We start from the raw sequence: 57671 nt of genomic DNA on the forward strand, positions 1-57671 counted from the left end.
AATCGACTCTGTCCCCTTCATTAGCATTTTGTAGCGACATGGGAATATCGACAAATCTCAATCGCATGAGTGCGCTCGCGCGCCAGTCGGAATCACTCTCGTTATACAAAAAAGCGCCACCTTCAATGCCATTGATATACACATGTTCGTTTTCAAAGAACATCATTGGTACAAATGTACTCACCGTAGAGTCATTATCGGCGGTGTAAAACGGAATCGATGCTGTGCGATACATCGCAGCAATCCCCCACGTTTGTTCGTCTGCACCATGCGCAGAAGAAACTGCCGCAGCTAAAGGTAAAGCGAGTGTTGTTAGAATTAATCTCTTCATGAGTTCGAAAAATGTTGGTTGAGAAGCAGGCAAACATCAATGATTTGCCATTAAAAGCTTATGTTCTGCTGATGATAGCCGTTACAATGGCAAATGTTGTCATCCTCGTGACAGTTTGAGTCCCAAGATCATATTAATATTGCACGACTAGGTGAGCTTGTTTGCGAATATTTTACCATTACAACAAGCGCTTAAACTCTAGCTTAGTTCTAAATCAAACATAATGAAGTAAAAAGTGAAAGCATCAGAACTCATCTCTACCTTGAATCATTTACCCGCAGACACAGACCCAGACATTGTGATGGGAGAAGCATGGCTGCCAGAGAGGTTGATAGGGACTCAACTCGATGGTGACATGTTGTTTTTGCACTTTGATAATGCACCAGAAGATGGTCAAGGTGACGAAGAAGGGCGTGGCTTCGTCGAACACGAAATCGACCTAATTAGAACTCGGCTTCAGCAAATTTTGGATGAAGACAGTAATAACGCGTCAAAAGCCGATGCGATGCTTGGTTTGTTCCTTATGGGACATGAACTTAGTAGCTCGCAAGTTATCGAAATATTAGAAGAAGAAGCTGACACATAAGGAGCCGTTTTGCCAGCATTGATGAACACGACTGAAATTTCTTCACTTCCTCTTGTCGTTGCAGGTCCGATCCTACGTAAAGTGACCGCAACTGAAATCAATATTTGGCTAGTCACCACCCAACGCTTGGAGGGTATGGTGCAAATTACGGATGAAAATGCCTCCATCCTTTATCAAGCCCCTTTAAGTGAACAAAAAGAACAGCTTCAAATCGGCCTCAATGCGTGGTGTTGCTTACTTAAATTAGAAGGCGAGTTTCCAACCCATCAAGCGTTACGCTATCAAATAAAAACGCAATATGGATTAGTGACGGAACTGCTCCCTCACCTGACTTATGAGCGAGATAATACGCCAAACTTGGGTATTGAGTTCCTCGTTAGTGAAAAAGCGGATTATCTCCTACATGGCTCTTGCCGTAATCCCCATCACTTCAGTGATGATACATTGGTCGCTGCGGATCATAAAATCGCGTCTCAATCCATTGAAGAAAGACCGGATATGCTCATCATGAGTGGTGATCAAATCTATGCAGACCATGTTGCAGGCCCCACTCTCGATGCCATTGAGCAAGCCATAGCTTTATTGGGTTTGCCAGGCGAAGAATTCGATCAAGCTCCGATAAAAAATACCAATGAGCTCTACCAACACCCTGCTTGCTATTATGGTCGAGATAAATTGTTGCCTCATTATGTGAGTGATGACAGTTTACTAAGTAAGTTTTTTCCACACCGAGGGACACCAATATTCAGCGCCAAAGAGTGTGAGAATCACCTAATAAGCTTTGCTGAGTGCTTTGCAATGTACTTATTGGTTTGGTCTCCGACCTTGTGGAAGCTTGTTCGAACGGATCGTTTGTTAGAAAACGAATTTACTGTCGGCGGAGAAGTTCTTGAACCCAAATGGCAGCAGCAATGGCGCGAAGAAAAAAAGCAAATTGATAAATTCGTCGCAGGTCTGGACAAGGTTCAACGCTTACTCGCTCACATTCCAACCTATATGATTTTTGATGATCACGATGTCACCGACGATTGGAATCTCACCATAGGCTGGGAACAAGCCGCATACAGCAACACGTTTGCAAAACGCATTATCGGTAATAGCTTGATTGCTTACTGGCTTTGCCAAGGTTGGGGAAATGCGCCAGAAAAATTCAATGATGAATTTATGAGCCTCGCTCAACGCTTTATCGATGAGCGAACCTCGCAAACCCAAGATGCATTTATTCAATATTTGTATCGCTTTGAGAATTGGCACTACACCATTCCTACGACACCAAAAGTTGTCGTGCTAGATACACGAACCAGACGCTGGCGTTCTGAGTCTAAAATGAACAAACCTTCTGGCTTAATGGACTGGGAAGCGATGATTGAGTTCCATCAGGAGCTCGTGCATCAAGACAAGGTTGTTATTGTTTCTGCCGCGCCAATGTTTGGTGTGAAATTTATCGAAGCACTACAACGTGTGGTGACCATGCTTGGTAAACCATTGATGGTTGATGCTGAAAACTGGATGGCTCACCCCGGAAGTGCGAATACTCTTATTAGTATTTTCACACACACAAAGACACCAACTAACTTTGTTATTCTCTCTGGCGACGTGCACTACTCTTTTGCATACGATATTAAGCTCCGCTATCGAAAAAACAGTCCGAATATCTATCAAATCACCTGTAGTGGAATTAAAAATCAGTTCCCTACACAACTGCTCAATATGTGTGATGGCCTAGATAGACTGCTATACAGCCCTCGCTCACCTTTAAACTGGTTCACAAAACGTAAACGACTCAAGATTTACAAACGCGCACCAAGTACGCACAACTTTTATCGCTTGGTTAACCATAGTGCCATTGGTGAGCTACGCCTTGATGATGAAGGCAAACCAAGTCAAATTAGTATTCTGACGAGTGATGGTGACGAAGTTCATTTTCCACCGACACGTGCTGAAAGCTGAGTATCAATCCCAAAATGACTTGCCCTTTGTAAGAGGCAAGTCACCTTGAACTAACTCAGGAGTTTAGGTTTTTTTGGGGAGAAAGTGGCCGTTCTTAAATGTCAACGGCGTGCTAAATTTGGTATCGCACCTTGAGATCTTCCGTATTTATTACCATGTTAACCAAATAAACAATAGCTCGGTGTTCATTATGTTTAATTCTCTCACATCATTATTTAAACAACTCATTGATGGCTCTGATTTAAGCCAAACCAACACACTTTCCCCTAACATGGCTATCGCGTGTTTGCTTTGTGAAGTTTCTGGTGCAGACCATAGTGTCGATGATAGAGAACAAGAAACAAAGCGCTCTTTATTGATGAAACTGCTGTCGTTAAATGAAGAAGAATCAAATACTTTGTTAGAGCAAGCGCAACAGAAAATAAAAGATTCCGCTTCGCTGTACGACTTTACCTCTCAACTAAGAGAACTGACTCAAGAAACTCGTTACAACTTAATCAAAAGCATGTGGGAAGTCGCTTACGCAGACGGCGAAATTGACCCGCTAGAAGACGCGGTGATCCGTAAAACAGCAGAGCTACTCTATGTTGATCACAGCGAGTTCATTCGAGCGAAGTTACAGTCTCAGTAAAGTGACGAGATGAGTATATAAGTCGCTGGCTAACTCTAAGCTACCCCTAGGATGACAACAGATATCGCTTCTGTAGCCATAAAAAAACGCGCACTCTGCGCGTTTTTCAATAAGCCAACGACATTGTTATTAAAATACTGGTCAAGGTATGTGTTTAGCTCTTTCCACACTAAACAGACTGCATGACAAAACAACAATGGTTGGATGATAATTTAATTACAAGCTAGCTAGGTTCGAATAACTAAAACATGGTCAAAGCAAGCTTAGCTAAGTTGTATGCATCTACATAGCCAGAGTGTTGACGCCCTTCCCAGTCTATTCCTTTTGCTTCTTGAGCGGCTCGATGGCCTATACGTTTATCTTTAAGACGATTTTGAATACGGTAGAGTGTCGCTAAGTTGATGAACTCTGTGAATGGTGCTTCAATACCTTTTTGCTTACACTCTTCTAGAAGAATGAGGTCATCTCGCCCCCAAGATGCAAAGATTTTGTTGCGACCACCGAAGTTCTTAACCATGGATTTAAGCACTTCTTCTAGTGGGCGTCCTTGTTTTTCAATCTTACGTGGTGTGATGCCCGTTAACTCAGCGCAAAATAGAGAGACTTCATCGTGTTCTGGTTTCACGTAGTATTGAGCACGCTTGACTATCTCACCTTTAGACAAATCTATTTCAGCTAACCCCACTTCGATAATTTCACCCGTGCTGCCGACGCCATTTTCGTTCCAGCAACACATTTCTAAATCGAAGCATACAATACGGTTATGGTTCATAGTTTGCCTTGGTTCCTAACATAAAAATTTAAAGCGTGCGATTCTATCGTAACACGGCGTAAAACTCGAATTTGTGCGCCCATTTAATCGCCGATCGACACATAATTACGGCCGTTTTTTTTACTCAAATAGAGTTGACTGTCCATTTTGTGATACAAGCTCTCAGGATCTTCTTCTTTATGGATAACCGCACCGATACTCAACGTACAGATGATCGACGCATCACCATAATCAAAAGCTGTACTTGCCACAACACTCCGTAACTTTTCTAGGTAAGCTTCTAGCACCGCTCTATCAATGACTTTAGAAATAATACAAAACTCGTCACCACCAGCGCGGTAAAACTTATCTCCCGGTTTTAAATTAGCACTGACCAGCTTAGTGACATGTTGCAACGCTTCATCTCCACCTAAATGGCCGTGTTTGTCATTAATCACTTTGAAGTGGTCGATATCAAAACCAACCAAGGCGAAGTTAACACCTTTGTTTATCTGATTAAGCAAGTGATCGTTGAAGGCTCGGCGATTCAGTAGTTGAGTTAGAGGGTCTCGCTCTGCCATTCTTTTTAATTCAACGGTTTTGAGCTCCAACATGACCGCTAAGCGCTCTTTTTCTCGAGACTGTAAATTCACAATCCAACTGATCAAAAAGGCGATTACCAATCCGGCTAGCGTCGTGCCCGCTAAAATAGAACGCTCCCAAGCTGAGACTGCGTCAGAAAGTTTAAAGTCAATACGCCATTCACGGTTAGGCAGTTGAATGGTTCGGCTTATAACGGTTCCTCGAATGTTATCCCAGCTAGCACTTTGAAAGAGAACAGGGTCATCTGCTGCGTCGAATCCCAAGTCTTCTACGCGCACCGACATATCGAGCTCCGTCGCGGTTTTCGTAATCAAATCCTCAAAGTAAACCGTACTTCGGATAACACCGGTCACTACTCCTAATAAATATTTGTTCTCGAAATCGAACACTGGATGGAACACCAGCAACCCAGTCTTAGGTATGGACTTGTCATAACCATCTTGCAGTAAGCGAACTTTATCCGAGACATTCGCTCGCCCATTTTCGGAAATATCATCCAAGATTAAATCGAAGCGTTTGCGCGAAAAATAGAAACCCAATAGAGAAAGGTTTTCCGGTGTTCTTGGGTAGATATCCGACGCGATGAAAATTGGCTCATTGTGTTCAAAAATGTACCCGTAGGTTTTGGGACCATCTTTAGGAACGGTAAACGGTTGGAAGTTTGGAAATTTTTGACGGGTCTTTAAAATATGTTCATCAAGATCTTCGAATTCGACCTTTTGCATCCATTGAAGTCCAATGAGACTTCGCGAGCTGTTAATCACTTGTTCCGCATACATCGGAAACGATGGCCAATAGCTTCGCTCAATCGAATGGAAAAAGTTTGCGCCCGCACCAATGAACTTTAGATCATTCTCGACGTTTGCTTTAAGTGATTCTGCTTGTCGGTCGGCTAAAGTATCAAACGTAGTCTGTGTATACCGTTGCTGCATTGTATAAGCAGCACCAACTACACCAGCAGTGACACATAAAGTCGCCAAAAAAGCTAAAATAGAGTCTGAATGTCGTTTTATAAAGCTCTTATGAGCGGTGCTTTGTGTCATATCGTAATTTTTGATACTTCCGTAAGTTAAACTTCGGGATCTATTGAAATACTGCGTTAGCAATGCACAAACATCAAGCAACAACCTATATTGGGGAGTCTGATCGTCGATTTTTCACGCTGTTCGTACGGTATAGTCACGAATTATTACAGCCTTAAGCCTTGAATATGCTACCATCCGTCATCATTTTAATGTCTAAACTTGGTGCAAGATCGCAAAGACGATCGTTTTAGTGAACAAATATGAGCCAATACTGAGCACCAATAAATCAATAGAAAGAGAAAAAACGTCATGAACATTGATTTGAACCTAATTCCTCAAACGTTCGATATGCTTCACGCTGGCCTAACCGCATCGAGCGTTTTGCTTCTTCTAGTTGCAGTGTCGCGCAAATCAAAAGTGGTCGAGAAAGTGGTAGAAAAACCAGTCGAGAAAATCGTCGAGGTTGAGAAACCAGTTGAGAAGATCGTTGAAGTAGAAAAAGTAGTGGAAGTAGAGAAAGTCGTTGAAAAAGTGGTGGAAGTTGAATCAAAACTTGCAACCGCGTCAACGGACTCTGCAATGCAGCTGCTTTCTATCATGCAACAAGAAGCTCGCCTGATTGACTTCCTAAAAGAAGACCTAACGTCATTCTCTGATGAAGAAGTAGGCGCAGCCGCTCGCGTAATCCACACTGGCGGTCAGAAAGTACTGAACGACTACGTGACGCTAGCGCATGTTCGTAACGAAGACGAAGAAACTCGCATTACGGTTGAAGAAGGCTTCAACCCACAAGAAATCCGCCTAACTGGCAACGTAACAGGCAGCGCGCCATTCAACGGCACGCTAGTTCACAAAGGCTGGAAAGCAACATCAATGACGTTGCCTAAACTTGCTGAGAACTACGATGCTTCTGTGATCGCTCCAGCTGAGGTTGAGCTGTAATGGAACACATGAACCAAGAAAACCATTCTCAAGAAGCGTCTGTTGAAACTCAACAGACACCTAAATTCAGTGTTGGTATCGACTTAGGTACAACACACTGTGTCATGTCTTTTGTTGATACACACAACGAAGACGCTCGCGTTGAAGTGATGCCAATCCCGCAGTTGACTGCGCCGGGTACGGTAGAGACTCGCAGCCAATTAGGCTCTTTCCTTTACCAGCCGCACGAACACGAAATGAACCCGCAATCACGCGTTCTTCCGTGGTCGAGCGAGCCAAAAGCTCTAGTTGGTGCAATTGCACGTAACCTAGGTTCAAAAACACCAATTCGTCTTGTTGCAAGTGCGAAATCTTGGCTTTGCCACGCAGGTGTGAACCGTCGTGATGCTTTCCTGCCAGCAGGTAGCCCAGAAGAAGTGGAAAAAGTATCCCCTCTTCGTGCGACAGAGCTTTACCTAGAGCACCTAAAAGACGCTTGGAATCACGCGAACCCAAATCACAACCTTGCCGATCAAGACGTAACCATTACGGTTCCTGCTTCTTTTGATCCTGCTGCTCGCGATCTAACTGCAGAAGCAGCACGCAACGTTGGTTTTGTGCACCTAACACTTCTAGAAGAGCCACAAGCTGCACTTTACAACTGGATCGATAACAGCAACGACAAATGGCGCGACGAAGTTGAAGTTGGCGACATCGTGCTTGTGGTCGATATCGGTGGTGGTACAACCGACCTTTCTTTGGTTGAAGTAACTGAAGACGACGGCAACCTAACTCTGAACCGTATCGCGGTAGGCGAACACATCCTACTTGGCGGTGACAACATGGATCTTGCACTTGCGTACCGCTTGAAGATGAAGCTAGCGCAAGAAGGCAAAGAGCTACAGCCATGGCAAGTTCAGGCAATGACACACGCATGTCGTGACGCGAAAGAAGCGTTATTGAACGACAGCGAACTTCAGTCAGTGCCAATCGTAGTACCAAGCCGTGGTTCTAAACTGCTTGGCGCAACGCTGAAAACAGAACTGACTCAAGAAGAAGTACAACAAACACTGGTTGATGGCTTCTTCCCTCAAGTTGCAATTACTGACCACCCTGTTCAACGTAACCGTGGAGCACTAACGCAAATGGGTCTGCCTTACGCACAAGATGCAGGCATTACTCGTCACATTGCAGCGTTCTTGTCTAAGCAAGCCAATGCTCTTTCTACTTCAGGAAATGGCGCAGAAGCAGCAGCTCAAGATTTCAACCCATTCGCTAACATGCCTGGTATGCCAGGTTCGGATGCAGCGCAGTCAGCTGACTTCATCAAGCCAACCGCAATCCTATTCAACGGTGGTGTTCTGAAATCGAAACTTCTAGCAACTCGTCTAGAAGACACGATCAACGAATGGCTACTAGAAGCAGATGCAGAAATGGCAAAACGCCTAACAGGTGTGGATCTAGACCTTGCAGTTGCTAGCGGTGCGGCTTACTACGGCTCTGTGCGTCGTGGTCAGGGCGTTCGTATCCGTGGTGGTATTGCTTCGGCGTACTACGTGGGTATCGAAAGTGCGATGCCAGCTATTCCGGGCATGGCGCCGCCAATGGAAGCACTTTGTGTTGCACCATTTGGTATGGAAGAAGGCTCAAGCGTTGACGTACCAAGCCAAGAGTTTGGTTTGATCATCGGCCAGCCAGTTAACTTCCAATTCTTCGGCTCAACGGTTCGTCGTGATGACCTAGCAGGTACTCACCTAGACTACTGGGCACCAGAAGAGCTTGAAGAGCTACCAGAAATCCAAGTAACGCTGCCTGTATCTGAAGGTCGTCGTGAAGGTGAAGTGGTTCCAGTAACTCTTGCTTCTCGCGTCACAGAGCTTGGCACGCTTTACTTAGAAGCCATCGCCGCAGATAACGGGCAAAAATGGCATGTTGAGTTCGATGTGCGCGAAGACGCGAAAAGTGACTCAAACGAAGAACAATAATTAGAAGTCAAACGGCATCCAATCGGGTGCCGTTTTTAAATACACGAAGGTTTGGTTTTGTATGGCATCTCCTCGTTTTCTTGTTGGTATTGACCTTGGCACCACAAACACTGTGGTGGCCTACTGTGAAATAACCGACAACCTTGAACAATCCGAAGTATCCCTATTTGACATTGACCAACTGATTGGTCCGGGCGAAGTCGTTCGTAAACCACTTCTGCCCTCTTTCCGCTATCATCCAGCTGTAGGTCAAATCTCCCCTTCTGACCTCACTCTTCCTTGGGACAACGAACCTGTTGCTGGCGACATTAACAATGTCATCGTTGGTGAATGGGCTCGCGAATTAGGCGCGAAAGTAGAAGGTCGTCAGGTATCCAGCGCGAAAAGCTGGCTCTCACACCAAGCGGTTGATCGTAACTCAGATATTCTTCCTTGGGCTGGTGCGCAAGACGTGGATAAAGTCTCGCCAGTTATTGCCAGCGCAAGTTACCTCAATCATATTCGTCAAGCATGGAACTACCGTCATCCAAGTAACAAACTCGAAGACCAAGACGTAGTTGTCACCGTTCCGGCATCATTTGATGAAACCGCACGTAAACTGACACTTGAAGCCGCCGAGCTTGCTGGCTTGAAAAAAATCGTCTTGCTTGAAGAGCCACAGGCGGTGTGTTACGACTGGTACGCACGCCACCAGCAAACCGCGGCTAACGAATTAAAAGATCTGCCACTAATCCTTGTTTGCGATGTGGGTGGTGGTACCACCGACTTGAGCTTGATTGAAGCAAGTTTCTCTTCTCAAGATGAACTAGCCCTTGATCGTATTGGTGTTGGCGAGCACTTGATGCTTGGTGGTGACAACCTCGACTTAGCATTAGCACATCTTGCAGAGAGCCGCTTCAACCAAAGTAAGAAGCTCACTGCAGCAAGCCTAACTAAGCTGATTCAGCAAACTCGCAAGGCGAAAGAGAACCTACTTTCAGCGAGTGCACCTGAAGAAGTAAAAATCACCATGCTAGGCAGCGGCTCGAAACTTCTTGGCGGAACAAAGAGTATTGGGCTGAGCAAACAAGAAGTGCACCAAATCGCTTTGGATGGCTTCTTCCCGCTTTCTGATTTCAGTGAAGTACCAGACAAGCGCCGCAGCGCCGTTGTCGAGTTTGGTCTTCCATACGTTGCTGACCCAGCAGTGAGCAAACACGTTGCTGAGTTCTTAACTCAGCACCAACAAGTTGCTCGTGCCGCTCTCGGCATTGAAGACGACAAACAAAATGCAATTCCAGTCGGTTTGCTTCTTAACGGTGGTGTGTTCAACAGTGAACTTGTGACTGAGCGAGTCACTACCCTCCTTTCCGATTGGCGCGGCGCTCCGGTTACGGTATTAGATAACCCACATCCAGATTGGTCTGTTGCACTAGGTGCTGTTGCGTTTGGTAAAGCACGTCGTGGTGCACAGCTAAAAATTGGTGGTGGTGCAGCGCGTTCTTACTTCTTGCACCTTCAAGAGAAGAACAAGATGGGCAAAGCGCTCTGTTTGCTTGCAAAAGGTACAGAAGAAGGTCATGAGATCCGCTTAAGTGGTCGTCGTTTCTCGCTTACCCTAGGTGAACCCGTTCGCTTTAACCTGCTGACGTCTACCCACGACACCTTAACCAATAACATCGCTATTCAAAACGGTGTGATGGTGGACGTTGATCCTGACTTATTTGCCCCTCTTCCGCCTTATATCACCACCCTTGAAGGTGAAGGTGCCGAACTGCAAGCCAACCAAAAAGAGCGCGTAGAAGTACAACTGGCATGTCAGTTGACTGAAGTCGGCACACTTAAGATGGAATGTGTCAGCGCAGAAGATGACAGCAAACGTTGGGAACTGGAGTTCGAAGTTCGTAACAAGCAAACCGACGACAGCGAGCAAGTTAAGCTTCACCCTAAACTGAACGAATGTAAGGAGCTGATCGCTCGCCTTTACAGCGGTAATAAGAAAAGCGCGGAAAGCAAAGAGATCAAAACCTTAGCCAAAGATCTTGAGAAGAAACTTGGCAAACGTGACGAGTGGGATTTCACGACCCTACGTCAACTGTTTGATACCTTTGCACAAGGTCGTAAGCGTCGCCGTCGTTCTGAACAACACGAGAAAAACTGGCTTCGTTTGGCTGGCTTTGCACTGCGTCCAGGCTTTGGCGATCCAACCGACTCATGGCGCATTGAACAAGTTTGGGGTCTCTACCAGCAAAACATTCAGTTTAAGAACCATCAAGGTTGGACCGACTGGTGGGTATTCTGGCGTCGTATCGCAGGTGGCTTGAGCCAAGAGCAGCAAGAGACTATCTTGGCGGACATCGCGAAATATCTGCACCCTGGCGCGATGAAAAACCCGCAATCAGCCAAAGCGGCACAAGATATGGGTTACGAGTCGATGGTACGTTTGTCAGCCTCTCTGGAGCATCTAGAAGTCGAAGACAAAGTTCTATTGGCAACGTGGTTCTTGAGCAAAGCCATCAACCATAACCAGTTCGAGCAAGCACACTGGTGGGCAATGGGGCGCTTGGCATCACGTACGCCTTTGTATGGCAGTCAGCATAACGTCGTTCCTCGTGAACAAGCGGAACAGTGGTTGCCTAAGCTGTTAGAGCAGAACTGGCAGAAAGAGCCAATGATCGCTTTCGCAGCCGTAATGATTTGTCGTAAGACGGGCGACCGCCTATTCGATATCTCAGACGACTACCGTGAGCAAGTGCTGGCTAAGTTGAAGCAAAGCAAGGTGCCTGAATCTTGGATATCACTGGTTGAAGAAGTCAAAGAGTTATCTGAGAGCGAATCGAAGCGTATCTTCGGTGATGCACTACCAAGCGGTCTGACGCTGGTAAATAACTAAGCTCCCAAACTTATAAACGCAACAAAGCCCTTCTCGTGAAGGGCTTTGTTTTATATGATTCTAATAGCTGACGAAAGACGACTCGTTAGTTCATTTCCGTATTGATCACCACATCACGCGTTTCATTATCCATATCACTGATGCCGACCACTGAGATTTCACGGTCAGATAAATTCTCAATCATGCTGTCTTCTAACCCACCGTCCGTCATCCACGCATAGAATTTTTCCGCAATACGATCCGAACCTTCTCCGACAAACGTTAATGTGACCTTCTTCATTTGTGACACTCCATCAATTTACGATTCAGCCACTTAAGCGTAGTATGTTTCGCAAATATCGACATAAACTAGGACTAACTTCTTTTATGAGTATCGAAAAATTTGACGCGATTTATCAGCGCGCTGCCGAGCGTAAAGGTGGTGAAGATCAACTTGAAGCGCTTTTGTCTCATCCACTAAGCAAAGAAGAGCTGGCAGCGATTCCCGACGACCGTTGGCTAGCCGCTTTTTCGATGAAGGTATTCCAAAGTGGGATTTCGTGGAGCGTGGTTCGCAACAAGTGGCCGAACTTCGAAGAAGTGTTCTTTGGGTTTAAGATTGAGCCGCTATTGATGCTGTCAGATGAGCAATGGGAAACCAAAGCAACCGACAAACGCATCATTCGCCACCTCACTAAAGTCATGTCGATTCCTGCCAACGCTCGTATGATCCACGAAGCAAAAATCGAATATGGCTCGTTTGGCAAAATGGTTGCCGATTGGCCGCAAGAGAAAATCACCGACCTATGGGCGTATTTGAAGAAACGCGGCAATCGCCTAGGCGGAAATACTGGCCCTTACACACTTCGTCAAATGGGCGTTGATACCTTTATCTTGTCTAGCGACGTGGAAGCTTACCTGCGTAATTGCAAGATCATTGAAGGTGGCAAAGATACGAAAAAATCGCTCGATGCAACCAACAAAGCGTTTGTTCAATGGCAGCAAGAAAGTGGTAGAAGCCTGTCTGAGATCAGCCAAATCATTGCGTTCAGTACCGGCGATAATCGCATTTAATCCAGACTGAACCCAAAATACAAACGGCGCACTGATCATTGGATTTAGTGCGCCGTTTTTATGTTCATTGGTTCAAGTACACACTTACTTTGAAGCCAGTGATTCCCACTCAGTCAGTAGCTGCATAATACGGTGAGAGTCTTCCCATGTTGCACAAGGGTTTTCTAACGAGGTACGCCCCTCTTCAACCGCTTGGCGAATATTGCGCACTTGATAGAAGAAAGCGTCCCCAGTTGCCGGTACAGACACCTCGCGCTTCGACGTCTCGTAAATTTCCACACTAAACTGGTTATCTTGCGTTGGTAGCCATGGGTTTGAATCTAAGGTAATACAGCCTTTGCTACCCAGAATGGTGAACTGGTGTTTCAATCCATGATCTTCGGCAGTATGTACGCTCACCGTTTGTTGCTCACCGAATTGCATCATCAAACTCGATTCACAGATATTCCCATCGTTACCTCGTCGACCAATCGCCGTCATAGAGCGGTTTCCAAAGGCTTGTTCACCCAACATGGTTTTCACCACCAAATGCACCAATGACATTGGGTAGCAACCTAAGTTATACAAAGCACCTTTACTGTCTGGATTAACAAACTGCGCAATCGACGCAATATAAGACGTGTGGATGGAGCGAAGTTCACCAATCTCTCCCGATTTAAGCACAGAAACCAACTCGCTGATCAATGGGTGATGTAAGTACATCAAACCCTCAGCAAAGAATACCTTGTGCGTTTCGACTGCTTTTAGTGCCAACTCGGTTTTTTCCATATCTACCGACAGTGACTTTTCACACAGGATCGCTTTTCCCTGCTCTGCCGCTTTAACGATAAAGTCATGATGAAGGTGATTTGGCAATGCTATGTAAATAATGTCGACTTGCTCATCGGCAATCAACGCATCGTAATCGTTGAACGTATTCTCGATGCCATATTGCTCAGCGAATGTCTTTAAGTTCTGCTCCGAACGCCCAGCAACCGCGTATAGTTCACTCTTGTCATCGCCTTGGATTGCCTCAGCCATGACACCTGAGATAAAGCTTGTGCCTAGAATACCCCATTTCATGTTCACGTCTCCTATTGAGCTTGGGTTTCGAATGCTTGAACTAACTCTGCCATTTCAGCCGCAATAAACGCTTGTGTATGCGGCATAGCAAAATGCGCTTCAATCGCGGCGCGGTTTTCATATCGCTCCCAAAGAATCACACGTTGTGGATCTTTAGAATCGTAGGTCGCATTCGCTTGCAAGCACCCCGCTTCGCTTTGCATATCAAGGCAAAATTGTTCAATGGCTTCAACTACTTGTTGTCTTGGCTTATCGGCATTCATTTTCAGTTCGGCGGTAACAAAAATCGTGTCGCTCATGATGGCTCTCTTTCTCCATTCTTAATCATACGCCCACTGTAATTAACCTCGTTTGATTGATAAACTCTGCTTTAGTTATTTCTTTATCAACTCTGGGTGTGCAATGGATAAATTAACAAGCATGAAAGTTTTCGCTTACGTGGTCGAACACGGCAGCTTTCGTAATGCTGCACACCACTTTGATATTTCACCGACTATGGTTGGCAAGCACGTGAGCTTTCTTGAGCAAAGCTTAGGTACACAGCTGATTCATCGCACCACGCGTAAACAGTCCCTGACCGAAGCTGGCAGACTCTACTACCAAGAGTGCCACCGCATTATTGAAGACATCACCAACGCAGAGAACCTGATCCAGACGCTGATCAACCGTCCAACCGGAACTGTAAAAGTTAACTGCCCTGTCACGTATGGCAAAAAGGTCATTGCTCCTATCGTGGCTGACTTCTTAGCTGAATTTCCCGATTTGAACGTTGAGCTGATGTTGGACAACAATTTGATTGACCCATATCGAAGCGAAGCTGACGTGATTATTCGAATCGGTGAGTTGGTCGATTCGTCGTTAGTCGCGAGAAAATTGGGTGAATACCACATGACTTACTGCGCCTCACCCTCTTACCTTGAGCAACATGCCCCTATCCAATCACTTGATGACTTAGCACACCATCATTGTTTGGGGTTTCAGTATCACCAAGGAGAAAGCCAACAAGTGGTGAACATGCCATCTAATACCTTTGGAAACAGCAACACCCGATTAACGTCTAACAATGGCGATGTACTTAAGTTCGCCGCGTTAAAAAGCTCTGGTGTTCTTATGCAACCAAAGATCTTAGTTGAGCAGGAAATCCAATCTGGTGCCTTGGTAGAAATTCTCCAGCAACATGCTCCCAAGCCAAAACCGATCCACCTGCTTTACCGTTCAAAACAGCTTTCCCTTAAAAACCGTACCTTGGTCGATTTTATTCTTTCTCATGTGAATCCATAACGTCACCCCATAAAGCGGCGACAATTTAACCATTTAATTAACTTTTATTGTCGATATGACAAATATTATTGCTTGTTAATTGTCTTTATTTTTCATGTTGTTAGTCAGAGACACCCATTAACTAGGCATAATTTATTGATTCACACCAATTGCATTGCTCTGACAAAGTGACTAGGATTGCCGCCTTTCCTGAGTGAACTATCAAAAAAATATCGAGAAATTTAATCTAATTTCTCTTCCTGTTCGTGTGCAATCACAACATTTACACTCATTTCAAATTGCATAAGCACATTCCTTTGCTTATGAAAACGACATTGATTTCTCAACGCTTTTAGTCACGTATGTGACTTTTTGGCTTGAGAGAGATTTTTATTCAAGGTAGGTCACAAGGACGCTACCCCTTGACTGCATTTACTGGAGGATAAGATGCCTAAAGGTCTAATGCTGACTGACTTAGCCATCGCTGGCTTACTATTGATTTTGGCAAAAGTCATTCGCGTTCACGCGCCATTACTACAGCGTATGTACATTCCATCGGCGGTTCTCGCAGGATTATTCGGTCTATTTTTTGGACCAGCCCTGTTAGACGTACTGCCTTGGACCGATACGTTTACCGCTAACGCAAGCCTATTAACTGCTGCACTTTTTTCTGCGTTAGGTCTGGCAACGGATGTTCCATCACCTAAAACCGTCGCACAGCGTGCTGGCTCATTGTGGGCGTTTAACCAAATCGCTTCTGTTTCTCAGTGGTTGTTTGCAGCAATGTTTGGTCTAGTTCTCACAACCTTCTTCTGGCCAGAGATTAATCCTGGCTTTGGTGTGACAATGTCTGCGGGCTTTATGGGCGGACATGGCTCTGCATCTGTTGTTGGTGAAATCTTCACGGGGCTTGGCTGGGAAGATGGCTTCACACTTGGCTTAACGTTCGCAACCGTGGGTATTTTCATCTCGATTTCTGTCGGCATGCTCATGCTGCAATTCGCATTGAAGATGGGTTGGATTCGTAGCTTTACGACCTTCGACAGCATGGACGAACACGAACGCAAAGGCCTTGTTAAGCCTGATGATCAAGAACCGGTAATGAAAGACACCATGTCTTCCCTGTCGGTTGATTCTTTCGCGATTCACGCTGCGTTAGTGGTTGTCGTAACCGCTTTCTCTTATGTCGCCGCCAACTACTTGTCTTCTTTCCACGATAAGGTGCAGATCCCGACGTTTGTAACTGGCTTCCTTGGCGGCATGCTTGTGCGAATCATCGCGAAACAAACGAAAGCTTCACGCTATCTTTGTGACGGTGCATTCAAACACGCTGCGGGCATCAGTACCGATTATTTGATTATCTTTGGTATCTCAGCCATCAAGATTACCGTCTTAGCCCAGTATTTAATGCCGATGGTAGTGCTTGCAATCGGCGGTATCGCCTTCACACTATGGCTAATCTTCTGGGTTGCCCCACGTATCATGGGCGAAGATTGGTTCGAGAAAGGCATTTTCTCTTGGGGTTGGTTAACCGGTACGGTTGCCATGGGTATTGCGTTACTTCGTATTGTTGATCCCAAAATGCGTAGCAAAGTACTTGATGATTACGCCATCGCTTATGTCCCTGGCTCAATCACTGACATCTTCATCATCTCTTTGATGCCAATCGCGATGTATAACGGCATGCACTGGCAATCGCTTGGTGTAGGATTAGGTTACATCGCAATTGTCTTATTTATTTGGCGATTCATTTTTAAACGTAACAGCAGTGCTCTGACACACGAATCTTAGTCGCTTTACTCGGGAGGATTTTATCCTCTCGAGTTCATTCCTTGGTTTTTATCAAAATCACTCCTCATCTCGAAAATAAGCAACTTGTTTTATATTTGAGATTTGCAATCCCGATCTCTTATTATCATTCTTTTTTAATACTTGACCTGAACGTTTCTATATCAGAATAGCCGCCTATTCGTTTCTAAAACATGGAGAAAGGCTGTGCGTCGCTCTCAAGGATTTACTCTTATTGAACTCATTGTGTGCATCATCATTCTTGGTATTGTAAGCGTCGTTGCATTTCCTAAATTTCTTGGCTTACAAAAAGATGCCAGAGTGGCGGTTCTATATGGAGCCAGAGAAGCACTCATGACCGCCAACAACTTTGTCTACACCAAAGCAGTGATTCAATCTCAAGAGACAGTAGATGGCGGCATACAATATAACATTGATCTAGATAATGACGGCCATAACGACCTAATTGGTTACTTTGGATTTATCAAAAATGTTATTCCAGCAAAAGAGCTAGCAGGCTTTGATCCGCAACTCACTATCAACACTTGGTATGGGGTAGATAGCCCAGACGAGCCCTACTTCCTTATTGGTTTTGCAAACAAGCCTGTTGGTCCAGAACATATGTGTTATGTCGAAGTTTACTACCCAGAAACTCCTGGTGGCCAAGTGAAATACAAAATACAAACTGACGATTGCTAATTCCCATAGAGAGTGGCAGTAACACTTTTACTTTTGGTGTCTTCATCGTTATTGCAAGGTCATGGCTCCAAAACCACCATTAACAACTATTTCACATAATGTCGTCGCACAGTTAGCTCATAGAGATAAAACCAGTAATTTGCGCCGACACATGGTTATAATTGAAACAATCTATCGTTTTTAAACCCGCCTATAACTTGTGCTTGTAAACTCATCATTTCGCTCAATAATAGTTCTATAACAAATTCAATAATTTAAAGCGGGAGGCGTAATGAGAATATTCTGGCAGCTACGTTGGTATTTCCAACAAAAGTGGAGGCACTATGTCGGATCCATTCTGCTTTTCGCTGTGATATCAGCACTACAGCTTGTTCCGCCCAAAGCAGTTGGCATCATAGTTGACGGCGTCGTAGACAACACTTTAGATACAAATACGCTGATTCTATGGCTCTCAGGGTTAACTGTACTGATCTTTACCATTTATGGGTGTCGCATCTTATGGCGAATTTGGCTTTTCGGCGCAAGCTGGGAGCTCGGGACCATTCTACGTAACCGTCTATATAGGCATTTATCGACACAGCCACCTCGTTTTTTTGAACGTTACAAGACGGGGGATCTGATGGCTCGTGGCACTAATGATGTGCGTAATATCGTTATGACAGCCGGCGAAGGGGTTTTAACCGCCGCAGACTCTTTGATCACTGGTATTGCGGTTTTAATCATTATGGTAACGCAAGTAAGCTGGAAGCTCACCGTAATGGCGCTTCTTCCAATGCCATTTCTTGCCATCATCATCTTCTTTATTGTGCGCATCCTACATCAACGCTTTCGTGTCGCTCAGGAAGCCTTTTCTACCATGTCAGACATGACACAAGAGTCACTTAATGGCGTGCGAATGCTGCGTGCTTTCGGATTAGAAAACCAAGAGCAGCAACGTTTTGAAGAGGTTGTGGATGATACTGGCGAAAAGAACATCGCTGTTGCAAGAGTCGATGCTAGATTTGACCCGGCAATTCAGTTAACCATCGGTCTTTCTTTCCTTCTTAGTGTCGCTGCTGGTGCTTACCTTGTTGATAAAGGTGAGATCACGCTTGGTGATCTGACCGCATTTACGATGTATTTAGGGTTGATGATATGGCCGATGCTGGCATTCGCATTCCTATTTAACATTTTAGAAAGAGGCTCTGCCGCATGGAACCGACTACAAGAGATCTTTGATGAAAAGCCAGAAATTATCAGTGGCAATAAGCCAATAGAAAATAAACCACTTCCGTTGAAAATTGATATCGACGATTTCCACTGGTCTAGTGATTTACCACCCGCTTTGACGGAAGTAAACATCGAACTGGAACCCGGAAAAATGTTGGGAGTTGCAGGGCCTGTAGGAAGCGGAAAATCGACCCTGTTAACACTACTTTTGCGTCAACATGATTTAGAAAACGGCTCAATTAAATTCGGTGATGTCGAGATCAAGGATGCCTTACTACCGCAGTGGCGCAACCGTTTTGCCGTGGTTAATCAAAGCCCGTTTCTATTCTCCAAATCTATCTTCGACAATATTGCCTTAGGCAACCCTAATGCAGAGAAAGAAGAAGTCTATAGAGCAGCAAAGTTAGCCTGTATACATGACGATATTGAGAAGTTTCCTGAAGGCTACCAAACAGAAGTCGGCGAAAAAGGCATTACACTCTCCGGCGGGCAAAAACAACGTATTGCGATAGCACGCGCTATGCTGCTGAATGCCCAAGTGTTGGTTTTGGACGATGCACTTTCCGCTGTCGATGGACGGACCGAACATCAAATCCTTAAGAATTTAGAAACATACTACCGTAATCAAGCCCTAATCGTTATTGCGCACCGCCTCACCGCTTTGGAAGCAGCAGACGAGATCATTGTATTGAATCACGGACACATTACTGAACGTGGGCAACATAGCGCTTTATTAGCGCATAAAGGCTGGTACGCCGAGATGTTCGAGTACCAAAAACTAGAGCAGGCGATGGAGGAATAATGAATGAACCACACCAGCACGTTTAAACGGTTAATGTCTTACCCATTATCTCAACCAAAGCCAATGATTAAAGGACTCGCCTTACTGTTTATTGCAGCGTTAGCCAGCGCCGGCGGCCCTTGGTTGATTCAATATTTCATTGATGAGCACATCGCTAAAGGTGACTATTCACAAAATGTTCTGATTTCGCTAGCAGTAGGTTATATCGCTCTTCAGATCGTATCGGCAACATTCCAGTATTTTCAGTCATTGCAATTTAGCATTGTCGCGGCTAACACGATCAAAGCGATTCGTAAGCAAGTATTTTCTGGCGTGATTAAGCAGCCGTTGTCTGCGTTTGATTACACTCCTGCTGGAAAATTGGTGTCGCGAATCACCAACGATACGGAATCTTTACAGCAATTTTATGAGCTTTTGATCGCGACCGTGGTGAAAAACGTGGTCATGATTGTCGTAATGCTTGGCGTTATGTTTTTCATGAGCTGGAAGCTCACACTCGTTGTGCTTGTATTGCTGCCGATCGTCATCGGCTTTATGTACTTGTTTAAGCAGCTAAGTACAGAAAGCTACCGAAAGATGCGTGACCTATTGACCGATATAAATGCGAATCTGAGTGAATCCATTCAAGGGATGAGTGTCATTCAATTAATGCAACAAGAAGAGCGTTTTAATAAACAGTTCAACGAGCTAACCGCAGAGCATCTGGTGGCATCTAAACGAGTGATTCGGCTAAACGGCTATCTGCTAAGACCATTAATGGACTTACTCGCTGGTCTTGCGTTGCTTTGCTTGGTTGCGATCTTTGGTTTTAATGGTATTGAGTTGATTGGTGTGGGGGTACTGTATGCATTTATCAGTTATCTTGCGCGAGTTACTGAACCACTAATTGAGATGACTCAGCAACTTGCTCTACTTCAGCAGGCGTTAGTATCAAGCGAACGTGTTTTTGAATTGATTGATGCGAAAGAACAAACTTACGGGGGCGATCATCAACCATTAAGGTCAGGTGCTATCGAACTTAAAGACCTCACATTTAGCTACGATGGTAAACAGGACGTCCTAAAAGACATTTCGTTGAAGGCCAACCACCAAGACTTTATCGCGCTTGTCGGGCATACAGGAAGCGGTAAAAGCACCTTAGCGTCACTGTTAATGGGCTTTTATCCAACTCAATGTGGTGAACTGCTCATAGATGGTCGTCCACTTAAAACATTAGGGAAAGACGTACTTCGCAAAGATGTGGCAATGGTTCAACAAGATCCACATATTCTCCCTGCTTCAGTCAGAGAAAACATCTCTCTCAGTCGGGCGGTTGATGACAATCAAATATGGGATGCGTTAGACAAGGTAGGTTTGGCAGAACAAATTCATCGTTACCCTAACGGGCTAGACACGCAGTTAGGTCAAGGCGAAACTAATTTATCTGCAGGTCAGAAACAGCTTTTGGCGTTAGCACGTGTGCTTGTGGTAAAACCTAAGATATTGATATTAGATGAAGCAACCGCAAATATTGACTCAGGAACAGAGGCTTTAATCCAAAAGAGCTTGGCGGTCCTCAGACAAGACATGACGCTCGTTGTTATTGCTCATCGGCTTTCAACTATCTTAGATGCAGACCAAATCATTGTTCTTCATCATGGGGAGTTAGTCGAGAAAGGCACACACAAAGCACTCTTAACGCAAAATGGTCGTTATGCTCAAATGTATCAGTTACAGCAAGCAAACCGACATCTACAACAGATTGAAGAAGACACCAAGCAACTCGAAGAAGCGGTGTGATTTTAAGCCCGTGCCTTCTTTTTATTTAGTCGGCATGGGCATAATTGGTGTAACTTCAAAATTTAACCTTGTTAGCTTCCAATTTCTTCATAATGTGAACTAATTTTCTATTTCTTACCTATTATTGACATAACCCCTCGCTATATCACGCAAGGTCGTTGTAAAATCGTACGGTACTTAAGTCTACTGCCTGTGGCATTGGGCTGAATTCCGCTTTCTAATTATGCACATTAATCTCATGACACAAGTCCATGGACAAAGATAAGTTTACTAACATCTATCGCTTGCCTGGTTCGATTCAAATTCGTATCGGTAAATGGCAAAAGACGTTCCGCGGCACCTCTGATTTAGTTTTACATCAGGCGCTAATGGAGCGTAATAAGCAATTTAAGAAGCCAGACTTTTTACCTAAAGGCTGGTGTGTCACTCCTATTGATGAAAACGACATTACCATTACGCATCACGGTAAATATATCCAAACCGTTATGCGCACAATGCTGGACAGAAAGGTCTCATACAAGCGACTGTTCCTATCTCGAATGAGTCTCGAAGAAGGTGAAAAAGTGCTCCACAATTACAAGCTGGAGTGGGTAAGAAAACATAACCAGATCGCCAAAAAGTACAATCAAATTAAAAAGAAACAATATATGAACTTTGCAAGAGAAGAAGAGGAAACCCTCTACCCTTCGATTCCAAAGGGTGAGTTTGACAAAACGTTATGGAACAAACTTGTCGTATCATCGTTTGGCCCGCAGAAAAAGTACAAAAACCCGCACTTTGTCCGTAAAGCCGATTTCTAAATAAACACCCCTAAAGTTAGGGGTGTTTATTTATACGTTAACTCACCAGTCGTAAGTTAAACTTGCAATAACATTTTGTCGGTCGCCATACCAACAAAAGCCATCACATGTCGCTATGTACTTTTTATCCGCGATGTTTTTAGCTGCGACTTGTAGCTTGTAATCGCCGATTCGATAACTGACCGTCGCATCCATTAAGAAATAACTTGGTACTTTTAGTCTCTCTTCATTGTCTCCGTATGACTCACCTGTATAGCGCGCGCCTAAGCCAACAGCAAAGCCATCAAGAGGTCCATCAAAGAAACGATAATGTGCCCAAGCTGATGATACGGTATTCGCCACTTGGGAAGGTGTTTTGCCAACCCATGCCTTATTGATGTCTTCTTTTATCTCTGCATCAACGTACGCAATGTTCCCGATCAATGTTAAGGATGGTGTCACATTAGCTACAGCTTCAAACTCAACGCCGTTATTTTCTATTTTTCCTATTTGCGTTAATTCACTCAAGTAGATACGAGCCAAGTTTTCTTTTGTTGCCCGATACGTTGCAACATTGAAATAACCATCAAATGAATCCGGTTGGTATTTCATACCGATTTCAAATTGATCACCGCTTTCAGGCTTCGCTGGCTTACCATTGCTGTCTTCTTGAATAATTGGATCAAAGTACTGAGAGTAACTAAAGTATGGCGTGAAGCCAGAATCAGAAATATAAGCCGTTCCCACGCTAAACGTCCACTCTCCATTATCGACTTTCGTGCGAGCACCCGTGGTAACATTATGTACTTCATTACTTGTATCGTCGTAACGTGCCCCCAATAACATCGCCCATTTATCGTTGATCAGCATATGATCTTGAAAGTAGACGCCGAGTTGCTGATTATCGATTTTCGTTCTTTGCTTATCGGTTTCGCTCAATGGTTGTAGCGTATTCGGATCGAGTAACATTATGTTATCCGAATAAGTAGGATTAAATACATTAAACCTAGGATCGGGCAAAGCTCCCATTGGTGTGTTTAATAATGCACTACCATTAGCAACGATAGGGTCATTGGCAAAATCTTTACCATCGATACTGATCATTTGAAAATCTATGCCCAACATCAAGTTATGCTCAACACTTCCCCAATTTACTTGGTGCATCAAACGATTATCGATATTAAAAGCATCAGATGACCCATCTTCTGTTGAAGCACCCCGAAGTATGGTTTTGCGTTCATTTGATGGGTCCAAAGCTGGCCCCAACGCAGGCACGTCAGCCGAGTAAACGTACGAATACATTTGTCTTAGCTTAACATCCATTTCGCTGTAACGAGCTGCTTGAACAAATGAAGTGGTATCATTAAATGCATGAGAAAACTCATAGCCTAAAGACACCTGCTCACGCTCAAACGTCTCCCAGTTAGGATTGCCTATCGCTAAACTATCACTGATCTTTCCATTTTTGTTTGGCGTTAACGTTCCTTCAACTGGCAAAAATTGCAGATAAGGATCTGAGTCGTCTTTTTGATAGCTCGTTAGAAAGGTAATTTCAGACGTCTCATTAAATTTGTACGTCATCGATGGAGAGAGAAGAATGCGCTCTGCTTCTACACCACTAATTCTCGTCCCATTTTTTCTCGCTAACCCTTGAAAGCGAAAAGCTAGCTGCTCACTCACCTCAGAGTTTACGTCAAGAGAAAGTTGTTTACGGTCTTCAGAACCGTACTCCAAAGATACAAGTCCTGACCCCCCATCAAATTGAGGTCGCTTACTGACAAGATTGATAACCCCACCTGGAGGGTTTTGCCCATAAAGAACAGACGCTGCACCACGTAAAACTTCAACCCTCTCTAACGCAAACGGATCTATTTGCCAACTATAGAAGCCAGAAGAATATAAACGGGTACCATCTTGATACAACCCACTGTTCGCCTGTTTAAAACCACGAATAATAAACCAATCTTGCTTGTTATCTTCGCCGAAATAATTAGTTTGAATGCTTGGTGTGTACTGTAGTGCGTCAGAAATGCTAATAGAGGCACGATCATCCATTTGCTCTCGCGTAACAACAGACACCGCTCTTGGAGTCTCATTGATAGCAATATCAGTTTTCGTCGCTGCCCGACTCTTCGCTCCGAGATAACTAAAATCTGGACCAACTGCACTGTCTTGCTGCTGTCCAATCACAACTATATTTTCATCTTCCTGAGCCAAGACATTTGGCGTTGATACAGCTAATACAACCGCCATCGACGTTGGTGTCAGCATAAACTGCCGAGTCATATTCTCTCCTTTTTGTCGGCAGCCAAACCAACCCTTCATGACTTCAGCGACCGCTGAAAGAAAAGCGAGTTACGGCATCGCCAGTTGTTTCCGTAAAAGACAAACCAGAGGTTTTGCATAAAGCACTCGCATAGGTTACGAATGCCACTACGAGTGCTTATTTGTATAAGTACTTTCTTGGTTGAGGCTTAGCTCATTTCTATAAGCGGCGTAAACCCCACATTAAATACAAACCGCCAATGAGAGACGCCATAAGCCCTGTTGGTATTTCTTGCGGGTAAAGGACCTGTCGTCCCAACCAATCAGCCAACAACATCACCCCTGCCCCCAGTATCGCGGCGCATAACATGTGTTGTGACGCTTTGTTAAAACCAAATAAGCGAGCTAAATGCGGAGCCAACAACCCAACAAAGCTAATCGGGCCAACAACCAATGTCGCACTGACCGTGAGACAAGCAACTAAAAGAAGCAGTATTGCGCGTGAACGATCAACTCGAATTCCAAGTGCTTTAGAGGAAGCGGCACCGACAGGAAGAATATCTAGCCATCTTACGCAGAGAAAACTCAACCCTATAAAGACAAGCGCAGATAAAGACAATGGGAGTAACGTTTCAACCGAGACATAGTAGGTAGACCCAGACAACCAAGCCAATGCTTGATAACTTCTTGGGTCACCAGTGGCTAGAATAAAGCTCTGTATTGCATTCATCAGTGCGGTTATCGCAATACCAGTCAACAAAATACGCTCCGGCTGAAAGCCTGACTTACGGTTTAGCAGCACAATGACTAATACCGTCGCTAATGCGCCTACGAGCCCGCCTAGAGAAAGAGTGAAAATTGACGAACCAAACCCAGTAAACATCGCGATGATCAATCCCATCGCTGTCCCTGAACTGATACCGATCACTTCAGGACTTGCCATTGGGTTTCCACTTAGGCGTTGAATCATGGTTCCAGCAATCGCCAACATTGCCCCCGCAATTGCTGCTGCAAATAATCTAGGTGCGCGCCATTCCAAAAAAATCCAATTTTGGCTAGCAAATAAGTTTGTCCACCCTTCATTTTGCACAGCAACCGTGGCAAAAAGGACAACGGAAATTAACGTACCGATCAACGCCAATGAGATCGCTTTAGGGTTTAGCTTGTAAACATGTTGACGGTGTCGAGTTAACACTGTTTGAGTATGGCCCTGCGTCTTTTGTGATAAACGAGGTAACAGCCATAACAGTAACGGAGCGCCTAATGCAGCCGTTGCTGCTCCCGTTGGTATAAAACTCGCCATTAGCCCTGGCAGTTGCTGAATAACCAAATCGGTTAAAGTCAATAACATGGCACCAATTAGCATTGATACCCAAAGCTTATGCTGGACTTTATTGATACCTATCAATCGAGTAATCGCTGGCGCCGCTAACCCGATGAAACCGATGATTCCTACGGCAGAAACCACCCAAGAAGTGATTAACACCGCAAGCCCAAGACAGACAAAACGCAACTTAGCTAGCGAGACACCTAAACTCTTGGCACCTTGCTCAGAGAGTTCCAACAGACTTAACGGCTTTGCAATCACAAATGCAACGACCGTAGCAAGTGCGATTCGAGGGGCAAGATACGAGAAATCTCCCCATCCACTCTGAACAAGCGAACCGGCTCCCCATATCATTAACCCATTCAGCTTTTCGGTATTCATCATCAGAATAACCGTACTTAATGATGCAAAGTACAGGTTTATCACTAACCCAGAAACGACGACAACCGTTGGAGATAACGCTCGTCGCCATGACAACAGCATCACCAACCCCATCGATATCACACCGCCGATGAGAGCAACCAAATTAGGCGCGATATCCAACATCCAAGGTGCGAATAGCGTAGCTAACATCAAAGCAAAACTTGAACCGCTCGCCACACCAAGTGTCGTGGGTGAAGCGAGAGGGTTACGCAGCACTTGCTGCATCAATACCCCAGCAACCGCTAATCCAGCACCAGATATAATCGTGGTGAAGACTCGAGGCCACCAGCTAAAGTGAAGTAAAACAGAATCGATAGATTGAAAGTTAGGCTCCCATAAACTGATTAGAGTCAACGAAAATGAGCTTACTTGGTACAATTGGAAAGCACCAATAAAAAAGGTAAATGCCGAAAGTAACACCACAAAGCTTAAAGGCATCGTTTTCATTGTGTTAACTCCTCGACCTTACTCGCCGTAACTAACTCTGCGAAACGGAGAGCTGAAGGCATAGAACCAAAACTCCAAACGGGTGCGACTTGCATGACCTTTTCACCAGATTGTTGAACAACATATTGCCAAAATGGGTCTTGAGAGAGCTGCTCCGCTCCACCGTAAGGTAATGGCTCTACGATAACAATTTGAGCTTTTATGCCAGCTAACTTGTCGATGCCAACTAGGCTAAAGCCCCAGCTATTCGTCTTTTCATTCCATGCATTACTCAGCCCAATCTTTTCGATAGCCTGAGAGTAAAGACTATTTTGACCAAAAACACGAACGTGCTTCGTATCCATAAACTGAATCATTAAAAGCGGCGGCTGGTCTTTGTTTATGCGCTGTTTTAATAAAGAGAAACGTTTTTCATATTGTTGGATAAGCGCCTCTGCTTCCGCTTCTCTTCCCAGCTCTTCACCAAACCTCCGAGTGAAACGAGTAAGTACCGACCAATCTGTGATCCCGCTTTCATATAAGTCAATCGTGGTAATGGGGGCAATATCGACTAAACGATGCTTCATTGAGGAGAAGTACGGGGCAATAAAAATACGGTCAGGTCTGAGCTCGTAAATACGCTCTATATTGGGTTGAGTTCTTAACCCTACATCCTTAGTTTGAGGTGGTAACGGTGGCGATTTTACCCAAGCATCGTAATCTTGCCCTTGAGCGACGCCTACGGGCACAACCCCTAACGCCAACATCGTTTCAGTTTGTGTCCAATCAACCGACATCACCCGAGGTGATGCGTCAGCTAGTGCTTGAAAAGAACTGACCAAAAGCGCACTAAGTGAGAGAGCGAAAGAGAAATGTTTAAGTCGAGTGTTTGTACTGCTCATTATTCCAACCTTTAGCTTGGCATCGCCACCGGGTAACCCGCAGGGTGGTCAGAGATCATCATCTCTATCCCATATATGTCCCTCAACTTAGGTTCAGTAAACACCTGTTCAACATTGCCTTGTGCAATCAAATCACCTTGATGTAATGCAACGATGTAGTCGCAAAATCGTGCAGCCAAGTTGATGTCGTGTAATACGATAATAACGCCCAAGCCCAGTTCTTGACTGAGTTTAGAGATAAGCTTCAACATATCGACTTGATGGCTGATATCTAGCGCAGACAAAGGCTCATCAAGAAGCAAATACTCGGTTTTTTGGGCTAACAGCATAGCTAGCCACACACGTTGACGCTCTCCTCCAGATAACGTGTCCACTAAGCGATCTGCGTATTTTAGTGTGCCTGTCATCGCCATTGCTTCTTCAACAATGTCGTGATCTTTCTTACTCAAACGTCCAAGTAAACCATGCCATGGATAACGACCAAAACCGACTAAATCTCGACCTAAAATACTGTCGGTCACCGGAAGATGCTGAGGCAAGTAGGCAATGTGTTGGGCAAACTTTTTCGCTGAGAGATCGTTAATGCTCGTTCCATGCAGAACCACGTCACCAGCGGTGTATGGCTGTTGCTGTGCCAGCAACTTTAACAATGTGGATTTTCCTGAACCATTGTGTCCAACAAGAGCGTATGTTTTTCCGGGTTCAAATGTCACATCAAACGCTTTTAGCAATGACTTGCCTTCAATCTCAAACTGGAGTGCTTTAGCTTCCAACATCCCTACTTCACCTAATAGCCATTTACGAATAACAGTTATTCAGAGCTCTCATTCGTTGATCACGTTTGCCGTTCTTATTCAACAGAACGATTAATAAGGGAGGTTTTATATAACAACAAAGATACAAATGCAAACCGTTGTCATTATCATTACATCAACAAGATCATTGAGAGAATTGCTAAGTGTTAGTGATAATTTGCTCTGCTGAACTTCATTAGTAAATTATAGGCAGGTCAACGAGAGCAGCGGTCTCCCACTGCTCTCGCATAAATTTGAACGAATACTGCAGCGTATGAAGAAATGAAAAATGCCGCAGTGAATACATTAATGACGAGCGTCAGCGCCAAACTCTACTTCTTTATAGATATCGGCCAGCGACTTTTTACCTTGTTTGTCTTTGGCTGAACGCTTTTTCTTAGTTTGATAATGGTATTCTTGCTCCTGAAGTGCTTGTTCGTGCTCTTTTGCTGACTCAACAAACTCAGGATTTGCAAGTGCTTGTTGGCGTAAGCGGTTTACTCTTTCAAGGGTTTCCCACAACATACTTCACCTCCAAACTTATTACTGTATATAAAAACAGTATTGTTTAAATATTCCTCCTCGTCAACATTTCAACTTTGTTACTGCTCTTCACATTAACCCCAAGCCTGTATAGTGCTCGGGATATTTGTGGATGATTTGCTTTATATAACCTTGATGCTCTCGCAGAGCATCAACACATTCTCGAGATAACCATCCCTGATATACCCATTTTTCAAGTTCTAACAATGCATATGGGATGGACCACGCTTGTCTGTACGGATGGTGCGTCGTCATAAAATCAAAGGCATTCGCGACAGCCGTAATTTGCGCGGCGATTGGTATATCATCATTGGTTAAACCATAAGGATAACCAGTGCCATTTAAGTTTTCGTACTGATAAGTAACCATCTGCAAAAACAAAGTCACACTCGGGTGAACCGGATTTCCGATACGGGCAACTATGTCATCCGCTGAATCGATACAACGCTCAATATGTTGAATCAATATCGCCTCTTGTTCTTGAGAGTAATTTGTTCGGCGGCTAGCAATTTCAACTGGCAGCTGACTATCACCGAGCGCATGGAACTGAGCAAAAATACCAATATCTTCGACCATTTCGTCATTCAGGTGATAACGATCCGCTAACTGCGTTGCGATAATTTGACTGTAGTACTTCATGCGTTTGGTATGCGCGTAATACTCAGGTGAATATCCTGGCATCATACATTGCATTCGGTTCGCTAGCGTTTCTATCGCATTGACTACTTGAGTTTCTGATTCAACCGCAAATCGAATCATTTCGAAATAAGGTTTAAGACCATTCAGCGCTTCTAAACTAAACGCATCACGTTGAGTGGAGTTCAAAAATACAAAACCAGTAAAAGCTTTATTGTCATAACAAGGAATAGCAGCCGACGACTGATATCCGTGTTTGAGTAAAATTTGAACCCGAGGACAGTGCTTAATATCATGAAGGTCTTCGACGATACGAGGAACCGCGTTTTTAGAGGCAATATTGAGGTGGTGGAGTTTACGGAATGCTGATTCGTGATGGGCTAAACACCAAGTGTCGAACTCACTTTCTGCAAATGATTTGAGCACATCTTGGTCTGGGTGATATTTTGCAAATGACACCCTATCAATACATGGCAAGTGCGCCTGCATCCTGCCTTTTAGCGTTTGCAGTTGCTCGTTAAGCGGTTTTGCAAACGGGTAAAAACTCCGGTGCGCCATGCTTCACCTCCACACCAAAGCAGAGAAACAAGAAAAGCTCATTGTGTTGCAAATTCAATGGTATTTTGAGCGGTTTTCTCCACTTAAATTATCGATATACCACAACTTAAGTGTACGAAATAAAAGCACATTTCTACCAATTTTTTCACCGGATATCTTACGGTAATTTGATCCAGATTAAAAAAGCCAACGAGCGAAACTCGTTGGCCTAACAATACTGATTGATTACGATGGATTCAGTAACTAGAAGTTATTCAAAGAACGTTCTAAACAACTAGCCTAGAGCAGGAAGAACACCCAGCGTAATTAACACCTGAGCGAATACGATGCCAGTGCCAGCGATGCCCGTTATCACTAACGCACCTTGACCACCTGCGACGCGGTACTCCCCAGTAAAATCATCCGATTTACGAACCTTGATCACCATAACCAAAGGCAAAAAGATGGCTAAAATCGCTAAGGCAATCGCTGCATAGCCCAAAGCCATAATAAAGCCTTGAGGATAGAAAAGTGCGAAGCCTAGCGGTGGAGTAAACGTCACTAGTGCCGCAATCAAACGATTAGGCTTATCGTTACTTCCTTTGATGGTATCACCCAAAAATTCGAATAGACCCAAACTCACGCCAAGGAACGATGTCAACAATGCCAAGTCAGCAAACACACCAACAATGCTACCCAAATTTGATTGGTGTACTGTCTGAGATAGTTGACCAATCAGTGCGCTCAACCCTCCGTTCTCAACAAGCGTACTTTGGCTAACCACACCCAACGTCACGATTTGCCAAAAGATATAAATAACGAGTGGAATCGTCGAACCAATAATAACGGCTTTGCGTAAAGAAGAAGTGTCACCGTCTAAGTAATTCACAATTGCAGGTATACTTCCGTGGAAACCAAACGAAGTAAAGATCACCGGAATCGCCGCTACAACAAGGCCTTGTTCGATTGGCATACTTAACAAGTAAGATTCCGTAACGTTTGGAGCAAGAAAAGAAAGCACCGCAACCATCGCAATGAGCTTCATCGCGAACAGAACTCGGTTTACTTTATCGACCGTACCGGTACCCACTGTCACAACTAAAGTCACAATCAAGGTAAAGATTATCGTTGATGTAGGCCCTGAAATATCGAGGTCAAACCATTGTGCAAGGCGGTCTCCGAACTGAGCACCACCGCCAGCGATATACGCTGCACATAATGAGTAGAAAAGAAACAACATCGCAAAACTTGCCACCCACTTGCCTTTTTGACCTAGGATCTGTTTCGCCAAAGTATGAAGTGTAGCACTACTCTCCGCATGTTGATGAAGCTCAAGCATAAGCAAGGCAGTGAAAGCCATCAGAGCCCATAAGCCTAGCATGATGATAATAGAAGTTGAAAAACCAATGCCGGCAGAGGCAAGTGGAAGCGCTAGCATACCAGCGCCTATTGTAGTGCCCGCAATAATTAGCGTACTACCGAATACTTTAGAACGACTCATTGTATATTAATCTTTACACTTTATTAGAAATTATCAGTATTAGATCGGGCAACGGCGGACCGAAACCAACACCATATTTGTATTGCCGTCGATATTGTAGGATCTTTAGCAGAAGATCAAGCAAAGTGTAAGGATAAAAAACCACACATGTAAACTATAATTTACACCTTACTGATATTTAACAATAACTGTGTGCATTCTTCCCTGTTCATGAACTTGGGAACAGGGTAATTCCAGTGCGCCTCTTTCAGAATTAAATCAACAAGCGCATCAGCATCTTCACGTTGAATGAGCGCACTGGTTTGCTCAATATCAATAGTTGAAAACAAGGACTCCAGATTCGCCAAAAAATGCTGAGCACTTGCGTTACCTAACTGCCCCTCGGCCGTCAACTCATCGAGCTTTCTTAGTTGAGGCTCAATCTCTGATAATGAAAAGCGCAGCACAGGCAACAAGGCTAATCCGTTTGCCATACCATGAGGTATTCCATATCTCGCACCGAATGTGTGAGCAAAGGCATGAACATAACCCAAACTCGCTTTGGTAAATGCTAAACCCGCGTAATAGGATGCCATAGCCATTTTATGACGAGCTTCGACATCATCCCCTTGCATCACAGCCCTAGGAAGATATTTAAAAATGAGTTTAATAGCGGCAACCGAATAAGCCATCGTTTCTTGAGTAGCGTTTTTCGATACATAGGCCTCAATAGCGTGGGTTAATGCATCAACGCCAGTATCAGCCGTGATCTTAGGAGGTAAACCAATCATTAAATTCGCATCTAAAGCTGCCATTAGTGGCACCAACTTTGGATCCATTAAAGGGGTTTTAATGTGTGAGGAGGGATCTGACACGACCGCAGCGATAGTAACTTCACTTCCGGTTCCAGCCGTTGTTGGAATAGCAAAAAGCGGTGCTGGCATTCGCCATACCTTCAATAGTCCAGCTAATTTTTTTATTGGCCGTTTATTGGTAACTTTCGCAGCAATAACTTTTGCACAATCCATTGCAGAGCCGCCACCCAAAGCTAATATGCCCTCACAATGAAAACGATGATAAGCCTCTAGACCGCTCTCAACCTGATCATAGGTAGGATCGGGCTTAACTTGCGAGAAAACATCTAACTGTAAATCGAGTTGTGCTGCTGCCTCAAGCACCTTATCTACAATACCGACTTGGACTAACCCTTCGTCGGTAACTAACAAAACGCGTTTAAATCCCAGCTCGGTCATCGATTCTAATAGCTCATTCATCGAACCAGGGCCGGAAAACAAGGTTGGTCTCGGCATAGGAAGGATATGGGCTGCCATTTTTAACCCTGCGGTGTAAGTCCGATATAAACGATGCTTCAACATACGAAATCCTTTTCATTTAGAGCTATCATTCTAGCTACTTTTACTACCTATGCTTACTTTGCAATCACACATTTTCAATAAACTTATCTCACTAAAAGGGCTAGCATCGCTGGGAAACCGTACCATTTTATTATCTTTCCTCAACGACATGAGCTACAGAGAAAATGTTTTCAACGACGCTCTATTGTCATGTAGTTAGCAAGCTGCTTTCCCTATTACTCTGTTAGTTACAGAGCAAGCCTCGAAGAAGTCTTCTTATTTTTTGCCTTCAAAAGCAACAATATGAATTCTGTTAATCAGACATCAATACCGTGTGTCTCTGGTTGAGCCCGAACACGATCTACAAAAATAAAAATAAGAATGCGTTACATCATGATTTATTGTCGTTTTCAAATAAGTCAACAAGAGCAACAATAATCTTTCAAAACTTATACTTAGTTCAAATATCTGACTCTTAACCATGAGCTTCAGGTGATATTATTATGCAACTAGGATTATTATCCCGCCCATAATCAAAACTATGTCTAAACGCCCACCTTTTTGGGGTCTATTCGCTGTCGTACCCAATTTTTCCTATCACCTTCTGATTTGGGTTTAGCGTGGGCTAATTAGCAATGTCGGTATAAACCATGAATCATTCTTGCCATTCCCATACGGACATGGGCTTTGAAGTCGATCTGAAACAAGCACTTATCTGGGTTGCTCGAGCACTCGACTATGTCGGTGTTGATGATACGCACCATAGCCATCGTGTCGCTTACATAGCTTACCAATGTGCTCGGGTCATGAACTGGGAACCAGAAAAAGCGGAGTTTTGCTACTTCGCAGGGATGATCCACGATTGTGGGGTCTCCGAAACACAAGAACATAAAATGTTACTTGAGGAGTTGGTGCCACAAGATGTAAAAACACATTGCTTAAGAGGATACCGAAGCCTCAAGCAGTGTCGTTTGTTACGTCAGTTTGCTACACCTGTTCTTTACCACCATACACATTGGAGTGAACTAAAATATCTTGATTTACCGCCTTTTGAAAAAGAGGTCGCTGCCCTACTCTATTTAGCCGATCGTCTCGATTTTATGCGTTCCAAATACGTCATGAACTGCCACTGTGACATTGTCACACTTCATGAAGAACTAATTGCAGAATGCATCATGGCAAACGCTGGAACTTTGTTTAATCCAGACATGGCTAAGGCAATGGTTAAGCTCGTTATGACCGACGCATTTTGGTTCGCGATGGAGTCTGAAAATATAGAAACCATCGGATTAAACTTTAAAAGCATTGATTGGCTTCAAAAACAGCTCACCATCCAAGATATGAATAGTTTGGGAATGTTTATCGCTCGAATTGTTGACGCAAAAAGCCCATTTACTTATCAACATTCGCAAAAAGTGGCGGAGTTATCTCGGTATCTAGCCATCAAGCTTGGGTTCTGTGAGCACGACCAAGAGATGTTATTTATTGCTGGGTTGGTGCATGATATCGGAAAGTTAAAAACACCAGATGAGATTCTTCATAAAGAAGGCTCTCTTAATAAACAAGAGTATACGCGTATTAAACGCCATACAATTGATACTCAGCTCGCATTACACAAAGTGTTTCCCAACGCTAAAATAGCGGAGTGGGCCTCTAATCATCACGAGCGTTTGGACGGTTCTGGCTATCCTTATCATAAAACAGGAGACGAACTCGATGTACCATCGCGTATTGTCGCGGTTGCCGATGTTTTTCAAGCTCTGTCTCAGGACCGTCCCTACCGCGGACGAATGGCTCAAGCACAAATCGCCGCGATTATGGGTGCGCAAGTCGCTAAACAAGAACTTTGTCCTGACGTCTATGCAGTACTAGAGCGAAACATGACCGAGTGTTACAAGCTATCAACTAATGTTTAATCGATAAAGGGCGTATCTACGCCCTTTGCTGATTTTATGCTGGTTGCAAACCAATCATTTTGCAATATCAAGTACATTATCTCGCACACCATTGATTCTGAACCAACCTGCAATGCTGAACCGCTCTGCGTTGGTCGGTAAAACCTCATGCGGGAATTGCTCAGATAAGAATAAAAGTAAGCGTCCTGATTGAGGAGGGATGGTAGCTATCTTATTATCATTTAGATCGTAAACCACCAATTCACCTGCATCCTTTTCCTTCCAAGATTCGTTCATGTAAAAAACGGTTGTCAATCGACGGTTTTCATTGCCCTTAAAACAATCTAGATGCTTTTGGTAGAAATCCCCTTCCTCGTACTTGGCAAAGTGAGCTTCATACTCAAAAAGTCCCAGAAACAAGTGACGGTTCACTTCTTGGCGTATTTCTTCCATCTTATCTAAGTAAGAAGTAACCGCGTGCCCCATATTGGGCGATAACCATTGAATTTTGTCACTTCGAATTGACTCAATACGAGTCACATCGTCATTACGACCAATACGCGCTTTTTTCCAGTTACTTGGAATGCAGTCTCGTAATTGAGCCACTTCTTGTTCAGAAAGAAAATCATCCCAGATGTAGTAGCCATGGGTTGCTAACGCATCGATCATTTTATCCATTATTGCCGTTCACTCATATTAGTTGGGCGGTCTATATAAAAAATCTTCAACCCCACAACAAATGCGATTTTTTGTCGAAACGACAACAAAATAAAAAGAGAGTAAAAATAGGTGATGACGAATATAAAAATACCGCTCATATGAGCGGCAATATCTTTTATTATTGACGAGCTTCTAATCTGGTTGGATGAACTCGCAACGGACTAAGACGTTTAATAGTCGGGCGTTGTTTGTTTTTTAACTGGATATGACAAAGTTCCAGAATTAAGCCGAATGCCATCGCAAAGTACACATAACCTTTGTTGATATGAATTTCGAAGCCTTCTGCCATCAATAAACCACCTAACAAAACAAGGAATAACAAAGCAAGTGTCTTAAAACCAGGGTAACACGACACCAGGTTATTGATTTTTTCGGCTGTCATGACCATCACGATAGCTGACGAAACAATCGCTGCGACCATAAGTGGGACATCACTTGTCAAACCAACGGCGGTTATCACCGAGTCCATCGAGAATACAGCATCCACGGCAACAATCTGCAACAGAACTACCGCTAAACCAGTGCGGGCGTGAGTTGAGTGAGCCGACTCGTTGTGATTTAACCAACTCCACAACTCTTTCAGGCTTTTAGCCAAGAGGAATACACCACCCGCAATCATGATGACGTCTCTTCCGGTAAACGCTTGGTTCGCCAAAGAAAATAGCGGTTGAGTCAGTTGCATGATCCAAGAGATTGAAAACACTAAACCAATACGAGCAATAACAGCAAGACCAATACCAAGGTTTCTTGCCAGCTTACGTTGGTGCAGCGGCAGTCTTTCACATAAGACAGAGATAAAAACGACGTTATCAACGCCTAAGACAACTTCAAGCGCAAACAAAGTGGCGAAAATAGCCAAAGCTTCTGGTTGCATAAAAAGTTCTAGCATGAGCATGTCTCCAATAATAAGAAGACATATGGTGAAGGGTTTTGTCGACTAAAGGGGTCGTCCATTAATTATTTATACCTTTGTTACTGAGGGATCATGAGTAAATCACCAAACAATCAACAAAACAATATCTATTTTAATTAACAAGGAACAAGTTTAATTCGTGTACAAATCAATCAACTCCTCCAAATTGATTAAAATTACATAGAAGCTTTAGAATTGAATAAATGAAAGCATTAAAGTCCAACAAAACTAAGATAAATTTCTAGACTTATAAGCACCATCAATCCTTATGCAACCCATTAAATGCATTGAGCTCAAAGAGAAACAGGCGTGTTTCCGAGATAAACAATAGTAAAAATTTGTTTCATGCTGATATACTGCCAAAAATCATAAGAAACCATGCTATTTATGGACTACATTGCTCTTTCGCGTATAAGCCTTAAACATCTAACTGTTTTACATATGTTGTTAACCACTCACAGCGTCACACTTGCGGCAGAACGCTTGTGTGTAACACCATCGAGCGTCAGTAAAACGCTCGGACAGTTGCGCGAAACGCTAAAGGATGACCTTTTTTACCGTGATGGCACTCGCTTAGTGCCGACAGCATTTGCGCTGCATATAGGCCCATCAATCCATGGCATACTCTCCAGTATGAATGGGTTATTACATCAAGGCTCTTTTAATCCGGCTTACTATCAAGGTAGTTTTTCATTAGCAATGCGTGAAAGTTCGTTTGAGCTCTTTGCGCCAGTTCTACAGCATCTGTCCCAACAACTGAGCAATCACGCGCACTTGAATGTCCATGCGAAAGAGGAAATGAGCTTCGATGCATTAGCAAGAGGTCAAGTGGATTTTTTGTTGCTTCCTCACGATCTCAGCCAACCACCCACACAAAATAAAGACTTGGTCTGGAAAACCATTTTGAAAGACGAAATGGTTTGCTTAATGAGAGCATCGAACCCACTCGCTGAGCAACCCTTATCTGTTGAAAGTTACCTTTGTGCAAGACACATCGGTATTCATGATAAAGATCTGTCACAACCTTATTTTGAGCAAAATCTCACCCAAAGGCATTCAAAGCGAAACTTGGCCATGCGTGTAGCCGACTTTGGTTCAGCTGCGGTGATGTGTCAGCACTCGGATTACTTGTTCACATGCTCCAAGCTTTGGGCAAGAGCGGCAATGCAAGCAAAAGGTTTGGTTGAACAAGCTCTTCCATTCGATTACGGACAGGTAGCCTACAGCCTCGTTTGGAACAAAGCGAGCTTAAACGATCCCGCTTTAAAATGGTTACAGCAACAATTACTCGACGCCTGCGCCATGTTAGATGCCTGTGATGCTTAAGCATAGATAAACAACGGTACTACGTGAGTACTGTCGGCACGGTGATAGGGTTACTCACGTAGCGTCGGAGCTCTGATTTTAAGCGTTTGATATCATGATGAGAGCACATATCCCAAGTTAACGCCTCCCCCACAACTCCGTGATGTTGAAAGGCATTTAAACGGATAAGCACCGATTCAGGAAGAGTACTCAAGTAACGCCCAATTGCTACGATTTCTATATCTAAATCACTTTTTTGGGGGATATGCAGTAAGCGGACCTCGTACAATTTTTCGTGTTCAACTAGGTATTGAAGGGTTTTAAATACACGATGATTATCACGCCCAGTTAGCCACTGATGCGTCTCCGTCTGCCACGCTTTCAAATCGATCATTGCGCCATCCAGAAAAGGTAGAATACGCTGCCAACCAGCAACCGCTAAAGAACCGTTACTGTCGATGAAACAAGAGAGGTGCCGTAATTCAGGATCTTGTTTTATCCCTTTAAACAGCTCAATAATGAAAGGAAGTTGTAAGGTAGATTCCCCACCGGATACTGTAACACCACTGATGAAAAAGCGATGCTTGCGTATCAAATCGAGCATTGTTACTACAGAGTAGTCAGTAATTTTTGGATTAGATTGGTTCTGACATATCTCTATACAATGATCGCAGTGGGTGCACTCCTCTTTAAGCCAAACAACGTTGTTGTTTTCGTCGAACTTCAATGCGCCTGCTGAACATTCACTCACACACTCACCACAATGATTACAATGGTTTATCGTGTGAGGATTGTGGCAGTTCAAACACTGATAGTTACAACCCTGTAGAAAGATGACTAGACGATTTCCTGGCCCATCAACACAAGAGAAAGGAAGGATACGAGTGACTTTTGCCAAAAGGCTTCCACTTCGTCTAGACATCTTGTTCTTTCCTAAACCGAACTTATGCCTGCGTGTAAGTCGGTGTTACTTCATGACTCACCACACGTGGTGAGCGTTCTAAAATTTTGGTATTTTTTGCTGCTTCTGCACCTAGAAACGTCGTGTTGGTTCTCGAACCTTCTTCATCATATTTCGCGACGTCTGAAAGTTTGATCATGTAGCCTGTCACGCGAATTAAGTCATTTGAAGTGACATTCGCGGTAAACTCACGATAACCAGCATTTAGTGCCCCTTTACATAAATTGAACATCGCTTCTGGGTTAGATTTCACCGTTTCATCAATCGTCAAAATATCGCTGATACCCGCACGATAATGCTGATGATGCTTCGCCGTTGCTTGTACATAAGTGACAGGGTCTAGCTCTGCACCATAAGGCAGACGTACACCTGGCGTAACATCATGATCTAAGCTAATGCCGCCTTGTGCATGTAAGAGCGCTTTGCCATCTAAACCATATTTCACCGGGGTTGAGTCCACCAGTTTAGCCAGTGTTGCTGAAACATCATGAGCAAAAGTATTTGCTCGATCATTTTTTCCGTATCGCCCTATTTGCCCTTCTTTTTCAAATAGAAGGTTTACCGCTTCGGCCATGCCGTAAACGCCATACATTGGCGCGAAATAGGACTCTTTTATCAACCCTTCTTGCGTCAAAAAGCCTTGAAAGAAGTTCGATTTTTCATGCAAGTGCGTGCTTCTTGCGTTTATGAGCTCGACCATTAATCGATGGTAAGAAGGCAACGCATTTAAGAAGTCGTTACAGTCTGATGCTCGTTTTGCAACTTCTTTTAAATTCATTCGCACCAATGTGTTCGAGCCACCTGCTAATGGAAGCGAGTTGTAGCAACTTACAATACCAAAGCGTGAGCCGTTGTAGGCTTTCGCGTGCATTGGGTAATTGGCGATATGCGGTTTACTGCATTCACAAATGTTCTGTGTCGCTTGACGAAGTAAATCATCAGGTGTAACTGTCTCGTCGTACATAAAGGTGAGATTCGGTGCGATCTGCTTGAGCTCCGCATCTACTTTTAAAACAGTGCGACAAATAATGTTGTCTGTCGGTCCGACATTCACATGCATAAACGCATCTGGCAATGTGCGATCCAGCATGATCCAAAAATGTTTTAACTTTTTGTAAATCTGGCTCTCTGTTAGGTCGCCTATGTAAGGCAACAAGACATCATCTAACTGGCCTAAGTAAACCGGAATGTTCGTTACCGAAGGAACATGATGGTAAATGATGGTCAGCATGTTCAACGCATCATCGAAATCATCAGCCGGAGACAACTCTAAATAGTCTGAGCCTTGCGATAGAAATTTAGCGTAATCAGGCAACACATAGCGAGGTTTAAACGGTGCATGACCTTCAAACATATCGCAGATGATGCCTTCATCCATTGCTTGTCTCAGTGATGGAGATACGGTCATGTAAGGAATGCACGCTTCCGCCTCTAAAGCTAAAAAACTCGACTTCTGTTTTGGAGAAAGACGGACGTCGGTCGCGATATCTAGAAAACGTTGTTGTAGTTTAGAAAGGCTTGTCATCTAAGATATTCCTACAAAGTAACCACAAGCCCACAAGACAAAATACGAGCTCTACCCCTAAAGAGTAACGTGATTTTACTCCTGCTTGGCTGTTGCCACTAATGAAAATAAACAAAACGTCTATTTCCATTCTGGAAATAAGACAAAGCTAAATTAGCGCATTCCAACTTACTATATGGGAAAACCTAACTGCGTACCGAAGTCTGTCTTATTTATCGGTTTCCCGTCGACAACATCACGCCAGCACCAATAAATACTCCACCAGTCAAACGATTGAACAACTTCGCTCTTCCAGCGACAAACAACCAATCAGAGGCTTTTACCCCTAACAATGCATAAAATGTTAGCCAGCTAAGCTCAAAAACCACAAATGTAGACGCGAAAATCGCGTATTGAGCCAGTAGCGGTGCGGAAGGTTCAATGAATTGAGGAAACAAAGCGGTGAAAAAGACTATCGCTTTGGGGTTACTAGCGCCAACAATGAAACCACTAGTGAACGCGCTGAACGCTGTCGCGGAACTTTGAGTCGTTGCCGTTTTATTAAAATCTGTCTGAGATGAGCGCAACGCTTGAATACCTAACCAGATTAAATAAGCGGCACCACACCATTTGATAATATTAAAAACTAACTCAGATGAAGCAATGACAACTCCCAGCCCGGTAAATGAGAGCGTAAGGATGATCGTAATCGCAGACAAACTGCCAAGTGCAGTCATGAAAGCAATACGAAACCCACTACTCACTCCTTTACTTAAACACAACAGTGAGCTTGGTCCTGGTGAAGCTGTGAGCACGAGAATGGCAAGAGTGTAAAAAATCCATGTATCTATTTGCATTGGCATCCCTTCCAGCAAAATGAGGTTTATAGCCCATTGTGTATAGAACTATTTTATCGCCCGGTTTCTATCCATGAAGCCGAGGTCTTAATAACCATCTTGCATCTAAATAACTTAGAAAAAATTAATAGATAGTTATGCAAATAAAATACGATCTACATGCAAGGATGTAAAGCCTGTTGTATAAGCTTATCTATTTCTCTTAATCATAAAAAGGCTTAGGATCGATCTCTAACGATGAAGGCGCTATCGCTCTTTCAATTTTGTACGCACTCGTTTTTAAGTCCACCATCGTGACATCAATGTATCGTTTATACTTGCGGGAGTAGAAACATTTCACTTCTGGCTTTAATGCTTGAGATTCATTTGAAGACCAAACAATACCAACACGCCCATCGTTCAACTCAACAATGGAGCCTACGGGGTACATCCCAATGCAATTAATGAATTTGTAAACTAAGTCGGCGTCTAAATGAAATGGCGTTAGACTCAACAAGATTTTAAACGCTTCCGCAGAACTCATGCCTTTTTTGTAACAGCGATCAGCCGTTAGCGCATCGTAGATATCTACAATACAGCTCATACGGCCGTGAATTGGAATCTCATCCCCCTTCAAGCCTCTAGGATAACCATTGCCATCTAACTTCTCGTGGTGCATCAAACAAACATCACGGCTTACGTCACTAAGCCCTTTTACGTGAAGGATAATCTCACCTGCGAACACTTGATGTAGCTTCATATGTTCAAATTCTTCAGGCGTTAGCTTCGCTGGCTTGTGCAAGATCTTATCATCGACTTTAATTTTACCTACATCATGAATAATGCCACCTACAGCAAGCTGTTTTAGCGTTGGCTTATCCAAGCCCAAGTACTTACCGAATGACACTAAAAGACAAGCGACATTGACGGAGTGTTCCAATAAGTAAGAGTCTTTTTTTCGGAGTGCAGAGACACACTGCAACGCATCTGAGTCAATCAAAACACTTTCAATCACATCGTCAGCCCAAGCTTCTACTTCATCAACTTCTATGATTTTTCCTTCAAAAGTTTGATTCAATAGTTTTTGCGCCAAATCTTTTGCTTCGGCGATCAGCCTTTTGGCTCGCTTGTGTTGGATGTCTCTCGAACGATAAGCTCGTTGACCCCTCTTAAAATCGGAGTGTTTCTGCTCTCGCGTCTCTTTAGTGGCATCAGCTGATTCATCTACAGCCTTGAAGACACACTGCTGCGAAGATAATGTTTGATCTACCCAAACATACTTTACGCCACTTGTAGCAAGCTTCTTAATGCCTTCAGGGCTAGATATCCGCCCTGCATTGGCTAAATTGACGCGCTTGTTGTGCTCTATCGCGGTAACAAACATACCAACGCCGATATCAGCGAGCGCAATTTTGATGGAATTTTTCGGATCGTACTGCATATAAAGAAGGCTTACTCGATATTAACGTCCGCATTATAAGAGATTTGATTACTTGGCGTGATAATAAATTTGAATTGATTACAATTAATGAGCATCCTGTCAATTAATAATCGGTCGCGCTCATTAAGTCCTTTTTGTTATTATGGTTTTATCCAAGATAGCATATATACAAATGACGTTAGAAAACAGCACATTGATACCGACACAACTGAAAATAACTTTAGGATAATTATTCATAAATATTTATAGATTGCGGACGGCATCAATAACTGTATTTTATAAATGATTTTTACTGTTGACTATTTTTTATAAATGTCGATGATTAGCCGCCTAATCTTAGTATGTTATTAACCTAGTAGCGCATAAAATGATAGCCAAACAATTTGAACTGACACTTTTGTGATTGTAATGTACGCCAGCAGATCAACTCTATGTTATCAACCCCAACACTCATCTCTGATGCTAAAAGGCTCGAGGAGGAAATATCTTGACCACCATATTTGACCAACAAGTCTCAGATAGTGACCGAGAGTTCCTAAAAATCGTCGAAGAACGATTCATTCATATCTTCGATGTATTTAACGAAGGCCTCTTTTACATGGATGAGTTTGGCACCATGGTATTTTATAACAAGGGCTTTTATGAGCAGCTTGGTATCAACGCTGGTCGAATCAGCTTAGAGCAATGGTTAGACCTTGTTCACCCTCTCGATCGAGAAAGACTCTCCATTCGGGTCGATGCTCACATCATTACCAACAACACGAGGGTCACAACGACCTACCGCGTGCGTAAACCCAATGGACAGTACGTCTGGATTGAAGGCGTAGCCATGACCAAAGAAACAGAACATGGTCATTATATGGTTGGTAGCCACCGTGATATTTCTGAACGCAAGCTGATGGAAAGCTACATTCATCAAGTCGCATTTCATGACAATGCGTCAGGTATGGCTAATCGCGCCCATCTCTTGCTGGATATTGAAGATAGTGTGCGAGCCACTGATTCTTGTGCATCTATCTGTTACATTCAGATAGAAGAGATTAAATCTTACTTAAATCAATATGGCAGCGAGTTGGTCGATGGGTTAGTGGAAAAATTGCTACAAACTCTCAGTCACCTACCTTCTCCAAATAGTTCTGTATATCGCGTACATGATGATGACTTTGCGATTTTGATTCACGATGAATGCTCGGTAGAAACGCTGCAAAGTTACGCCGAAAGTTTAAAGGAAACCTACCACGAGGCAGTGATTGAAGAGGGCCAATACTTAGGAAGTAACATTAGTATTGGTTTGTATCCTTGCATAGATCCAAGTCACTCAGCAGAGGAAATATTACGTAAAGCAGCACGAACTTGTCAGTACGCAAGCGAGCAGAATAAAGACCGTGTTGCGGTTTACAGTGAGAAAACTCAGCATGCCGTAGACCGTTATTTCTTTATTGAACAAGGTCTAAAAAGTGCACTAGAAAAACAGACATTAAGCGTTAAGTTTCAGCCAATTATTGACGCCAAAAGCTCAAAAGTAGTGAGCTTCGAATCTCTGGTTCGCTGGCGTAGCAAAGAGTTTGGCGAAATTTATCCAGACGAATTCATCCCCGTCGCAGAGAACAAAGGTTTGATTGTCGAGCTCGGATATCAAGTCTTTGCCAAAGCGTGTGAATTTATCAAAAACTACCGTGAGCGTTACCAAAACCAAGTTCGTGTAAACGTGAATGTTTCTGTACTTCAGTTAATGAATAGTGAATTCCCTGCGCGAATTAAAGCCATGGCGGATGAGATTGGTGTCGATCCTGAGTCTATTGTGTTGGAACTAACAGAAACATTTATTTTGGATAATAATCAGACAGCCATTGCCCCTCTCAATACCCTCAGGGAACTAGGATTTGCACTCTCTCTGGATGACTTTGGATCTGGTTACAGTTCATTAAATAGCTTCTTCGACCTCCCGATGACACAAATCAAAATTGATAGGTCGATGGCGTGGAAAACACTAACCAACCGCTCTTCACAAGAATATCTGAAGTTTCTTATCACTATGTGCCAGGAAAATAATATTGAAGTAGTGATTGAGGGAATTGAAGACGCCAAAATGTGTGAATTTTTTACCGAAATGGGCGTCGATTATCTGCAAGGTTATTGGTTCTCTAAGCCACTTTCTGTTGCCAGTGCAAGCCGCTATTCGTTGAGTTAAGCATACTAGAGCAATATTCCGCACGGCCACGTTAAACATGCTGAACTATTCACTATAGATTTCAGACACTAACTGGCCGTGACGAAAACAAGCTTAATGTCCCCCGATTAACGTAGACGTTCAAACACCACACTCTGATCTAAATGTTCGTGATACTGAGTGTAATCTAAGCCCACATCAAAGATATATTGGGTCACCAGGTTTCTAACGCACTCTATTAATTGGCTTGCTTGCCATGGTTTTTCAAAGTAGCGGTCAATGCCTGCGGAGTTGATCGCATTAATCGTATCGGTGTGCGTCGCTTGCCCGGTAAGAAGCACTTTCCTCGTAAAGCCAAAACGACCGTCTTTTGATACATCGGTCAGCAGTTCTACTCCCGTTTTACCTGGCATCACATGATCGGAAATAATCAATGCGATCATCTCGCCTTCTGCATCAAATTCATCCATCAGTTCTAGAGCCTCACCTGCTGATTCGCAGTCTTCGACATTCAACCATTGATTTAACGGCTCTAAATCTTGTAGAACCGCGCTTAGTACCTCTCGTTGGTCATCAACGCAAATTACATTAAGCTTCTCCATGTTCACCCTCTACTGGTAACTTGATTCTAAAAATCGTTTTTTCACTGTCGCTCTTTACCACAATAGAGCCGTTATATCCGGCGATAATGCGCTTCACAATCGACAGACCTAACCCTAAACCAAACGACAATCCCCCCTTTTTAGTGGTGAAGTTTGGCCGGAAAATTTTTCTACGTGTCGCTTCATCAATTTCTGGTCCATTGTTAGCAATCGTGACCAAAATTTTACCCTTACTCTCCCGAGTATGTATTTCGATACCGGGTTTCTCCGTTTCACCAAGTGCATCGCACGCATTCTTTAATATATTTACCCAAACTTGGACGAGTTCGGTTTGAGAACCAGTAAAAGCAGGTAAATCCGCAGGGCTAAAACGAACACTCACTCGTCTTAAGTCACTTTGCAATAGAGCCAATGCGCGATTGATTGAATCATTGATGTTAATCGCTTCATCCAAGTCGATATCCGTGCGCCCCAATTGTTTTACGGATCGTACAATGCCAACGGTATGTTTAGAGGCAATGCGTAAGTCATGGAGATCTCGTCCCATTTGCCAGAAACGTATCGCTTCTTCTGGTCTTTTTAGCCAATGTTCCGAAAGGAAATTATTTGGAACGGCACGTGCAAGATCACGAGCAACCTCCTTGGTTAAACCGTAGTATTTTTCGAAGTGGCGCCCCCGCTTTCTCGCTTCGCTAGAAGAGACTTTCTGCCCTTGCATTAAACCAAAATCAAAAAATTGACTCGCTTCCGGATGAACTTCTTCAAGCAATTCCATGATAACTGTCTCTAGCCGTTCTGATTTACTGCTTACAACGCCTATCGCATTGTTCAACTCATGAGCAATACCCGCTGCAAGCTGCCCCAACGTTGTCATTTGCTCTGCGGTATGAAGCTTTTGTAGTGCTTTTTCTTTAGCCAATGCCTCTTGCATTGCGCGCCGTTGACGACGAGATAATTCGTTAACCATCACAGGCATAAATTGTGTCGTCAATGGTCCGTATGTCGCCTCTTCCACGGCAGGCGTATCACGCTGTATCCAAGCCAATTCAACATCGGTTTGAGCAATCACTGTCGAAGAGGCAGTCCACGTACCAGAAAAGAAACTATGTACGCCAATAAACGCACCTTGAGACGCAGAAAATACCTGAATCGGTTTCTTGTCATCTTCCGCGTAATAGCCCGCCAGTTCTCCCGACAGCACATAGTACAAGCGATCGTTGTAGCCAGCTTGCTCAATAAGCACCGACCCGGATAAAACCGTTAATCGGCGTTCAAGGTGATTAAAGTAGCGTTGTACTAACGCGTCTAACTTCGTTTCGTACATGGGTTATCCAATATGCCCAACAGTATGTAAAATCCACACCATCACAAAGCTGAGTAATACGCCAATCACGCCTAGCACGGCACCGATACGAGCCATTTGGCCGCTCTCGACATGCCCTGTTGCATGAGCTAACGCGTTTGGTGGCGTACTGATTGGTAACGACATACCGAGTGAAGCAGCAAATGTCACGACCAAGATCAGAGTAACTTCACCGCCGAGAGGCGTTAGCGAAGCCATAGAAGTACCCAGCGCAGCCATAATCGGCATCAGCAAGTTTGCGGTGGCTGTATGCGACATAAAGTTTGCCATTAACAAGCACAAGAAAGCCGCACCAAACAAGACAACATATGGCGAGAACTGATCAAACGGAATGCTGTGTACCACCAGCTTCGCAAGCCCGGTTTTATCTAGAGCAAGGCCCAGAGCAATACCGCCTGACACCAACCAAAGCACATCCCAAGAGATTTTCTTCAAGTCTTCTTTGTTAATGATGCCCGTCAATGAGAACACTGCGACCGGAATTAATGCTACTGTGTAAGAATTCATTCCATGTGCAGACCCCATCAACCAAAGAATAATCGTGCCGGCAAAGGTGACGTAAACCATTATTGCTTTGGGTGTTTTCAAAAACTTGCTTTTAATGTTCAGATCGATGGTGGTTTGTTCGGCTTTATATAAAAAGCCAATCAGAAACCAGGCTAACGCCATCATCACAATAACGAATGGCACACCAAATACCATCCATTCACCAAACGTAATTAAGTTGTCACCAACCAAATATTTTAGGGCGATGGCATTCGGTGGCGTGCCGATTGGAGTACCAATGCCACCAATGTTGGCTGCAACAGGAATACACAAGGCGAATGCAATTCGACCTGGGTCTTTAGGCCCGAAAACCGCTATCACAGGGGTTAAAATGGACAACATCATCGCTGTTGTTGCGGTGTTTGACATAAACATGGAAAAAACAGCGGTGATCAGCATCAACCCCAGCATAACGAACTTTGGTTTTTGTCCAAATGGTTTGAGTAACACTCGGGCTAAGTTGACATCTAACCTGTACTTTGTCGCCGCCATAGCCAAAAAGAAACCGCCGAGGAAGAGCATAATAATCGGACTAGCGAAGGTCGCCATTATCTCGTTGTATTGTAATAGTTCACCAAAATGTGGCTGCCCCTCTTGCAAACGAAAGAGCACAATACCTTTATTTGATACAAGCAATAGCTCTAGGACAATGATCACAACCGAAGTGGCGTAGATTGGAATTGGCTCGAATACCCAGCAAAGTGCGGCAAGCAAGAAGATTGCAATCACTCTTTGCTGGACGATAGTAATGCCATCAAATGGGAACGCAGAGAGAGGCATTAACCAAACAAGCAATGGTATCAATGTTGGAACAACGTATTTGAGATAAGGGCGCATAGTACTACTTCTCTTCCTGAGATGGTTAGCCAGACACATTTGGCGTTTGGAACGCTATTACCCGCCGCAAAACCAAAACTTTCAGACTGTTTTTTAAGCCTTCAGAGACGAAATGCGGTAATGGCGTTCCAGAGAAGATTATGTACACTGTTTTCAAACAAAACGTTGGTGCGAGATCAATGAACTCGCTTTCACATTGGAAAACATTTTATATCTGTGTTCAAGCTCACTAAATGCTCACTATTTAAGTTAAATATACTTTTCCATCATAAAGTTAGTTAAGGTTTCTCCCCTAACCTCAACACGTTGTCGAGACTTAACTGTGAAACCCATTTTCTCGTAAAAAGGTCGGGCGGTAATACTCACTTCAGAATACAGTCGTTTTATCCCCTGTACTTTCGCCTGTGAAAAAAGAAAAGACATCAAATCACGACCAACACCTTGTCCTTGGTATTCATGATGGCAAAAGAAATGATCAATCAAGCCGTCACCTTGCAAATCACAATAGCCAACGACCTGCCCTTCTATCTCCGCGACGTACGGTTGAATATCGTCCATTTTTCGTTGCCACACATCGAGGTCAAAATCTGATGGTGCCCAAGCGGAAACTTGTGATTCCGTATAATCGCGACGATTAATGATTCGCACAGTATGGTAAAAGAGTGCCCACAGTGTTGGGGCATCCTCGGTGCGATAGCAGCGTATTGAGAGCATCAATTTCCTCATTCCTATTCAATAAATACTAAGCATTAACGCAAAGTGATACTAGTGAACTCATCATTTTCAATGCCAATCACTAAAGGCTTCCCAATCTGATCACTGTTCATCAATACGGTTGTATTCAGCTCTCGGCTTGATCTGCGTATATTGCTTTTTCTTATGATATGAATATTCACAATATAATCGGAATACTCCTTTGTGATTCCGCCGGAAAATTCTACGTGCTCACTTTCATTGTCTCGGACAACATGAAATTTTCGATTGGCTTGAATATCAGTACTGATGGAGGAGTCACCATAGTTCAGCACAACGGACGTTGGTTCGCTATCTTGATTGGCAAAACAGCCAAATGCGAACATGCTTAATGCGAGTATACTTTTTGATTTAAACATTAATTATTCTATTTCTAGTTATTTTTCTGCTATTTGCATGACCAAACAGCACTTGTTCTGTGAGCGCCTATTGTGCCATAGCTGAACGCTGACTCTAAACGCGCAAAAAGATGAGCGATGAAAATTCCGTCCAAAACAAGCAAATGTGAGACAATGTGAGGGTCCCAAACTCACTCAACCAGTCAAAGGCCACTGTAAATCTCTGTTTTTTTATGCTTTTAATTCATGTGACCGTGTAAGGAATACATACAACCTCTTACTTTTTCATACGCAACTAGATGAATCGTTCGAGAAATACGGCATCGTCTATGCCACATGTTACAAATCGGCTTACCTTATTATTACGTATGAACTGGAATTATGGCACTAACTTCCCTCTCTCTTTTAATAAGGAGAGGATTTCAACAATCAGGCTTGCCACGTTTTTATAGCTAAAATCAGTAGAGCGTTACCAACATCGGTTGGTCTAGGAGCAATAAATGAAAGACCCTCTCAACTTTACTCACCTTGTAAAAATTTGGCTCATGTCAATCGCGGTTATGCTGGGTGGATGCACTCAAGGAGATTGGCGTACCGCTAGCAGAGAACCTGCGGGTATCGCACCCGATCCTTCCAATGTTAAGCATGCTGTGATTGAGTTTTACGCCGCAGACGCGTTTGGTTGGCGAGGCTGGTTTGCCGTTCATACATGGTTTGCAATAAAGCCTGAAAATGCGAACGAATATACAGTGTATGAAGTAGTCGGCTGGAGAGTGAATCGCGGACAACCCGCTCTATATCAGTACCAAACTGGGACGCCAGATCGATATTGGTATGGTGCAAAACCAGAAAAGATCCTCTCCATACAAGGTGAAAAGGCCCGCCAGCTTATCCCTAAAATACAAAGTGTTATTAACCAATACCCTTGGGCTGAAGAATATACGCTGTTTCCAGGGCCAAATAGCAATACATTTCCGGCTTGGGTGGGTAAACAAATACCAGAATTAGAGCTGAACTTGCCGTTTCGCGCAATTGGTAGCGGTTACGCCAGCGATTAACAGCAAAGATTAGTCACTGGCTCGTTTTATGTTCAGCATAAAGCACAATATCTATTGTGCGTCGTCACCCAACTCCGTTCTATTTCTTCCATTATGTTTCGCTTTATACAGTGCATTATCGGCGTCTTTCATTACCGCTTCAATTGGTGTGTCATTGCCTTTCCAATGAGAAACACCCAACGAAACCGTGACCTTACCAACCACCTGAAAGTCATGTTGTTCCACGTTGTGTCTAATACGCTCTGCAACATCCATAGCGTGGTTTACGTCTGTTTTTTCCAAAAACATCATAAATTCTTCACCGCCAGAACGACACAGGTGATCATTAGAGCGAGCTTGGTCTTTCATTAACTGCGCAAACTCTCTAAGTAAATTGTCACCCACGTCATGGCCATAGTTATCGTTTACGCTCTTAAAGTGGTCAATATCTAGCGCCAAAACAGAGAACGCGGTATTTTCCTGCTTAAACAAACCAAGAACTTTATCTAATCCACGTCGATTCAATAATCCAGTCATCGAATCTGTTAATGTATCCAGTTGCAGCTTATCAATGGTTTTTGACACGATACCAAATGCTTTAAGAAAGCTAAGCTTCAAATGTGAGACCTCAAAATACCAAGACTTAACCAGTTTGAGATCATCGATAGAGGATGAATGTTCTTCGACACCTCGCACAGCACCCGCTAACTGCCAAAGTGGTCTAGAAATAAGAAGGGACAAGAACCAAATTAGCAACAAAGTTAATAAACCAATTGGAATCGACTTAAGGAAAACATTCCACATCTGTTCATCTAGCACAGATAACGTCATCGATTTCGGGCGCTGAGCAACAATTCCCCATCCTGATGACTTTACTGGTGCATAACCAGCAAGCATTTCGACGCCGCGAGAGTTAACAATTTCTTTGTTACCGCTCTGCCCCATCGTCACCGCTTTGATTGCCTCATTATCGTCGATTACTTCACCAACTCTCGATTGATCTGGGTGATAAATCAGAGTGTTACTCTCATCGACAACGTAAAGGAAAGAACCATCTTTGTATGCGTGCTGGCTGAGTAACTCTGCAAGAATATTTTCTTTTTCTAGATAAATAGTGCCGCCGATATAACCTAAATATTCATTAGATTGAGAAAATATAGGGTATGAGATGGTTAACAAGTAATTTCCAGCTGGCGATATAAATGGTTCAGTAACAACCGGTGCTTGAGCGTTTAAAGACTGGCGTTTTCTTTCACCCACTAACCTTACACCTTTCACCTGAAGTGTTTCAGGGGATACAGAAATAATAACCCCTTTTGCATTAACGACAACCACAGAGTTAAATGATTTGGTTTGCGTTCTTAATCTCTCAGCCTCTTTATCAAGAAGCTGAGCGTCATGCATCTTGTCTTTTAGCACGTTCGCACTGTATTTTAGCTGCGACATTGAGCTTTCTATGAAAGAGTCTGTCATTTCAGACATTTTTTGGGCGTAAACACGGTTTGATTCTAACGTGTTATTGATGATGAGATCCCTTTGAACACGATAAATCGAGTAGAATGCGTTGATCAAAGTGACAAGCACACTGAACACACATAGGGTGACAATAAGATTTCTAAGATTGAGTTTTTCTTTTCTTCTAAAAGACATTGCCAATGGCCAACTTTGAAGGCTTTCTGTATAAATGAGCGTATAGGTTATATGAAATTGATTTGATTTTCAGGTAGTAAGTTGGGATCAATGTTAATATTTGCTCACATTAAAGAACACTTTATGAGCTAAAAAGAGAATTCAGTAGCACGATAAAGAACCGTGCTACTTTCATATTTGGCGTTTAAGAGGGTTTTGTCTCTGTCATCGTTTTTAATATATCCACAACTAGCTGATGATCATCTAACTGCGGTAAACCCGATACCGTCACAACCCCAACCAAACCAGACCCAGAAAGCCGAATTGGGAACGCGCCACCATGAGCACAGTACTCACGAGCATCGAGATGAGGCTGATTTTCGAAATCACGTTGCTTTTGCTTGTTGTACAGAGAAAGATAGTAAGAGCTGTGGCCATACCTTAATACTGAGTTTCGCTTCCTACGGACCCAATCTAAATGATCAGCGCAGGTTCCTGCCATCGCGTATTGAAATAGCGTTTGTCCAAAGCCGTAAACCTCAATAGCAACAGCCGCGCCGCGAGCTTCAGCCTCTTCTTTTAGAGCGAGGCCGATAGACCACGCAATATGGTGATTAAATTCCGCCAACTGAAGTTCATGCTCTTGCAGGGCCACGAGTTCAAGCGTCAAACTCATGGTTTCACCTGAATCGTTTTACCCGTTTTACTGCTTTCCAATGCCATCTCAATCAGAGCGATATTCTGTACTGCTTGAGCGGCAGGAACCGGGTTATCAGTGCCCAAGCGAATGGCGTCTGCCACACCAACAAAGTAAGCTTGGTACGCGCCTCTCTCCGTTTTGATAGTTTGCGCACCGTCTTCGTCGTAACGGACGCCGTATAACGCCTCATCTTCTTCCGACCAAGCATCGTTTTCCGGCAAACGGCCTTCTTTTAAGTAGCCCTCTTGAGGATCTAATCCGAACTTTTCATATTTAGCTTCCGTACCCAATACTTTGTAGCGGAGATTCGGCTCTGGGCTATACAAGTTTGAATGCAAGTGCACAATATGCTCAGGGTAATGAAGTATCAAGTTGTAATAATCAATCGTTGTCGCACCCGGGCGCATCATTCGACATTGTGCGTCTATCGCATCTGGCAAGCCAAACAACACCAATGCTTGATCGAGAAGATGAGGAGCAAGGTCGAATAGAATACCACCGCCATCTTGAGCCTGCTCTCGCCATCGTTGACGAACTTCAGGGCGGTAACGGTCAAAGTGTGACTCAAACAGCTTTATATCACCTAACTTACCTTGTTCGATAAGAGATTTAACCGTGAGAAAATCTCCATCCCAACGTCTATTGTGAAAAACGCTCAGCACTAGACCTTTCTCTTCCGCCAAAGCGATAAGTTCATTACCGTCTTCTATACGAGTAACAAACGGTTTCTCGACGATGACGTGTTTCCCATTGTTCAACGCACGCTTTGCAAGTTCGTAATGTAGGTCATTTGGCGCAGTAATGATTACGAGCTCTGCATCACTATCATCGAGTAAAGTATTCGCATCAGAAAACCACTTAGCATCTGGCCAATCATTTTGAACCGCCTCCTGTTGACGAGAGCTTATCGCGCTCAGCGTTAAATTTGGTAGCGCTTTAATGAAGGGTAAATGAAACGTTTTTGCTGAATATCCGTAACCAATCACAGCGGTTTTTACGGGATCGTAAGCCATTCTAAGATTCCTTATTTCGGTGACACAACAATACATTCAATATCATTGTGATCGAGGAGTTGTTGAAAATCTGATTGAGGGGGATGATCGGTAATAATGATGTCGATCTTTGACAAATCACATACGTGGTGGAAATTGTCGCTACCAATTTTTCGGGATTCACAAACGACGATGACCTGCTGAGCTTGAGCAATCATCGCTTGTTTCATTGTTGCTTCTAACAAACTATTTGTTGTCAGCCCTCGGGATGTCAATGCACACACGCCAATGAACGCTTTGTTCACGTGATACTGCTGCATTTGCTGCTCTGCTTGCGCCCCTAAAACTGCTCTGGCATAAGGGTCAAAGTGTCCGCCTAAGAAATAAACGTCCATTGTGTCGTTTGTTTCAGCAGCGGTCAGTACATCAATGCTGTTAGTGACGACGTTGAGCTTGTTTTCTCCACAATGTGCTTTTCCTGCATAGAGTGGGAGCAGAGACAAAATGGTGCTGGTATCAATAACAAGATGGTCGCGCTCATCCAACAACGCTGCGGCAGCTTGAGCTAGTCGATGTTTAACGTCACTCACGGGTCGACTCGCGTATGCCTCGGTATGGGAAGAGATCGGCGCAAGCATGACACCACCTCGTATTCTTTGTAACCCAGGTTGCTGACTCAACTTAACTAAGTCTCGGCGAGCTGAATCTCGCGAGATACCAAAGTACTCACAAACTTCAGACAACGTTACTTTATGTTGCTGATCCAGCCTGGCTCTGAGCGCTACGAGTCTTTCTTCTTGTGTCATAACTTAAATTCACTTAAGTAGTTTTAAGTAAACTTGCCACAATGATAGAAAAATTACCAACAAAACCACTTATAACCAACTCAATTGACCAAAGGTTAACCAAAGATAAATGAGCAGCAAGGCAAACTTCCTAGAGCGGTACGTTCACTCAAGCCCACATAGTTAGGCGTATGAAGTTTATTTATACCCGTTTAAAACAACTGGCTCATCTAGCCCTAACTTCACCCTATTTATTTTAATAAGCGCTTTTGGTAGTGGAATAAACCCAGCATTTCGTACCTGTTGTGTATTGTTGTCGGTTGTAAGGAGTTCAAATAGCTTTGATTTTTTGATCTTCTGATTAGTGTCGAATTGTTTATTTACATAAACGTAATAGACCACGGAAAATGGATAGCGAAGAGAATAGATGCAATCTGTGCTCAAAGAGCATGAGTCATCGTTATGATGAACAGAGAGAGCCTTGTAGCTCGACCACTGTTCTGAGTATTTAAAATCGGAGTATCGCATATAAGCTTTGGCTGACAAGTCGTCGCTTAAAGCCCGTTTCAATCGGTCTTCATCAAGCATTTGAATCGATGATTGACAACCATTAGAGCTCACATCTGGGTTACTTAAACGCATCTCCCCGAAAGCATACGTATTTGCATCACAGCGTTTCAATTCACTAACGGAAAAACTATCTACCGTACTCTTTTGACTATTGATTACGACAATAGCGTTTGCCATTAAAAACAAACGTGTAGGCCTGTGGCCTCTTTCTCGTTGAAATCGGGAGATGTTTTCATCTGACCATTTCTTAGATGTGATCGCAATAGAGGTTCCGTCATTTAGCATGTCGTTAAAACCACCAGACTGAGATGCAAGCGCTACATTTACACTTGGCTCATCTATCAATGTTTCTATCGTTTCTAGTATCTCTGGTTCGACAAAAATCGATGTTCGAGCCTCAGAGTCAGCAAATGCCAGCGGTGAAATCAAACATGAAGCTAGAGCAAAGAAAGGCAAGACTTTAATTTTCATAATTCAACTCCAACTTCGAATTAGGTGTCAACTCGCTGTCCGAACTAAATATAGTCCACGCTTGTTCAGTACTTTCAGCTTTCGTGTTTACAACAGCAATTGTGCGCCTTTCCCGTTTTTTTAGTTGTACCGTCAATGCCGTATTCTGATAAAACTCTTGCTCTTCAATTCGATTATCTTGAATGCCGTTTCTCACTAGCAATTCTCGTATAGCTGCCGTCCTTTTCTTTGCCAACGCTTTGTTGTATTCGAGTGACGCTTCAGGGCTTGTGTCTCCTATCAGTATGACTTGCGCATTTGGGTTACTCTGAAGCAGTGCTTTCAACTCGCTTAGCGGCATATCATGAGATGGCGTTACCTGATGCTCATCCATCGCAAAGAAAAAACTGATCAGGTGTGTCTGCGAGTCGTTGACCCAATTCGCACAGCCCTCACTGTCAACAACGACACCTTTTGGCGTATCTGCGCAGTTATCTCGTTGGTTTATCACACCATCACTATCATTGTCTTTAAGGTCGTAGTACTGGTAAGTGGTCAACGTCGTATTCGGTGATTCAGCACAGCCTGCTAACATGAAAACTAGAAGACTCGTAACTGCGAATTTATCCATTATTGTTCTCCTTCCAGTTCTCTGGATACTCAACTCGCAACGCATAAGTCAGAATCCCCATCGAGTTGAATAAACGGTAAGTGGCAACCAAATGATCGTACTTTGTTCGGGTATAGTTCCGTCTCGCAACAAACGTTTCAACTTTGGCATCTAATACATCTAACAAACTGCGTCGCCCTACATTGAACTGCTGGATGTACCCTAATTCAGTTACTTTCGCCGCATCAACGTTGACTTTTAAAAACTCCATTTGCTGTTGAAGTAATGTATGTGCGTCCCATGCCAGCCTTACACCTTCATTCGCATCTAGTTCTGCATTTGCTCGAATAGCCCTCGCCTCCTCTACTCGCCAGGCAGATGACTCCACTCGGGAGTCTGTAGAAAAGCCGTTAAAAAGATCGTAGTTGACCGTCAGCATAACCTTTGCATCTTCGTTAATGCCTTCAATATTATCCACGTTGTCTGTTTTGTTGGCTGACAGCTCAAGCTTGAGCTCTGGGTAGTAATCCCCCTTTTCTCTTTTTACTTCATGTCGAGCCGCCTCTAAATCTTTCATCGCCGACTGTATGGATGGGTGCAACCTAACCGCTTGTTTAAGTGCTTCGTCAAGCTTATTCGGAAGCAATTCCTGCGGGTAAACAGGCTCAACTAAGTTTTGCGGCGCTCGACCAACTAAACGTACAAATCTTGTTCTAGCATCGGAAAGATTGTTTTGGGCGGCAATCAATGATGACTGTGTTGTCGCGACACGCGAAGAAACCTGTGCTAAATCGGAGTTGCTGGTTAAACCTTTTTCTTTTTTATCTAGAATGAAACGGTAGATCTCTTGGTGTTCACTTAAGTTTCTTTCTGTCAGTTTCATCAACTCTCGGGCATGTAAAACGTCCACATACGCTCTGACAGTATCTAATGCGACATTTTCCGCAGATGCCAATAAGCCTAAGCGTTCAGCTTCAGCCTCGTAAGATAGGCGATCAACATCAGCACTTGTTTTAAATCCATCAAATAACAGTTGGGAGATTCTTACGCCCATCTCCGTTCTTTCTAATGTTCTATCTTCACTGTCGATGTAGTTTCCGTTGTTATATCGAGTACCTTCGTACCCTGCTGCTGCATACAAATTAACCTGAGGAAGAAATGAACCATTTATGGCATTTCGGTCTCGTACCATCGACTCATAGCGAGAATAGCGAGCAAGCAAACTGGGGGAGCTATCGAGAGATAACGTAACTGACTCTTCTAAAGTCAAAGCGTTTGGCGACGATGATACTGCAAACAAGACCAATAACGTTGATTTAAGCCGCATCTTATATCCTTATGTCTATCTTTCTCTGAGCGAATTCTCTTTCGCACGTAATATAGGTTTTAACCAATAATTCAGTACTGTTTTTTCTCCTGTAAGAATGTCTACCACAACCTGCATTCCCGGGATGATCGTAAACTTATCATCAACCTTGAAAGTAACGTTGGCACGGTAGTAGGCATTGCCCTCTTCATTTTGAAGTGCATCGGCGCTTACGTAGGTCACTTCTCCTTCTAGGCCTCCGTAAATGACAAAGTCATAGGCAGACAACTTTACCGTTGCCGGCAGGCCAGGCCTTATGAAGGCGATATTCTGAGGAGAAATTCTCGCTTCAACGATTAACGTGCTATTACGAGGGACTATTTCTAAAATAGGCTCACCCGGCTTAACCACACCTCCGATGGTTCTGACAAAAACATCTTTGATGGTTCCATCGACCGGAGAAAGTAACTGCGTTCGATTCAACTGATCCGCAATCGCCTGACGACTTTCATTGAGCTGCGCTAGTTGCGTCACAACTTCATTGAGCTGCCCTTGTGCCTCTGCCCTAAAAGCAAGCGCAGTACCACGATAATCTGCGATGGATTCAGAATACACAGCCCTTTGCTTTTGGGCA

The 57671-nt window shown here is 43.7% G+C and carries 50 protein-coding genes (2 of these 50 only partly in view); 17 read left to right on the forward strand and 33 right to left on the reverse strand.

Annotated elements, in window-relative coordinates; translation table 11 throughout:
• A protein-coding gene (locus R7R24_RS10360) for a MipA/OmpV family protein (protein WP_033905356.1) crosses the window boundary here: on the reverse strand, positions 1-331 show its 5' end (the start). 974 nt of this gene lie to the left of the window's left edge; only the first 331 of its 1305 coding nucleotides appear in the window; it begins with the start codon at positions 329-331; its stop codon lies beyond the left edge, outside the window.
• 235 nt (positions 332-566) lie between these two features.
• Between R7R24_RS10360 and R7R24_RS10365 the strand changes: the two genes are divergently transcribed.
• The 3 genes from R7R24_RS10365 to R7R24_RS10375 all read left to right on the forward strand — a co-directional run bounded on the left by R7R24_RS10365 (position 567) and on the right by R7R24_RS10375 (position 3498).
• Entirely contained in the window at positions 567-917 is a 351-nt protein-coding gene (locus tag R7R24_RS10365) for a hypothetical protein (protein ID WP_017634942.1), read from the forward strand.
• Between the two features lie 9 nt (positions 918-926).
• Positions 927-2867, forward strand: coding sequence for an alkaline phosphatase D family protein (locus R7R24_RS10370; RefSeq protein ID WP_064376583.1), 1941 nt, complete (start codon positions 927-929; stop codon positions 2865-2867).
• A gap of 190 nt (positions 2868-3057) precedes the next feature.
• Entirely contained in the window at positions 3058-3498 is a 441-nt protein-coding gene (locus R7R24_RS10375) for a TerB family tellurite resistance protein (RefSeq protein WP_017820644.1), read from the forward strand.
• A 241-nt stretch (positions 3499-3739) separates the two neighbouring features.
• Here R7R24_RS10375 and R7R24_RS10380 read toward each other — a convergent pair whose 3' ends face one another.
• Both R7R24_RS10380 and R7R24_RS10385 read right to left on the reverse strand, forming a co-directional pair.
• A complete protein-coding gene (locus tag R7R24_RS10380; protein WP_005377684.1) occupies positions 3740-4270 on the reverse strand; it encodes a 3'-5' exonuclease in 531 nt (176 codons plus the stop codon).
• An 83-nt stretch (positions 4271-4353) separates the two neighbouring features.
• Complete coding sequence (locus tag R7R24_RS10385; protein WP_064376582.1) at positions 4354-5895, reverse strand: sensor domain-containing diguanylate cyclase; 1542 nt, start codon at positions 5893-5895, stop codon at positions 4354-4356.
• Between the two features lie 291 nt (positions 5896-6186).
• On the opposite strand from R7R24_RS10385, the gene R7R24_RS10390 reads away from it, so the two are divergent.
• The 3 genes from R7R24_RS10390 to R7R24_RS10400 all read left to right on the forward strand — a co-directional run bounded on the left by R7R24_RS10390 (position 6187) and on the right by R7R24_RS10400 (position 11655).
• Positions 6187-6819 carry a DUF2760 domain-containing protein gene (locus R7R24_RS10390; RefSeq protein WP_005389474.1) on the forward strand — a complete coding sequence of 211 codons (633 nt, stop codon included), beginning with the start codon at positions 6187-6189 and terminating at the stop codon, positions 6817-6819.
• Positions 6819-8783 carry an Hsp70 family protein gene (locus R7R24_RS10395; protein ID WP_172563276.1) on the forward strand — a complete coding sequence of 655 codons (1965 nt, stop codon included), beginning with the start codon at positions 6819-6821 and terminating at the stop codon, positions 8781-8783. The genes R7R24_RS10390 and R7R24_RS10395 overlap by 1 nt, the downstream gene beginning before the upstream one ends.
• 61 nt (positions 8784-8844) lie before the next feature.
• Positions 8845-11655 (forward strand): Hsp70 family protein, encoded by a 2811-nt coding sequence (locus tag R7R24_RS10400; RefSeq protein ID WP_191116129.1) that lies wholly within the window; start codon positions 8845-8847, stop codon positions 11653-11655.
• A gap of 85 nt (positions 11656-11740) precedes the next feature.
• Here R7R24_RS10400 and R7R24_RS10405 read toward each other — a convergent pair whose 3' ends face one another.
• Positions 11741-11935: a hypothetical protein gene (locus R7R24_RS10405; RefSeq protein ID WP_005377692.1), complete on the reverse strand. Its 195-nt coding sequence runs from the start codon at positions 11933-11935 to the stop codon at positions 11741-11743.
• Positions 11936-12021: 86 nt separating this feature from the next.
• Here R7R24_RS10405 and R7R24_RS10410 point away from each other — a divergent pair, with 86 nt between their 5' ends.
• Positions 12022-12708 (forward strand): DNA-3-methyladenine glycosylase I, encoded by a 687-nt coding sequence (locus R7R24_RS10410; protein ID WP_005377694.1) that lies wholly within the window; start codon positions 12022-12024, stop codon positions 12706-12708.
• 84 nt (positions 12709-12792) lie between these two features.
• On the opposite strand, the gene R7R24_RS10415 is transcribed toward R7R24_RS10410, so the two are convergent.
• The gene (locus R7R24_RS10415) at positions 12793-13770 is read right to left on the reverse strand and encodes a Gfo/Idh/MocA family protein (protein WP_191116128.1); all 978 of its coding nucleotides are present in this window, start codon (positions 13768-13770) and stop codon (positions 12793-12795) included.
• 11 nt (positions 13771-13781) lie between these two features.
• A complete protein-coding gene (locus tag R7R24_RS10420; protein WP_191116127.1) occupies positions 13782-14069 on the reverse strand; it encodes a putative quinol monooxygenase in 288 nt (95 codons plus the stop codon).
• 103 nt (positions 14070-14172) lie between these two features.
• Here R7R24_RS10420 and R7R24_RS10425 point away from each other — a divergent pair, with 103 nt between their 5' ends.
• The 6 genes from R7R24_RS10425 (at position 14173) to R7R24_RS10450 (ending at position 22107) form a co-directional block, all read left to right on the forward strand.
• Positions 14173-15051: a LysR family transcriptional regulator gene (locus tag R7R24_RS10425; protein WP_005377700.1), complete on the forward strand. Its 879-nt coding sequence runs from the start codon at positions 14173-14175 to the stop codon at positions 15049-15051.
• Between the two features lie 426 nt (positions 15052-15477).
• The gene (locus R7R24_RS10430; protein WP_191116126.1) at positions 15478-16821 is read left to right on the forward strand and encodes a sodium/glutamate symporter; all 1344 of its coding nucleotides are present in this window, start codon (positions 15478-15480) and stop codon (positions 16819-16821) included.
• A 204-nt stretch (positions 16822-17025) separates the two neighbouring features.
• The gene (locus tag R7R24_RS10435; protein WP_005377704.1) at positions 17026-17517 is read left to right on the forward strand and encodes a type II secretion system protein; all 492 of its coding nucleotides are present in this window, start codon (positions 17026-17028) and stop codon (positions 17515-17517) included.
• 271 nt (positions 17518-17788) lie between these two features.
• Complete coding sequence (locus R7R24_RS10440; protein ID WP_025998567.1) at positions 17789-19528, forward strand: ABC transporter transmembrane domain-containing protein; 1740 nt, start codon at positions 17789-17791, stop codon at positions 19526-19528.
• Between the two features lie 3 nt (positions 19529-19531).
• Positions 19532-21307: an ABC transporter transmembrane domain-containing protein gene (locus R7R24_RS10445; RefSeq protein WP_017634029.1), complete on the forward strand. Its 1776-nt coding sequence runs from the start codon at positions 19532-19534 to the stop codon at positions 21305-21307.
• A gap of 251 nt (positions 21308-21558) precedes the next feature.
• The gene (locus R7R24_RS10450) at positions 21559-22107 is read left to right on the forward strand and encodes a hypothetical protein (protein WP_017634028.1); all 549 of its coding nucleotides are present in this window, start codon (positions 21559-21561) and stop codon (positions 22105-22107) included.
• Between the two features lie 42 nt (positions 22108-22149).
• On the opposite strand, the gene R7R24_RS10455 is transcribed toward R7R24_RS10450, so the two are convergent.
• The 8 genes from R7R24_RS10455 to R7R24_RS10490 form a co-directional block, all read right to left on the reverse strand.
• Entirely contained in the window at positions 22150-24372 is a 2223-nt protein-coding gene (locus tag R7R24_RS10455; protein ID WP_191116336.1) for a TonB-dependent siderophore receptor, read from the reverse strand.
• A gap of 199 nt (positions 24373-24571) precedes the next feature.
• Positions 24572-26548, reverse strand: coding sequence for a Fe(3+)-hydroxamate ABC transporter permease FhuB (gene fhuB, locus R7R24_RS10460; RefSeq protein WP_054579466.1), 1977 nt, complete (start codon positions 26546-26548; stop codon positions 24572-24574).
• Positions 26545-27429, reverse strand: a complete 885-nt coding sequence (locus R7R24_RS10465; RefSeq protein WP_054579465.1) for an iron-siderophore ABC transporter substrate-binding protein — start codon at positions 27427-27429, stop codon at positions 26545-26547. The genes fhuB and R7R24_RS10465 overlap by 4 nt, the downstream gene beginning before the upstream one ends.
• 11 nt (positions 27430-27440) lie before the next feature.
• The gene (locus R7R24_RS10470; protein WP_005377721.1) at positions 27441-28205 is read right to left on the reverse strand and encodes an ABC transporter ATP-binding protein; all 765 of its coding nucleotides are present in this window, start codon (positions 28203-28205) and stop codon (positions 27441-27443) included.
• Positions 28206-28529: 324 nt separating this feature from the next.
• Positions 28530-28748, reverse strand: coding sequence for a hypothetical protein (locus R7R24_RS10475; protein WP_005377723.1), 219 nt, complete (start codon positions 28746-28748; stop codon positions 28530-28532).
• Positions 28749-28835: 87 nt separating this feature from the next.
• The gene (locus tag R7R24_RS10480) at positions 28836-29960 is read right to left on the reverse strand and encodes an HD-GYP domain-containing protein (RefSeq protein ID WP_053303104.1); all 1125 of its coding nucleotides are present in this window, start codon (positions 29958-29960) and stop codon (positions 28836-28838) included.
• A 274-nt stretch (positions 29961-30234) separates the two neighbouring features.
• Positions 30235-31440, reverse strand: coding sequence for an aromatic amino acid transport family protein (locus R7R24_RS10485; protein ID WP_033905238.1), 1206 nt, complete (start codon positions 31438-31440; stop codon positions 30235-30237).
• 161 nt (positions 31441-31601) lie between these two features.
• The gene (locus R7R24_RS10490; RefSeq protein WP_054579464.1) at positions 31602-32795 is read right to left on the reverse strand and encodes an iron-containing alcohol dehydrogenase; all 1194 of its coding nucleotides are present in this window, start codon (positions 32793-32795) and stop codon (positions 31602-31604) included.
• 629 nt (positions 32796-33424) lie between these two features.
• Between R7R24_RS10490 and R7R24_RS10495 the strand changes: the two genes are divergently transcribed.
• On the forward strand, positions 33425-34690 hold the full coding sequence (locus tag R7R24_RS10495; protein WP_054579463.1) for an HD domain-containing phosphohydrolase: 1266 nt from the start codon (positions 33425-33427) through the stop codon (positions 34688-34690).
• 54 nt (positions 34691-34744) lie between these two features.
• Here R7R24_RS10495 and R7R24_RS10500 read toward each other — a convergent pair whose 3' ends face one another.
• Entirely contained in the window at positions 34745-35347 is a 603-nt protein-coding gene (locus R7R24_RS10500) for a 2OG-Fe(II) oxygenase (RefSeq protein ID WP_318119492.1), read from the reverse strand.
• A gap of 160 nt (positions 35348-35507) precedes the next feature.
• Positions 35508-36278: a TerC family protein gene (locus tag R7R24_RS10505; RefSeq protein WP_054579462.1), complete on the reverse strand. Its 771-nt coding sequence runs from the start codon at positions 36276-36278 to the stop codon at positions 35508-35510.
• Positions 36279-36689: 411 nt separating this feature from the next.
• Here R7R24_RS10505 and R7R24_RS10510 point away from each other — a divergent pair, with 411 nt between their 5' ends.
• Positions 36690-37628 carry a LysR family transcriptional regulator gene (locus tag R7R24_RS10510; RefSeq protein ID WP_005377737.1) on the forward strand — a complete coding sequence of 313 codons (939 nt, stop codon included), beginning with the start codon at positions 36690-36692 and terminating at the stop codon, positions 37626-37628.
• 19 nt (positions 37629-37647) lie between these two features.
• Here R7R24_RS10510 and R7R24_RS10515 read toward each other — a convergent pair whose 3' ends face one another.
• The 4 genes from R7R24_RS10515 to R7R24_RS10530 form a co-directional block, all read right to left on the reverse strand.
• Positions 37648-38529 (reverse strand): YjjW family glycine radical enzyme activase, encoded by an 882-nt coding sequence (locus R7R24_RS10515; protein WP_025998565.1) that lies wholly within the window; start codon positions 38527-38529, stop codon positions 37648-37650.
• Positions 38530-38551: 22 nt separating this feature from the next.
• Positions 38552-40093, reverse strand: coding sequence for a YjjI family glycine radical enzyme (locus tag R7R24_RS10520; RefSeq protein ID WP_005377740.1), 1542 nt, complete (start codon positions 40091-40093; stop codon positions 38552-38554).
• A gap of 212 nt (positions 40094-40305) precedes the next feature.
• Positions 40306-40929: a LysE family translocator gene (locus tag R7R24_RS10525; RefSeq protein ID WP_054579461.1), complete on the reverse strand. Its 624-nt coding sequence runs from the start codon at positions 40927-40929 to the stop codon at positions 40306-40308.
• Between the two features lie 202 nt (positions 40930-41131).
• Complete coding sequence (locus tag R7R24_RS10530) at positions 41132-42349, reverse strand: HD-GYP domain-containing protein (protein WP_191116335.1); 1218 nt, start codon at positions 42347-42349, stop codon at positions 41132-41134.
• Between the two features lie 487 nt (positions 42350-42836).
• Between R7R24_RS10530 and R7R24_RS10535 the strand changes: the two genes are divergently transcribed.
• Positions 42837-44540, forward strand: a complete 1704-nt coding sequence (locus R7R24_RS10535) for a putative bifunctional diguanylate cyclase/phosphodiesterase (RefSeq protein ID WP_191116334.1) — start codon at positions 42837-42839, stop codon at positions 44538-44540.
• Positions 44541-44647: 107 nt separating this feature from the next.
• Here R7R24_RS10535 and R7R24_RS10540 read toward each other — a convergent pair whose 3' ends face one another.
• From R7R24_RS10540 to R7R24_RS10560, 5 genes are all read right to left on the reverse strand, one after another.
• Positions 44648-45121 carry a response regulator gene (locus R7R24_RS10540; RefSeq protein WP_005377744.1) on the reverse strand — a complete coding sequence of 158 codons (474 nt, stop codon included), beginning with the start codon at positions 45119-45121 and terminating at the stop codon, positions 44648-44650.
• Complete coding sequence (locus R7R24_RS10545; protein ID WP_191116333.1) at positions 45108-46445, reverse strand: ATP-binding protein; 1338 nt, start codon at positions 46443-46445, stop codon at positions 45108-45110. Before R7R24_RS10545 ends, R7R24_RS10540 begins: the two co-directional genes overlap by 14 nt.
• Positions 46446-46448: 3 nt before the next feature.
• Positions 46449-47867, reverse strand: a complete 1419-nt coding sequence (locus R7R24_RS10550; protein WP_017634015.1) for an SLC13 family permease — start codon at positions 47865-47867, stop codon at positions 46449-46451.
• 249 nt (positions 47868-48116) lie between these two features.
• Entirely contained in the window at positions 48117-48581 is a 465-nt protein-coding gene (locus tag R7R24_RS10555; RefSeq protein WP_017820619.1) for a GNAT family N-acetyltransferase, read from the reverse strand.
• Between the two features lie 35 nt (positions 48582-48616).
• Entirely contained in the window at positions 48617-48979 is a 363-nt protein-coding gene (locus R7R24_RS10560; RefSeq protein WP_017634013.1) for a hypothetical protein, read from the reverse strand.
• A 479-nt stretch (positions 48980-49458) separates the two neighbouring features.
• Here R7R24_RS10560 and R7R24_RS10565 point away from each other — a divergent pair, with 479 nt between their 5' ends.
• Complete coding sequence (locus R7R24_RS10565) at positions 49459-50016, forward strand: DUF3750 domain-containing protein (protein ID WP_064353879.1); 558 nt, start codon at positions 49459-49461, stop codon at positions 50014-50016.
• A 51-nt stretch (positions 50017-50067) separates the two neighbouring features.
• Here R7R24_RS10565 and R7R24_RS10570 read toward each other — a convergent pair whose 3' ends face one another.
• From R7R24_RS10570 to R7R24_RS10605, 8 genes are all read right to left on the reverse strand, one after another.
• Positions 50068-51645, reverse strand: coding sequence for a sensor domain-containing diguanylate cyclase (locus R7R24_RS10570; protein WP_005389121.1), 1578 nt, complete (start codon positions 51643-51645; stop codon positions 50068-50070).
• A 184-nt stretch (positions 51646-51829) separates the two neighbouring features.
• Positions 51830-52300, reverse strand: coding sequence for a heme-degrading domain-containing protein (locus R7R24_RS10575; protein WP_033905228.1), 471 nt, complete (start codon positions 52298-52300; stop codon positions 51830-51832).
• Positions 52297-53337, reverse strand: coding sequence for an oxidoreductase (locus R7R24_RS10580; protein WP_206946908.1), 1041 nt, complete (start codon positions 53335-53337; stop codon positions 52297-52299). Before R7R24_RS10580 ends, R7R24_RS10575 begins: the two co-directional genes overlap by 4 nt.
• A gap of 11 nt (positions 53338-53348) precedes the next feature.
• Positions 53349-54122 carry a DeoR/GlpR family DNA-binding transcription regulator gene (locus R7R24_RS10585; RefSeq protein WP_206946911.1) on the reverse strand — a complete coding sequence of 258 codons (774 nt, stop codon included), beginning with the start codon at positions 54120-54122 and terminating at the stop codon, positions 53349-53351.
• Between the two features lie 177 nt (positions 54123-54299).
• Positions 54300-55142: a phosphate ABC transporter substrate-binding protein gene (locus R7R24_RS10590; RefSeq protein ID WP_206946913.1), complete on the reverse strand. Its 843-nt coding sequence runs from the start codon at positions 55140-55142 to the stop codon at positions 54300-54302.
• On the reverse strand, positions 55132-55752 hold the full coding sequence (locus tag R7R24_RS10595; protein WP_137281949.1) for an OmpA family protein: 621 nt from the start codon (positions 55750-55752) through the stop codon (positions 55132-55134). Before R7R24_RS10595 ends, R7R24_RS10590 begins: the two co-directional genes overlap by 11 nt.
• The gene (locus R7R24_RS10600) at positions 55745-57058 is read right to left on the reverse strand and encodes a TolC family outer membrane protein (RefSeq protein ID WP_064368370.1); all 1314 of its coding nucleotides are present in this window, start codon (positions 57056-57058) and stop codon (positions 55745-55747) included. The genes R7R24_RS10595 and R7R24_RS10600 overlap by 8 nt, the downstream gene beginning before the upstream one ends.
• Positions 57059-57073: 15 nt before the next feature.
• A protein-coding gene (locus R7R24_RS10605) for an HlyD family type I secretion periplasmic adaptor subunit (protein ID WP_021033865.1) crosses the window boundary here: on the reverse strand, positions 57074-57671 show its 3' portion. It continues 716 nt past the right edge of the window; the window shows 598 of its 1314 coding nt (coding positions 717-1314); the start codon falls outside the window, past its right edge; the stop codon is at positions 57074-57076.

The sequence above is a fragment of the Vibrio sp. 704 genome, from assembly GCF_033339295.1.

What these genes read in the sequence shown, in the direction of transcription:
- R7R24_RS10375 (WP_017820644.1), top strand. Translation starts at nt 3,058, where the DNA reads ATGTTTAATTCTCTCACATCATTATTTAAACAACTCATTGATGGCTCT.
- R7R24_RS10380 (WP_005377684.1), bottom strand. Translation starts at nt 4,270, where the DNA reads ATGAACCATAACCGTATTGTATGCTTCGATTTAGAAATGTGTTGCTGG.
- R7R24_RS10385 (WP_064376582.1), bottom strand. Translation starts at nt 5,895, where the DNA reads ATGACACAAAGCACCGCTCATAAGAGCTTTATAAAACGACATTCAGAC.
- R7R24_RS10390 (WP_005389474.1), top strand. Translation starts at nt 6,187, where the DNA reads ATGAACATTGATTTGAACCTAATTCCTCAAACGTTCGATATGCTTCAC.
- R7R24_RS10395 (WP_172563276.1), top strand. Translation starts at nt 6,819, where the DNA reads ATGGAACACATGAACCAAGAAAACCATTCTCAAGAAGCGTCTGTTGAA.
- R7R24_RS10400 (WP_191116129.1), top strand. Translation starts at nt 8,845, where the DNA reads ATGGCATCTCCTCGTTTTCTTGTTGGTATTGACCTTGGCACCACAAAC.
- R7R24_RS10405 (WP_005377692.1), bottom strand. Translation starts at nt 11,935, where the DNA reads ATGAAGAAGGTCACATTAACGTTTGTCGGAGAAGGTTCGGATCGTATT.
- R7R24_RS10410 (WP_005377694.1), top strand. Translation starts at nt 12,022, where the DNA reads ATGAGTATCGAAAAATTTGACGCGATTTATCAGCGCGCTGCCGAGCGT.
- R7R24_RS10415 (WP_191116128.1), bottom strand. Translation starts at nt 13,770, where the DNA reads ATGAAATGGGGTATTCTAGGCACAAGCTTTATCTCAGGTGTCATGGCT.
- R7R24_RS10420 (WP_191116127.1), bottom strand. Translation starts at nt 14,069, where the DNA reads ATGAGCGACACGATTTTTGTTACCGCCGAACTGAAAATGAATGCCGAT.
- R7R24_RS10425 (WP_005377700.1), top strand. Translation starts at nt 14,173, where the DNA reads ATGGATAAATTAACAAGCATGAAAGTTTTCGCTTACGTGGTCGAACAC.
- R7R24_RS10430 (WP_191116126.1), top strand. Translation starts at nt 15,478, where the DNA reads ATGCCTAAAGGTCTAATGCTGACTGACTTAGCCATCGCTGGCTTACTA.
- R7R24_RS10440 (WP_025998567.1), top strand. Translation starts at nt 17,789, where the DNA reads ATGAGAATATTCTGGCAGCTACGTTGGTATTTCCAACAAAAGTGGAGG.
- R7R24_RS10445 (WP_017634029.1), top strand. Translation starts at nt 19,532, where the DNA reads ATGAACCACACCAGCACGTTTAAACGGTTAATGTCTTACCCATTATCT.
- R7R24_RS10450 (WP_017634028.1), top strand. Translation starts at nt 21,559, where the DNA reads ATGGACAAAGATAAGTTTACTAACATCTATCGCTTGCCTGGTTCGATT.
- R7R24_RS10455 (WP_191116336.1), bottom strand. Translation starts at nt 24,372, where the DNA reads ATGACTCGGCAGTTTATGCTGACACCAACGTCGATGGCGGTTGTATTA.
- fhuB (WP_054579466.1), bottom strand. Translation starts at nt 26,548, where the DNA reads ATGAAAACGATGCCTTTAAGCTTTGTGGTGTTACTTTCGGCATTTACC.
- R7R24_RS10465 (WP_054579465.1), bottom strand. Translation starts at nt 27,429, where the DNA reads ATGAGCAGTACAAACACTCGACTTAAACATTTCTCTTTCGCTCTCTCA.
- R7R24_RS10470 (WP_005377721.1), bottom strand. Translation starts at nt 28,205, where the DNA reads ATGTTGGAAGCTAAAGCACTCCAGTTTGAGATTGAAGGCAAGTCATTG.
- R7R24_RS10475 (WP_005377723.1), bottom strand. Translation starts at nt 28,748, where the DNA reads ATGTTGTGGGAAACCCTTGAAAGAGTAAACCGCTTACGCCAACAAGCA.
- R7R24_RS10480 (WP_053303104.1), bottom strand. Translation starts at nt 29,960, where the DNA reads ATGGCGCACCGGAGTTTTTACCCGTTTGCAAAACCGCTTAACGAGCAA.
- R7R24_RS10485 (WP_033905238.1), bottom strand. Translation starts at nt 31,440, where the DNA reads ATGAGTCGTTCTAAAGTATTCGGTAGTACGCTAATTATTGCGGGCACT.
- R7R24_RS10490 (WP_054579464.1), bottom strand. Translation starts at nt 32,795, where the DNA reads ATGTTGAAGCATCGTTTATATCGGACTTACACCGCAGGGTTAAAAATG.
- R7R24_RS10495 (WP_054579463.1), top strand. Translation starts at nt 33,425, where the DNA reads ATGAATCATTCTTGCCATTCCCATACGGACATGGGCTTTGAAGTCGAT.
- R7R24_RS10500 (WP_318119492.1), bottom strand. Translation starts at nt 35,347, where the DNA reads ATGGATAAAATGATCGATGCGTTAGCAACCCATGGCTACTACATCTGG.
- R7R24_RS10505 (WP_054579462.1), bottom strand. Translation starts at nt 36,278, where the DNA reads ATGCTAGAACTTTTTATGCAACCAGAAGCTTTGGCTATTTTCGCCACT.
- R7R24_RS10510 (WP_005377737.1), top strand. Translation starts at nt 36,690, where the DNA reads ATGGACTACATTGCTCTTTCGCGTATAAGCCTTAAACATCTAACTGTT.
- R7R24_RS10515 (WP_025998565.1), bottom strand. Translation starts at nt 38,529, where the DNA reads ATGTCTAGACGAAGTGGAAGCCTTTTGGCAAAAGTCACTCGTATCCTT.
- R7R24_RS10520 (WP_005377740.1), bottom strand. Translation starts at nt 40,093, where the DNA reads ATGACAAGCCTTTCTAAACTACAACAACGTTTTCTAGATATCGCGACC.
- R7R24_RS10525 (WP_054579461.1), bottom strand. Translation starts at nt 40,929, where the DNA reads ATGCAAATAGATACATGGATTTTTTACACTCTTGCCATTCTCGTGCTC.
- R7R24_RS10530 (WP_191116335.1), bottom strand. Translation starts at nt 42,349, where the DNA reads ATGCAGTACGATCCGAAAAATTCCATCAAAATTGCGCTCGCTGATATC.
- R7R24_RS10540 (WP_005377744.1), bottom strand. Translation starts at nt 45,121, where the DNA reads ATGGAGAAGCTTAATGTAATTTGCGTTGATGACCAACGAGAGGTACTA.
- R7R24_RS10545 (WP_191116333.1), bottom strand. Translation starts at nt 46,445, where the DNA reads ATGTACGAAACGAAGTTAGACGCGTTAGTACAACGCTACTTTAATCAC.
- R7R24_RS10550 (WP_017634015.1), bottom strand. Translation starts at nt 47,867, where the DNA reads ATGCGCCCTTATCTCAAATACGTTGTTCCAACATTGATACCATTGCTT.
- R7R24_RS10555 (WP_017820619.1), bottom strand. Translation starts at nt 48,581, where the DNA reads ATGCTCTCAATACGCTGCTATCGCACCGAGGATGCCCCAACACTGTGG.
- R7R24_RS10560 (WP_017634013.1), bottom strand. Translation starts at nt 48,979, where the DNA reads ATGTTTAAATCAAAAAGTATACTCGCATTAAGCATGTTCGCATTTGGC.
- R7R24_RS10565 (WP_064353879.1), top strand. Translation starts at nt 49,459, where the DNA reads ATGAAAGACCCTCTCAACTTTACTCACCTTGTAAAAATTTGGCTCATG.
- R7R24_RS10570 (WP_005389121.1), bottom strand. Translation starts at nt 51,645, where the DNA reads ATGTCTTTTAGAAGAAAAGAAAAACTCAATCTTAGAAATCTTATTGTC.
- R7R24_RS10575 (WP_033905228.1), bottom strand. Translation starts at nt 52,300, where the DNA reads ATGAGTTTGACGCTTGAACTCGTGGCCCTGCAAGAGCATGAACTTCAG.
- R7R24_RS10580 (WP_206946908.1), bottom strand. Translation starts at nt 53,337, where the DNA reads ATGGCTTACGATCCCGTAAAAACCGCTGTGATTGGTTACGGATATTCA.
- R7R24_RS10585 (WP_206946911.1), bottom strand. Translation starts at nt 54,122, where the DNA reads ATGACACAAGAAGAAAGACTCGTAGCGCTCAGAGCCAGGCTGGATCAG.
- R7R24_RS10590 (WP_206946913.1), bottom strand. Translation starts at nt 55,142, where the DNA reads ATGAAAATTAAAGTCTTGCCTTTCTTTGCTCTAGCTTCATGTTTGATT.
- R7R24_RS10595 (WP_137281949.1), bottom strand. Translation starts at nt 55,752, where the DNA reads ATGGATAAATTCGCAGTTACGAGTCTTCTAGTTTTCATGTTAGCAGGC.
- R7R24_RS10600 (WP_064368370.1), bottom strand. Translation starts at nt 57,058, where the DNA reads ATGCGGCTTAAATCAACGTTATTGGTCTTGTTTGCAGTATCATCGTCG.